The sequence below is a fragment of the Petralouisia sp. genome (assembly GCF_056822245.1).
On record NZ_JBQIOP010000003.1, the window covers coordinates 115,343 to 172,782 of the forward strand.

A 57,440-nucleotide genomic window follows, 5' to 3' on the forward strand; every position below is an offset into this window, starting at 1 on the left:
GATCAAGCGGATTATGCCCAATAATCTGGAGGCGGAGCAGTCGGTGATCGGCGCAATGATTATGGACCGTGAAGCGATTATTATGGCCTCTGAAATCTTAATCCGGCAGGATTTTTATCATCAGCAGTATGGGGTCCTGTTTGAAACTATGGTGGAACTGTACAATGAGGAGCAGCCGGTGGATATGGTTACCCTTCAGAACCGTCTCCGGGAAAAGGATGTTCCGGCAGAGGTCAGCAGCCTGGAATTTGTAGGTGAACTGGTGGCCGCCGTGCCTACCTCTGCCAATATTAAATATTACGCCAATATTGTAAAAGAAAAGGCAACTCTGCGCAGGCTGATTAAAGTAAATGAAGAAATTGCCAATCAGTGTTATCTGGGCAGAGAAAGTCTGGAAGATATTATGGCAGATACGGAGAAAAAGATTTTCGATCTGCTTCAGAATAAAAGCGGCGGGGACTATGTGCCTATCAAGCAGGTGGTCATTCAGGCGCTGGAAAAAATTGAGCAGGCTTCTAAGACAAAGGGCAACGTTACCGGAATTGCCACCGGGTTTGTGGATCTGGATTACCGCACTTCGGGGCTTCAGCCCTCTGATTTGGTTCTGGTTGCCGCAAGGCCCTCCATGGGAAAGACAGCGTTTGTGTTGAATATTGCCCAGTATGTGGCGTTTCACAGTGATCTCTGTACCGCAATTTTCAGTCTGGAAATGTCCAAGGAGCAGTTGGTAAACCGTCTGTTTTCCCTGGAATCCCGGGTGGACGCCCAGCTTCTCCGTTCCGGCAATCTGGCGGATTCTGACTGGGAGAAGCTGATTGAAGGCGCGGGAACCATTGGACGTTCCAAATTGATTATTGACGATACGCCGGGAATTTCTATTTCGGAGCTTCGCTCCAAGTGCCGGAAATACAAGTTAGAGCACGATCTTAAGCTGATTATCATTGACTATCTCCAGCTGATGTCCGGTTCCGGCAGGTCAGATTCCAGGCAGCAGGAAATCTCAGACATTTCCCGTTCTCTGAAAGGGCTTGCCAGGGAGCTGAATGTTCCGGTTATTGCCTTATCCCAGCTGAGCCGCCAGGTGGAGCAGCGGCCGGATCACAGGCCCATGCTGTCAGACTTGAGAGAATCAGGAGCGATTGAGCAGGATGCGGACGTGGTGATGTTTATTTACCGTGACGATTATTACAACAAGGATACGCCGGATAAAAATATTGCAGAAATTATTATTGCCAAGCAGAGAAACGGCCCCATCGGAACCATTAATCTGGTCTGGCTGCCCCAGTATACCAAGTTTGCCAATATGGAGAAACGATAAAAAATGTAGTTTTATGTAAAATCAGACAGATATTTTCCGTAAAAAGAAAGTATCTGTTTTTTGCTGTCATTATTTCACGATGAAAAAAGATTGTAACGGCAGAAAGAAATCGTTAAAATAGAATTAGTAAAAAGGGACAAGCTGATACTGAGCTCAGTGATACAGCAGGCAGGCCGGGCATCCGGAAGTCAAATCCCAAAAAGGAGGTTAAAATGTGGAAAATGTACGCTATATGATTTCGGACGCGGCAAACATTGTAAATGTTGAGTCCCACGTATTGCGCTATTGGGAAGAAGAGCTGGAGCTTGCCATCCCCCGCAACGAAATGGGACACCGTTATTATACAGAAGAAAATATAGCGCAGTTCCAAAAGATAAAAGAATGGAAAGAACAGGGCTATCAGCTGAAAGCCATTCGAATGATGATACATAGCGGTCAGCCGGCTGCAGGTACCGGAGAATTTTACGGGGGACAGCCGGCGGGAGAACTGCAGACAGGAGGGAATAACGTAATTCAGATGAACCGAGACTATGTGGAGACAGTTCCGAAACCCATGATGGAAAAACATAGCAACCCAATTTCCAATACGGTGAAGTTAGAGCAGTTCCAGTCCATGATGCTCACGATTGTGAAGCAGGCAATGGAAGAGAACAATCCGGCATTGGGAAAAGAGGTAGGAGTACAGGTAGGAGACCGGGTGCTGAAAGAAATGAATTATCTGATGCGGGAGCAGGATGAAGCCGAGGAAGAACGGTTCCGCAGGCTGGATGAGGCAATCCGCGCCACAAGGAAGAGCAAACGGTTCCACAGAGAGAAAAAAGAAAAGAAAGAAGCAGAAAAGCGGATGGGCAAAGAGAAAAAACTGAGCCCGAATCTGACCGTTACCGAATAAGGGAACGTATCAAAAAAGGAGCTGACATCTCAACCAGGATGTCAGCTCCTTATGTAGTTTGTCTTACGCTGCAAAGCGATAAGGATTAGCCCTGCTCAATAGCGCCTGTAGGACAGGAGCCTGCACATGTTCCGCAGTCGATGCAGGTATCTGCAGAAATTTCATATTTGCCGTCGCCAGCAGCGATTGCTCCTACTGGACATTCACCTTCACATGTTCCGCAGCTTACACAAGCGTCAGTAATTACGTATGCCATAATTAATTTCCTCCTTAATAAAATGAATGTTCGTCTCAGCTTCCTAAGTGGTAGCTTTGAACCCTATTTTAATACAAATGTCCTCTGATTACAAGTGAAAATTGCTAAAGTTTCTTTGTTTTTTATCCGAAATAGGTATTATCAAAAATCAGGCACAGGAAAAATGGGGCACAGATATGAATGTAAGAGTAGAGAACAGTAATGTGGCAGAAATTACCAGAGCCAGCCGCAGTGTGGAAATTAAGGGAACTGTGGCGGGAACTGCCCAGGAAACAAACACAGAGCAGGTGGAGAAAGATACCGGCATGGTAACCTCCCTGCAGCAGATCAGAGTAGAGACTTCGGTCTGTCCGGCAGATTCCCAGATTGAGAAGATACAGCAGGACGCGGAAAATGCCAAAACGGAGCTGATACAGCAGAAGATGGAAGTTGTGTCCAACACCATGTCGGAAAAAGACTGTGAGGAAATGGGCCGGGACGGATTCTCTGTGAACGGCACAGAGGTGGAAACCATTGTCACAGAGATTGACAAGATTAAAATGGAACTGGCGAAAGCCGGTGTGGATATCAGCGTGTTCGGAGATGAATTAAGCATGGAGCAGTTAGAAGCTCTGGCAGGGAACGCAGGAATGGCCAGCCAGTTAGCTTCAGCGCTCCGACAGGCGGATCTTCCGGCTACTGAGGAGAATATTTCCGATTGTATGGAAACCATACAGCAGGCGGCAGGCCTTGGGGATTGTTCGGATGAGATGGTGAAATATTTATTGGAGCATAACCTTCCTCCCACCGTGGAGAACTTATATAAAGCCCAGTACAGCACTAGCTACGGCGGGGGCAATGCCAGAACCGGGGCCGTTCCCATGGACGCTCAGCTGAGAACGCAAATCGGGCAGGTGATTGAGCGGGCGGGGCTTTCGGTGAATGAAGATACCTTAAACTGCAGTCAGTGGATGATAGAGAATGAGATTCCACTGACAGAAGAAAATCTGAGATATGCCATGGATTTGAAAGAACTGCAGCTTCCGCCAGAACCGGAGCAGCTGGCAGGGGCCATGCTTGAAGCCGTTGCAGAGGGAAACCGGCCCATGGACGCCATGGTATTAGAAGGCTACAGCAGCGGGGATCGGGCGCAGCAGGCAGCCCAGACCGTCAGCCAGGCCACTGACGCTCAGGTATGGGATGTGATTAAGCAGGGGCTCCCCCTTACCATAGAGAATCTTCAGGCGGCGCAGAATGCGGAGCAACAACAGGAGCAGAAGAATGGGCGGCCATTTTCAGAATCCCGGGATATTCCTGAATATGCCAGGGAGGACATGGAATTTCTGACTGCAAAGAGGCAGTTGGAGGAAACCAGGCTGATGATGACGGCTCAGGCCAATTATGCCCTGCTGAAACAGGGGATTTCCATTGAGACAAAACCGTTGGCAGAACTGGTGGAGCAATTGAAATCCATGGAGGATCAGTATTATAAAAGCCTGCTGTCACAAAACGGAATCCCGGCTACTGCTGAGAATACAGAAGTCTTTGCAGAAACTATGGGCAAAACCAGGGAGCTTGCGGAGGCTCCGGCTTCTGTACTGGGTAAGATCCGCACCAGCCAGGACGGCATTAATACCATGCATGAGACTGGAAGGTCAGAGCAGGCAAAGATGGAACGGGCAGGAGAAGCCTATGAAACCCTTCGGACGGAGCCCAGGAAGGATATGGGCGATTCCATCCAGAAGGCATTTCGGAATGTAGATGATATTTTAAAAGATATTGGAATGGAAACCACAGAGGCCAATCAGCGGGCTGTCCGGATTCTGGCTTATAATCAGATGGAGATTAATCCGGAGTCCATTGCAGGGATCAAGGCAGCCGATCAGAAAGTCCAGAATATGTTCCAGAATCTCTCCCCGGCAGTAGTTATGGAGATGATACGGGAAGGGGTTAATCCCTTAGAGCTGAATGTGGAGCAGTTAAACAGCAAAGCACAGGAAATCAAAAACCGCATGGCGGACGTAAGCGAAGAGAAGTTCAGCAAATATCTGTGGAAACTGGAACAGAATCAGCAAATCACTCCTGAGGAGCGGGACAGCTATATTGGAATTTACCGTCTGCTGAATCAGATTGACAAGACAGACGGAGCAGTGATTGGCGCATTGGTGCAGCAGGGCGCAGATCTCACCATGAAGAATCTGTTAAGCGCCGTGCGGACCAACCGGAATCCCGGCATAAATGTATCCGTGGATGACAATTTCGGGGAAGCAGATGAAGTTCACCGCCAGGAACTCAGCATTTCTGAGCAGATAGAGGCGGCATATCAGACGGATTGCGCCAAAGAAGCCTTTGGACTGGCGACGCCGGAAGGAATGCAGCAAAGTGCAGCAGGCAGAACATGGGAAGAGATGACCCCGGAAGAGCTGTTATGGCAGCTGCGGGAAACTCCTTTGGATGAAGAGACAGAGCGTTCCTATTATCAGGAGCAGCTGCGGGAGTTTGCAGGAGCCAGGGAAGCTGAGGCCCAGGTGCTTCAGATGCTAAGCGGCCATGACATGCCGATGACAGCCTATAATATTATGGCGGCCAGTCAGATGATGCACAATCGAAACGGAATCTTTAAATCCCTGTTTGATTCGAAGAATATGGACGATGAAGTTGATTTTCAGGAAGTAAAAGAAGAGATACTCAAAGAATTCGGCGAAGCGATAAAGACGCCGGAGGAGATGGCCGAGGCCCAGGAGAAGCTGGCAGAGCTGGCGGAAGATGTTATGAAAACCATGATAGAGTCAAGAAATGTACGCAGCATTGATATCCGTGATATGAGAGTGATGCAGCAGCAGATTGAACTGGGCACCCGGATGGCCAAAGAAGAGAATTACGCAATTCCCGTACTGGTGGCCGATGAACTGACGAATGTTCAGCTCAAAATCGTACGGGGCAAACGGGAACGGGGCAGAGTGGATATTATGTTTGAGACGCCCAAGCTTGGGAAAGTATCCGCCAGCTTCCAGGTACAGAAGGAATCCGTCAGGGGTTATCTGGTATCGGATTCCCCGGAAACCGTTGAAAAACTGAAAAACCGTGAAGGGGAGCTTCAGGCGCGCATCAGTCAGCCGGAAGGCCAGTCATGGGAGATGCATATGATTTGCAGCGATCAGTCGGATTTTTCCAACATTTTTTCCAGGGAAAAAGGAATGGGAGATTCCGAACAGACACAAGAGGAGCAGCAAGTGCAGACAAGGATGTTGTACGGCGTTGCCAGAGCCTTTTTAGAAGAGGTAAAGCAGACAGGAAACATACAGCCGTAAGATTTTCCGGAATATGACGGAAGCGAAAAGGATTTTGCAGTTGTCCGGGAATTTGGCAGGATTTTTAAGAACAGGAGAGATAGAAAATGAAAATTAACCACAACATGTCAGCGCTTATTGCCAACAAAAGATTATTAGCATCCGATAAAAGTTTATCCGTTTCCATTGAGCGGCTTTCCACAGGTTTTCGCATTAACCGGGCTTCCGATGATGCGGCGGGAATGGCGATTTCCACCAAGATGAAAGCGCAGATTAAAGGTCTGGCGCAGGCTTCCAGGAATGCTTCTGACGGAGTGTCCGTGCTGGATACTGCAGACGGCGCGCTGACGGAAGTTCATGCAATGCTTCAGAGAATGCGGGAATTGTCTGTGCAGGCGGCAAATGAAACAAATACGCCGGATGATTTAGAGGCCATTCAGGCAGAGATTTCTTCTTTGAGAGATGAAATTGACCGTATCTCCAGGGATACGGAATTTAACACCAAGCATCTGTTAGACGGCACATTAGATCAGCGGGTATTTACGGATAACCGGGGCATTACCAGAATGGATATTTCAGATACCGTTACTGCGAATGATTATAGTATTACAGTGGTCAGTGACGCAACCCATGCAGTGGTAGCGGGGGCTGCGAATATTGCGCCTGCAGATACAGCGCCGGCAGAGGGCGTGGTTACAATTAATGGAGTTGAAGTTAAGATTTCCCAGGGAGATACCTTTGAGGAAGTATATGAAAAGCTGCGGGAAGGAGCAGAGCGGGGCGAGGTAAAACTTCTTGTTTCTGCAACCCAGGCGCCTCCTGCGGCTACACCGCCGGCAACCATGGCAGGAAAGCCGGAGGATGCAGGATATGTGCCTACAGATGTGACAAACGGCGGATTTTTGATTTTTGTATCAGATGAATACGGCAGCGCCACAGAGCTGGATTTGAAATGTGATGATCCGGATCTTGCAAACTTTCTCGGAATTCCTCAGGATAATCCCAATGTGCCTCACGGGGAAGACGTGAAGGTTGAATTTGCCACCACCGGTAACCCACCCGAGCGTGTGGGCTTCGGCTCCCAGGCGACGATTCTTGCCGAGGGCAATTATGTGACAATTTCGGATCGGAATGGGTTTGAGATGAAGTTTGAGGTAACTCCGGGACAGATTACACCTAATTCCCAGGTGAATATGGAAGTTACTAATATCGGAACCATGACCCTTCAGATTGGGGCAAATGAGAACCAGACGGTAGACGTTCGGATTCCGGAAGTGTCATCCAGGACTCTCTACATCGACAAGGTGAATGTATGTACTGTAACGGGCGCAGATCGGGCGATTACCAGCTTTGACGGAGCCATTGCCAAGGTCAGCGAGGTGCGTTCCAGTATCGGCGCGTATCAAAACCGTCTGGATTATGCAGTCAGCAGCTTAGACGGTACAGAGCTGAATATGACCCAGGCGTTGTCCAGAATTGAAGACGTGGATATGGCGGAAGAAATGACGGAATATACCAAATACAATGTATTGACACAGGCAGCTACTTCTGTACTTGCGCAGGCAAATGATATTCCTCAGCAGGTATTGCAGTTATTGCAGTAGGAGGAGGCTATGACGCAGGAAAAAAAACAGGAATTTACCCGCCGGTTAAGCTGCTGCAACCGGGGGGAAATGATTGTGATTCTATATGATATTCTCTTTGCTTATCTTGAGGACGCAGAACATGCCGGGGAAGCAGGGGAATATGAGGAATTCAAGAGTGCAGTGGGAAAGGCGGAGCAGGTGGTGCGCAGATTGATGGAAGATCTGGATTTTACTTATGCTGTTTCCGGCGAATTATATCCGCTGTACCAGTTTGTGAATAAGCTTCTGGCAATGGCAGTATGCAAGAATACCGTACAAAATGTTCTGGATGCACAGAAACTTCTGAAGAATCTCTATGAGGGGTTTGCACAAGCGGCCAGACAGGATTCTTCAGAACCTCTGATGCAGCATACGCAGCAGGTGGTTGCCGGTATGACTTATCAAAAAGGCAGTCTGACAGAGACCCTTCAGGGTTCTGACAGTTCGAGGGGATTCTTGGCATAAGAATCCTCATCGAATTGTTTTGCCTTGGTAAGCAGGAATTTATAGCGCATTTGCAATGCTTTCACCTGATAAATGCAGCAGTCAATTAAATCAGGGTCCATGGCATTTTCAAAGCTGTTGTAGGCAAGCGCCAAATCACACTGGGCTTTTTCCAGGTCATCTAAAAGTAAAGAGTAGGCGGCCGCATGGGCGGACCGCTTTTTTGTAATCTGAAACATATGCATCCCTTTCCTTTTTGTAACGATTCTTCTGCGGTGTGATATCATGCAGATGGTACATACCGTTTTCTTTTTTAAAGTATAAGCAGAAACTTCCAGTAATATACAAAAAAGTCATAAATTTTTCCATAACGTATATATTTAATAACAGGAAAAGCCAACCGGAAAGGAGCCGTTTATGGAAAAATATTATGGTGCCGCTGTGATTGCAGTTCTTTGTGTACTGATACTTTTTATTGGAGCCATGAAGCAGAAGGCGGAAGCTCTGACAACCTTTGTACTGCGGGGATTTGTGGGTGCTGTGGGAATCTGCGCAGTAAATGAAATTCTGAAAAACCAGGGGATTGATGTGGCTGCGGGGATTAATCCTGTTACGGTTTTGACAGTCGGAACCCTTGGTATCAGCGGGTTTGCGTTGATTTATGGGATTTTGTTCTACCGTTTATTGTAAAATAGTTACAAAAATGGATAAATTGCCTGAACCTACTTTACAAAAAGAGGAACTTGGTCTATAATCCTAAGAAATCAACGAAAAAGAGGTGATGAATTGGGGAATTGAAATTCATGTTCAGTGTCCTGCTGTTGATTCTGGCAGCGGCAACGGACATACGGACAGGCAAAATCAGGAACCGGCTGATTTTGAGCGGACTGGCGGCAGGACTTTTCTTTCAGCTTGCGGAAGCGGGATGGAAAGGAGCCGGAATTTTTCTCAGAAACGTTTCTATACCGGTGATCTTATGTTATCTGTTATTTCTCATACATGCCCTGGGGGCAGGTGACATCAAATTATTTTCCGTAATCGGCGGAATCTGGAACTTAAAAATCCTTACTGTAACAATTATGATATCTTTTCTGGCGGCAGCAGCAATGTCTTTGGGCAAAATGCTGTATCATCGCAATCTGGTTTCACGTCTGTGCATATTCGGAGACTATATACGTCAGGCTTTTGCAGCGGCGCAGTTCTGTCAATATCCGAAAAGTCAGGGGAATCAACATATCATTCATTTTTCAGTCGCAATTTTTATTGGATATATTATAGCTATGGAGGTGGCTTGTTGAGACAAATTTCAATTGCTGTCTGTGATACAGACAGAACATATGGACAAAAGCTGGGAGAATGGCTTTCCCTGGAGAAGGGAGAAAGGATGCGGGGCACAAGCTTTTCCGTCCTTAAGAATTTCCTGGAATTTCAGGAAAAGGATCAGGCGGACGTGGTTCTTTTGGGCAGCGGATTCTGGGAAGAGCCTGCAATTACAGCCCAGATGAAGGAAGCGGCAGCAGAATCGGGCAGCCCCGGGACTCTCTGGATTTATCTGGCAGATCCTGGAACAAGGCAGCCCCTTCCGGAGTTGGCGCAGCATTTTCCGGTTATCAGAAAATATCAGGCGGCGTCCCAAATTATGAGAGAGATATGTTTCTATTATCAGAAGTTTGGGATTTGTGAGCAGCAGCCATCATTGCCCAACCGGGAGATTCTGGGTATTTACTCTCCGGCCCACAGTATCTGGCAGACGCCTTTTGCGCTGACTCTGGCCCAGGCGTTAAGTCCGAAGGAGAAGGTGCTTTACGTAAATTTCAGGGAATGCGCCGGATTTGAAGAATGGCTTGGAGAGAATTATACCCGGGACTTGCTGGATGTAATGTATCTGTGCCTTACCGGAGAAGGAAATATCAGCGAGTGTGTGGGGAGCGGGGTTTATGCCCTGGAGGGATTTGACTATATTCCGCCGGCTGGGGACAGCGGATGCTTAGGAGAAATATCCGGCCGGGATTACCTGCAGTTTGTCAGGCTGCTGGTGGAAAAAAGCGGCTATGAGGTGCTGGTGCTGGATCTGGGCATGATGGTTTCCGGGTTTTTCAGTTTACTGGAACTTTGCAGTAAAGTGTATGTTGTCTCAGAGCCGGGAGAACTGCAGGGGAATGCCAGAAAACATTTTAAACGGATTACGGCAAAGCAGGACAATGGGGAATTAGTGAAGAAAATCTCTTATCTTCAGCTTCCGAAGCTGAACGGGGAGCTTTGCCGGGGAGAGAAGATGCAGCAGTGGATTTGGGGAGAACTGGGGGATTATACCAGAAGAATTGCGGGGGTACAGGGTGGAGCAGATTAGAAAACAAGTTCTGGAACAGTTGGATATGACGAGAGAACATGAGGAAGAAGAGGTTCTGGCAGTCATTGACGAGGAGATTTGCAGGGCAGCCAAAGAGCGGGTGATTCCTTTGAACTGGCGCAGGGAACTGCGCATGCAGGTATTTCATTCTCTGCGGAAACTGGATGTGCTGCAGGAGCTTTTAAATGAAGATGATGTAACAGAAATTATGGTAAACGGCGCAGATCATATTTTCTACGAGAAAAAGGGACAGATTCTTCCCTGGGATAAGTGTTTTTCTTCCAGAGAAAAACTGGAGGATATTATTCAGCAGATCGTGGGAAACCACAACCGGATGGTCAATGAAGCGGAGCCCATTGCAGATACCAGACTGGAGGATGGCTCCAGAGTGAACGTAGTTCTGCCGCCGGTGGCCCTGGAAGGGCCGGTAGTGTCTATCCGGAAGTTCCCGAAACATCCTTTATTGATGGAACAGATGATTGACGGAGGTTCCATCAGCAGGGAGTGCGCAGAATTTCTGGAAAAACTGGTGAAAGCCGGTTATAACATATTCATTTCCGGAGGAACCGGATCAGGAAAAACAACATTTCTGAATGCCCTTTCTGAATTTATTCCAAAATCAGAACGTGTGATAACCATTGAAGATTCCGCAGAACTGCAGCTTCAGGGAATTGAGAATCTGGTTCGCCTGGAAACCAGAACCGGAGGCCCCGAGGGAACTCTGGCGGTTACCATAAGAGATTTAATTCGGACGGCTCTCCGTATGCGGCCGGATCGGATTATTGTAGGGGAAATCAGGGGCGCGGAATGTCTGGACATGCTTCAGGCCATGAACACCGGCCATGACGGTTCCCTCAGTACCGGTCATGCCAACAGCAGTCAGGATATGCTGAGCCGTATGGAGACCATGGTTTTAATGGGAATGGAGCTTCCTTTGTTGGCAATTCGGTCTCAGATTGCGGCCGGCGTGGATATCCTGGTGCATTTGGGGCGGCTGCGGGACAGAAGCAGGAGAATGCTGTCCATTGCGGAAGTGGCGGGAGTGGAAGAGAATGGAATCCGCCTGAACCCGCTGTATGAATTTACAGAAATGGGAGAACAGGACGGAAGAATTGCCGGAAGATGGGTCAAAACAGGAGAACTGATTCATCGGGGTAAATTGTACCGTGCGGGAATGGAGGAGATTTGTGAGGGATTATAAAGTCTATGTTTTAAGCGGAAAAGAAAGACTTCTCTGCCTTGGAATTACGGCAGGCCTTGCAGGAGCCGTCTCCTGGCTGTTTTATCATAATGGATGCGCCATGGCATTATCGCTGATTCTGTACCTTCCGGTAGAAAGAACGTTAAAACGGCATTTGATGAAGAAAAGAAAAGGAGAACTGCTGTTTCAGTTTAAGGAAATCCTTCAGATGGCTGTTACAGCGTTAAAGGCAGGATATGCCATGGAAAATGCATTTGAACATGCCAGAGAAGAATTTGTAAAACTCTACGGTCAGGAGGCGGTGATGGCCCGGGAATTTGCCTACATCAATCATCAGGTAAAGTTAAATGTAACGTTGGAATCCCTGTTGGAAGATTTGGCCGAAAGGTGCGGAATCGAAGAAATCAGCAGTTTTTCTCAGGTATTTGGATTTGCAAAACGAAGCGGCGGTGATTTCCTTGGAATATTCCAGAACTCAGCGGAGAAAATTCGGCAAAAGGCAGAGATCAAGCGGGAAATCGAAGTGGTCATTGCTGCCAAACGAATGGAAATGAATATTATGAATTTTGTTCCTTTTGGGATTCTGGCTTATGTGGGAATCACCTCGCCGGAATTTTTAGAGCCTCTTTACGGAAACTGGATGGGAATAGGGGTAATGACAGTAACTCTGGTGGTTTATGTATTTGCCTGTTGGCTGTCGGAAAAGATTGTGGATATACAGGTGTAGGAGAAACGAGTATGTATGGATATTTGATTGCGGCAGGGGGCTGTGCAGCGGCGGCCTGGAGGTTCAGGAAGCTGGGTGTTCAAAAAAGACTGTATGAGGCGGCGCTGCTTCTGGCAGCAGGATTTTTTCTGGCAGCAGTGTTTGACCGAATGGATGAGGGCGGGTATCTAAAGCAGATTTCCCGGAATGGGCCGGGACGGGGACAGGAAGAGAAACATATTCTGGTGGACGCAGAGGGCATATTAGAGCAGTATCTCATGAAAGTTCAGGTGGAAGAAAAGAAACTGACCAGAAAACAGAAACAGGAATATCTGGACAGGGCGAAAGAAGAACTGGATCAGGAGATTTTGGGCGATAATTCTTCTCTGGAGGCAGTAAGCCAGTCCCTGTATCTGCCGGAAGCACTGCAGGAGGGCGCGGTGGAAGCAGAGTACCGTTTTTCTGATTATGAGGTGTTTGATACAGAAGGGAATCTGATCGCGCCCTTGGAAGAACCAGTTCTGGTGGAAGTGACGGTGGAACTGACCTGTCAGGAGGAAGTCTGTTTGTATCAATTTTTTGTTCAGGCAGTGCCTGGAGAAAAAACAGCGCAGGAATCCTTTGCAGAGAAGCTTGAACAATTACTGGCATCGGAAAATAACAGGGAAAACGCTGATTATCTGGTGCTTCCGGAACAATTGGATGACAGAAAACTTACCTGGAAAGAACAGAAGGAAAACCGAAGCGGAATTATGGCGCTGTTGGGAATTGCCGGCGGGGCTGCTGTAGTTTTTTCCGAAAAAGAGGAGAAAAAGAAGAAAGAACTGCAGCGCCGCCGGCAGATGCTTCTGGATTATTCTGAGATTGTCAGTCAGCTGTCGCTGCTGTTGGGGGCGGGCATGAATCTGACATTGGCCTGGGAAAAAATTGCAGCAGCCTATCAGAGCAGAAGGAAGCGAAAGGAGGTGGAAAGACGTGAAGCATATGAAGAGATGGTGACAGTTCTTCATGAAATACAGGCGGGAGTGGGAGAACTGCAGGCATTTGAGAATTTCGGTACAAGATGTGATCTGAGCGTATACCGTAAGTTAGCCTCTCTGATTGTCAGGAATATCCGAAAGGGCTCAAAGGGGCTGCAGCGGCTGTTGGAGGAGGAAGAAAGAGAGGCTTTTGAACAGAGAAAGGCAGAAGCCAGGAAAGCAGGGGAAGAGGCAGGCACGAAGCTGTTGCTTCCGATGGGAATCATGCTTGTGCTTGTATTGATAATTCTGGTAGTGCCGGCAGGGCTGACGCTTAATATTTAGCCTGTTAAAAAACGGAGACTATACTGTTGTAAAACAAGAGATTTGAGACTATTTTTAGGAGGAAGAAAATGAGAGAATTTAAAAGATTTTTGACAGAAGAGGACGGAATGGGAGTAGTGGAGGTTATTTTAATTATTGTGGTTCTGATTAGCCTGGTGGCTTTGTTTAAGACGCAGATCAGCCAGCTGGTGAATGATGTGTTAAAGAAGGTTTCAGGCAATGCAAAGAAAATCTGAGCGTAAGCGAAACACCTGTGAGGGCAGCATTACGCTGTTTCTGGCATTGACGCTGACCATTATACTTTCCCTGATTTTTTCCTTATTGGAAGCCGCAAGGGTACAGGCGCTTGTGAAAATCGCCCGGCGGGATTTGCAGCTTAGACTGGAATCTGCCTTTGGCCGGTATCATGTACCCATGTGGGACAATTACCATATGCTGTTTCTGGATGGAAAGGATGCAAAGGGTCAGTTCAATCTGTCTGTACTGGAAGGAATTCTGATGGAAGAGGCGGCCCTGGAACAAATGGAGCGGGGCTTCTATCAGATTTCATTGAAAAATATTGAGATTGAAAAATATGCACTGGCAACGGATCAGAAAGGAAAGTTTTTCCGGGAGCAGGCATGCCGGGCGATGAAGGAAAAACTTGCAGCGCAGACGGCGGACAGGATAAAAGGAATATTGAAACAGGGAGAAGTGTTGGAAAAGGACAGCCATGAGGCAGAAGAGAAATGGAAGCAGGCGCAGGAGGCGGCAGAGAAGGCCAAAGAGGCAGCCGAAGCAGCTAAGAAAGAGGGAGAAGGCAAGGCGGCAGGGAAAGAGGTAGAAGCCGAAACAGCAGGGAAAGATGGAGAAGCCAAAACAGCAGAGAAAGATAGAGAAGGAGAAGCAGCAGGGAAAGATGGAGAAGCCGAAACTGCAAAAACGGCCGGGGAAGGGGAGGAAAAATTGCCGGAAAACCCTATGGATTTTGTGAGTTTGTGGAAAAAGTCACCGATTCTAACCCTTGTTGTGGAAAATTCCCTTCAGATTTCCCAAAAGAGCATTTCCCAGAAAAACAGTATTCAAAACCGGAAACTGGAAACCGGAAATCTGGAAAAAACAGGAAAGGAAACATTGGAAAAATTGTGGCTGATACAATACTTAAACACTTACTTTTCCTGTCAGAGCGGCGCCGGAGCAGGCGGGGGTGACAGCCATGCCCTGGATTATGAGCTGGAGTACTGCATCGGTGGAAAAGAGACAGACAGCCAGAATTTGGAACAGGCGGTAAACAGGCTGCTTCTGCTGCGGGAAGCCGGCAATTTTGCAACTATTATGCAGGACAGCGGCAAACAGGCCCTTGCAATGGAGATGGCTGCGGCTGCCGTGGGATTTACCGGACTTCCTCCGCTGATCCAGGCAGTGCAGGTTGGAATTCTGCTTGGATGGAGCTATATGGAAAGCATTCTGGATGTCAGACATCTTCTGGCAGGGGGAAAAGTACCTCTGATCAAAGAAGTGTCTCAGTGGCAGAGTGATGTGTCTCTGGGCCAGAAAGCATTGGAACAGGACACAAAGCAGGAAGAGCAGGGCCTGGATTACCGGGAATATCTGCAGATATTGCTGTTGTCAGTGAAAGAAGATACTCTGGTATACCGGGCTATGGATGTGATGGAACAAAATATCAGACTGCTGCCCGGGGAAGAAACCTTTGCTATGGATCATATGATACAGGGGGTGGAGGCTGAAACTGTATCAGGAGCGGATTCAATGTTTTTAGGGCTGATTACCAGCGGCAGGGAACAGGATGGAATGTATCATTTTAACAGCGAATATCAGATTTTTTATGAATGAGCAAATATCATTCTTCATAATCAGTATGGAAATTATGTATCCGCACAGGAAAGGAGGGCATAAAAAAGTGCCTTGGATAACTGGAAAGGAAAACGAAGAAAGCTCTCTCAGGCAGAACTATATAGAAAAAAGTTATGGGTGTTCCCCGCCAAAGGCACTTTTTCATGCCCTCCTTCCGGGAAGCCTGACGGTGGAGGCGGCATTGGCTCTTCCAATTTTTCTGTTTGCCATGATAATGATACTGTTTCTGTTTCGGATGATGCAGGTTCAGTATCTTGTGGGAAATTCCCTGGATCGGGCGGCGGCAGAAGCATCGCTGTTTGGTGGACTTTCCCAAAAAGAGGCGGAAAATTTAGCCAAAGCCATGTTTTATAAAGAACTGGCAGTTCAGAAATGCCCTGTGTCCGGCATAGAGCTTGGAGCAGCAGGATTTTCCTGGAACAGCGGGAAAGGAGATTCTGACTTTATTGACTTGTCGGTGTCTTACCGGATGCGGTTTCCCTTGAATTTTTTTGGCAGAAGAAGTTTGTCTTTTTCAAACAGCTGCAGAATGCACCGCTGGACAGGCAATCAGGATGGTGCAGAAAACCGGGAAGGGAAGGAATGGGTTTACCTTACTCCAACCCAAAATGTATATCACATCAGAAGGGACTGCAGCCATCTGAAGATTACAATTCAGTCTGTAACAGCCAATGGAACGATCCAAAAAAAGTATCAGCCATGCGGGCATTGTGTGCGGAAGAAAAAACCGGGAGCTATGGTATATATTACCAGTGAAGGAGACTGCTATCATATGAAAATAGATTGCAGCGGATTAAAAAGAACAGTTTATATGGTGTTAAAAGAGCAGGTCAAAACAAAAAGGGCCTGTGTAAGATGCGGGGGTAAATAGTATGCAGAAATTTATGGTATTAGGATTACTGGGATTGTGTACCTGGGAAGATGTGAAAAGAAAAGAGCTGACGCTGATTTATATTTTGCTGTTTGGAGTGTGCGGTGTGTGCCTGCATTTGTTTTATCCGGAATGTTCCATTTACAGTATACTGTGGGGAATGCTTCTGGGAGTGTCTATGATGCTGGTCAGTTGGCTCAGCCGCGGAAAAACAGGAATGGGAGACGGGATTCTTCTGGTGGTGACCGGCGTATATCTGGGAGGACTGGGGAATCTGAAGCTGCTTTTTACAGGGCTTATATTTGCAGCAGTCTGGTCTTTGATGCTTTTGTCCCTTGGAAAGAAAAATGGAAAAGAAAAGATTGCATTCGTTCCGTTTTTGCTGATTTCCTATCTTATGATGCTGACAGGACGGCTGATATGATAAAAAGAAAAGTCAGCGGAAGCTTTACCGTAGAGGCGGCGCTGGTTCTGCCTGTGGTTTTGATTTGTATGCTGCTGATTTTAAACCAGGGGTTTGAAATGTACCGGGAGCTGGCGGAAACAGCAGATAAACAGCAAATGTGGGAGGAATTTGTCCCGTCAGATTACTTTCGTAAATTGGAACTGTTGGATGAAGTTACAGGCTGACGGTAAGAGACTCTCTCCGTTGTCTGTACGGACAGGCAGCGTGTTTGCTGTGCATGATGACTGCCCGGAAAGAGGTACAATGCTGTGTGATGACTGCCCGGAAAGGAATAGAGGAAAATGGAAGTAACTTATAGAAGAAATTTACAGAAAAGTTATATGTGTGTGAAAGAACAAGAGGAGCCTGCAGCAGAATACGAGTTAAATATGTTAAAAGCAGAGCATGTGCCGTATCTTCTGGAACTGGATGTGGTGGAATCTGACGGCGAAAAGAACTATCTGTACGATATCAGCGGAAAACAGCAGATGGAGGATTACCTTTCAGGAAAGAAAATGGGATATGAAATGCTTTGGAAATTATTGAATTCTGTCAGGGAACTGTGCAGTGTTCTGCCGGATTACCTGCTGCGGGAGAATGGAATCTGCCTGAAAGAAGAATATATTTATGTAAATCTGGGAGACGGGAGTCTGTCCTTTACGTATCTTCCTTTTTGGAATGAGAGCCTGCAGGATGCCTTTGCCCGCTGCATGGAGCAGATTCTCAGAAAAATTGATCACCAGGATCAGGCAGCCGCCGAATTGGCGTATCAGATTTATCAGATGTCCGTAATGGAAAATGTCAGTATCCGAAAAATGTTGGAAAACATAAAGGTAACAAAGGGGCAGATAACAGATAATTTGGAATTTGGCGAAAGACGGCAGGAGACAGTTTATGATAACCATTCGGAGGAAATAACGGAACATGCAGCTTCAGAGGAGGAGAAAAAGCAGAATAAAATAGTCCAGGGAATCTGGAAAAAGGCAGATGAGATGCCCTGGCTTTCTACATTGCTTCGTTATGTTCCGTTTCATCCATATCAGGAGGGGACTTCAGGAGATAAATTTTTGAAGGAGGAAGCTTCAGGGGATAAATTTTTGAAAGAGGAGAACGGAAAGAGGATATCTCTGAAAGAAATTGTTTTTCAGAAGAAATTCATAAAAGAAAAGTCTTTTGTGGACCGTCAGGAAGTACTGCCACCGGAGAAAACAGCGGGGGAGAGAGAACTGTCATATCCCACAGAGATTCTGTGCACTGGCAGTCAGGAGCCCATGGGAAAGCTGATTTATCAGGGAATTCACGGATGCGGCGATATTCTGGTGGAAGGAGAAGAATTTCTGGTTGGAAAGAACAGGTATCAGGCTTCAGGTGTGATTGAGGCTGAAGGAATCAGCCGGATTCATGCCAGAATCAGCAAATTGGAAGGCGTATATTATTTAGAAGATTTAAATTCCACCAACGGGACTTATCTGAACGGAGAACCTATGGCATATCATCAGAAACGGAAACTGAGTAAAAACGATCGGATTCTGTTTGGCCCGGAGGAATACCTTTTTTCCTGAATCTGCAAACAGTTGACTTTGCCTCCAAAAATTTATATACTAAAGACATTGATAAATTTGGAGGCTTTGGTATGAAAGTTAATATTTATTATGGAGGGCGGGGATTATTGGATGATCCAACCCTGTATGTCATTGATAAAATGCAGGAAGTATTAGTTGAGCTTCGGGTAAATGTGGAGCGTTATAATATTTTTGAGCACAAAAACAGTATTTCTACTCTTCCCCAGACCATCAAGGATGCAGACGGCATTGTATTGGCTACAACAGTAGAGTGGCTTGGAATCGGCGGCTATATGCAGCAGTTTTTGGATTCCTGCTGGCTGTACGGGGATAAAGAGAAGATTGCAGCTACCTATATGCAGCCCGTTGTAATGTCTACCACTTATGGAGAGCGGGAGGGAGAAATTGCTCTTGCAAGCGCCTGGGAGATATTGGGCGGACTTCCCTGTGCCGGTCTGTGCGGTTATGTGGAAGATTTGATTGCCTTTGAGATGAACCGCGATTATACAGTGCTGATTGAAAAGAAAGCAGAGAATCTCTATCGCACCATATCACAGAAATTAAAGAGTCTTCCCAACAGTAATCAGGCAGTGAAGCAGTCTGTGCTGCGTCCGCAGCAGTTAGAATTGACGCCTCAAGAGAGCGAACAGCTGTCCAAGTATGTGTCTGATGACGTTTATGTGAAGAAACAGAAAGAAGATATTGAAGAGCTGAGCAGCATGTTCAAGGATTTACTGGGACAGAGCGAGGAAGATGCGGAGATGGCTTATCTGACAGAATTAGAAGCCCACTTTGTGGCTCAGGACGATTTCTCAGCCACTTATCTGTTTATGATCGACGGAAAGAAAAAGCCGCTGACTGTTGAGGTCCATAATGAAGAACTGCGGGTACACTACGGGCAGGGGGAAAAGATTGATGTCTACGCCAAGATGACGACAACGGTAATGGACAATATTATTCAGGGAAGAATGAGCTTTCAGAGAGCCTTTATGACCGGGGAAATGACGGCCAAAGGGAATTTTAAGACATTGAAAATGCTGGATCAGATTTTTATATTTGGGTAAATAAGCATAGGGTATGTGAAAACCCATAGAAAGATTCCAGGCTGCACAACTCGAAACTTGTCTGAAATACAAACAGGAGGTAGGAAATGAAAGAAAACTGTATATTTTGTAAAATTGCATCCGGGGAAATTCCTTCCAAAACAATTTATGAAAACCATGAATTCCGGGTGATACTGGATATCAATCCGGCATCGAAGGGACATGCCCTGATCATCCCCAAGGAACATTATAATGATATTTATGAATTGCCGGAGGAAGCGGCAGGACATGCGATGATCCTGGCCAAGAAGCTTGCCGCACATATGACGAAAGTGTTAAACTGCGATGGATTTAATATTCTGCAGAATAACGGCGAAGTGGCAGGGCAGACCGTGTTCCATTTTCATATGCATTTGCTTCCGAGATATGATAAAGACGGCAATCAGGACAAGCTCTGCTTTAATCATCTGGACTTATCCCAGGAGGAACTGGAAGAGATCTGTCAAAAACTGCAGCAGTAATTGCTCCGAAAGGTATTGTGTGCGTTTAAATACGTTTATGGCATTTTTGTTGGAGCAAACAATCCATCTTTCGATACACAAAAACCGCCGGATTGCCCTTTGGCTAAGCAACAGCTCATGGGCAATCCGGCAGCACTGCTATTTCTGATTGGCAGCCTCTTCTAAAAGCTGTGCCACTGTCTCTACAGAATTTAACTGTTCGCTTTTAGCCATAGCATTGATGTATTGATTTCTGTTCTGAAATAATTTCTGAACCGCATCCAGAAGAATCACGCTGTTTAACTGCTCCTCTTCAATTACCACACTGTATCCCTGACGCTCAAAGGAACGGGCGTTTAAGATCTGATCTCCCCGGCTTGCATTGGCAGAAAGAGGGATTAAGAGATTGGGCTTTCGAAGGGCTAAGAGCTCGCAGATGGCATTGGCTCCAGCCCGGGAAACCACCAGGTCTGCCAGGGCAAACATATCGCTTAATTCTTTATTTGCATATTCAAATTGCGCATATCCCTTCGTATGAGCCAGAGAAGGGTCCAGTTTTCCTTTTCCGCAGAGATGAAGAACCTGAAATTCTTTCAGCAGATCCGGAAGGAGGCTCCGGACGATTTCATTGATAAATTGGGAGCCGGTGCTGCCGCCGATTACCATAATTACCGGTTTTTCTGCCTGAAACCCGCAGTATGTAAGGCCCTTGAAACGATTTCCGGACAGAAGTTCCTTGCGGATAGGGGAGCCTGTCAGAACTGCCTTGTCAGCCGGGAGATATTTCAAGGTTTCCGGAAAATTGCAGCAGACTTTCCAGGCGTTTGGAATGGCAAGTTTGTTGGCAAGGCCGGGAGTGATATCAGATTCATGAATAATGGCAGGAATCTTCCGGTGTTTGGCAGCCAGAACCACCGGAACCGAGACAAAGCCCCCTTTGGAGAACACAACGTCCGGTTTTAATTTTTTTAACAGGGAACGGGCCTGCCCATAGCCTTTGATGACCTTAAAGGGATCAGAAAAATTTTTCCAGTCAAAATACCGGCGCAGTTTGCCGGAGGAAATTCCATAATAGGGAATACCGTATTGTTCAATCAGTTTTTTTTCAATTCCGTCATAAGAACCGATGTAATGGATATCGTAGCCAAGCTCCTTTAGTCTGGGGAGCAGCGCAATATTCGGGGTGACATGGCCGGCAGTGCCTCCGCCGGTTAACACAATTCTTTTCATGATGACCTCCTGAGTGTTCTTGAATTTATCTGTTCTTATCTTATACTGTTCCTGAAAAAAGATCAAGAGAAGCAAACTGTCGAAAACCGGGAGAATATGCGATGAAAAAAGCCTTTGGAATACTTCACAGATGGGATAAGAATATTTATAATGAATATATCAGGCAGCATATGCATACAGCGGACGGTACCGTCCGGGAATGCGCCTGTGTATCACCGAAAGGAGGGACATGCTTTATGGAAGAATTGATACGTTTTTGCCAGAGGTATCAGGGGCTTTTAAAAGAAGCGGCGCTTGTTCTTATGGGGTTGCTGATTCTGCTGCTTCTGGCAAGAATCTTGCGGCAGATAAAAAGGCTGAACAGAAGCTTTGGAGACATTATCGGAAATGTCCAGGCATATTTTGACGTCATATTGCGGGACGAAGAAGAGGAAGAACCCAAACAGCAGCCGGTGCAGATACATAAGATGGAAGAAACAGAAGAAAGCGTCAGGGACAAACAGGAATTGACGGCAGAACAGGAAAAGAAGAAAGCGGAGGATGAGAAACTGTTTAATGCAGTCTTACAGGAATACTTTTCCTGAAGGGCTTTTCTGTTTGACGAAGCGGGACAGATTTGTTACAATATTCCATAAGCACAGCGGAGAATACCCATGAGGGGTTCTTATACTAAACATATAAAGACAAAGGAGTGGAAATCATGGAAAAAGTATCATTTGATTATGGAAAAGCTGCTGGATTCATCAGCCAGGAAGAAGTCGGTTATATGGAGAAGCTGGTGGAGGATGCCAGAAAAGTATTGGTTTCGAAAAGCGGAGCGGGCAATGATTTTTTAGGATGGCTTGACCTGCCGGTGGAATACGATAAAGAGGAATTTGCAAGAATTAAGAAAGCGGCTGAGAAAATTCAGTCAGACTCCGAAGTGCTGGTAGTGATCGGAATCGGAGGATCTTATCTGGGAGCCAGAGCTGCCATTGAATTTCTGAGACATGGATTTTACAATAATGTGTCAAAGGAAATCCGCAAGACGCCGGAGATTTACTATGCAGGAAACAGTATCAGCAGTTCCTATCTTGCAGGTCTGATTGAAGTAATCGGTGATCGTGATTTTTCTGTGAATGTTATTTCCAAATCCGGAACAACCACAGAACCGGCAATTGCATTCCGTGTGTTTAAGGAAATGTTGGAGAAGAAATACGGCAAAGAAGGCGCAGCAAAGAGAATTTATGCAACTACAGATAAAGCCAGAGGCGCACTGAAAGGACTTGCATCAGAAGAAGGCTATGAGAGCTTTGTAGTGCCGGATGATGTGGGCGGACGTTTTTCTGTATTGACGGCTGTTGGCCTGCTGCCTATTGCAGTAAGCGGAGCAGATTTGGACAAGCTGATGGAAGGCGCGGCATCAGGACGTGAGCGTGCAATGAATCAGCCTTTTGCAGAAAATGATGCAATGCAGTATGCAGCAGTACGCAATATTTTATTGAGAAAAGGCAAAGCAGTGGAAGTGCTTGCAAATTACGAGCCGTCCCTGCACTATGTTTCTGAGTGGTGGAAACAGCTCTATGGAGAAAGCGAAGGAAAAGACCAGAAGGGTATTTTCCCGGCATCTGTGGATTTGACCACAGACCTGCATTCTATGGGACAGTTTATTCAGGATGGTGCCAGAATTATGTTTGAAACCGTAATGAATGTAGAGAAGTCCTACAGCACTATTAAGATCAATCAGGAACCGGTAGATTTAGACGGGTTAAACTATCTTGCCGGCAAAGATATGGATTTTGTAAATAAAAGCGCTATGAATGGAACCATTCTGGCTCATACAGATGGAAATGTTCCGAATCTGGTGGTTAATATTCCGGAACAGAATGAATTTTATCTGGGCGAGCTGTTCTATTTCTATGAATTTGCCTGCGGCTTAAGCGGATATCTGTTGGGTGTGAATCCATTTAATCAGCCGGGAGTTGAAAGCTACAAGCGCAATATGTTTGCACTGCTCGGCAAGCCAGGATATGAAGCGGAGCGGGAAGAACTGCTGAAGAGACTGTAAGAAACAGCGGAATACAGGATATGGAAGAATCTGATTTCAGAGGAATCCATGTCCTGTTTTTTTGCTTTTAAATAGGAATAATCCTGAATTCGATACATAACAGCGGAAAAATAAACGGGGCAGGCTGATAATTCTGAGAATAAATTTGTTACAGACGGCTTGACAATTTACAATTTCTTTGCTATAGTGTAACAAGTTCGTAACATTTGTAACAAATTTGAATAAAATAACATACAAATTTTTAAAGATTGTAAATGTTATTTTAGCAGAAATTCAGGAGGTTAATATGAAATTCGATAAGAAGGTTATGGAAAGCGGAATCGTTGCAGCTTTTACGCTGGTGATGACAGTGTCATCTGTATGCGGAAATAATGTAACAACTCAGGCTCCAGACAGCCAGGAGGTAGAATTGTCAGCAGAACCGGCAGGAGTAGGTGAGGAACTTGTTGTGGCAACAAAGGAAAGAATTGTGAAAGATGTTGTGGCAGCAGCAATCACAGAAAATGAGCCTGAACAAAAAGCAGAAGAAATACAGGAAGTTTCCAATAATGAGAAAGCTGCAAAAGCAGCGGAAGAGCCGAAAGCAGCAGAGCTGAAAGCAGAAACAGAGCCGAAAGCAGCAGAAGCAGAAGAACCGAAAGAGGCAGAAGCTGAGGAGCCGAAGGCGGAAGAGCCGAAAGAGGCAGAAGCTGAGGAGCCAAAAAAGGCAGAAGCAGAAGAGCCGAAGGCAGAAGAGCCAAAAAAGGCAGAAGAGCCGGAAGCAAAAAAACCGGAGAAAGAGGCTGGGGCAGAAGAACCGGAAGCAAAAGCGGAAGCTGCAGCTGAGGAACATACAGAGAATAAGGAAGAAACTGCAGTGACCAATACTCTGGTGGCAGTGGGCAATGAGGAGGTTTCTCCCTGGGCGTCCAAATTGCTGCCCAATGTAGAGGATTATCTGAACATCCGTACAGAGCCCTCCGATGAAGCAGAGCTTGCAGGAAAACTCCATAAGGGAGCATCTGCAGAGATTCTGGAAAAGGGAGAAGAGTGGACTAAAATCAGTTCCGGAAGCGTAGAAGGATATGTAAAAAATGAATTCTGCGTCACTGGTCTTGAGGCAGAAAGCCTTGCAAACCAGGTGGGAACTACTTACGCAACCGCAGTAACAGGAGGCGTAAGAGTCAGAGAAACCACATCTGCTTCAGAAGATACAGAGATTTTAGACGTCCTGGAAGAAGGCGGTAAAATCAAAGTGGATACCGAGGCAGAAACGGCAGAAGGCTGGGTTCCGGTGAAATTAGAAGAAGGAACCGGCTATGTCAGTGAAGAGTTTGTAGAAGTAGAGTTAAAACTTGGAAAAGCAATTTCCATTGAAGAAGAACGCGCTGCAATTGCTGCAGCAGAAGCAGAGAAAGCAAAAAAGGCACAGCAGTCTGCCGGAGGAACTTCTCAGCGGGGAGCAGTATCAGCATCCTATGACGACGTTACCCTGTTGGGAGCCCTGATTCAGTGTGAAGCAGGAAGTGAGCCTTATGAAGGAAAACTGGCAGTAGGAGCTGTAGTAATGAACCGTCTCCGGGCAGGTTATGCAGGAAGCATTTCCGGTGTTATTTACCAGAGCGGCCAGTTTACGCCGGCATCCAGCGGCGCCCTCGCAAGCGTGCTTGCAAGCGGTGTATCCGGAAGCTGTATCCAGGCGGCGCAGGAGGCAATTGCCGGAGCCAGCAATGTAGGCGGAGCCACAAGTTTTCGGAATGCGGCGTCCGGAGCATCCGGAATAGTAATTGGAAACCATGTATTTTTCTAATTGAATTCAGGAAAAATAAAAAAGAAGGGGCTGTCGGGAAATAACGATTTATGCCCCTGATAGGTAAGAAAAAACAGTCCAGTAGAAATCCAGGATTTTTCAAGGCCCTGGATTTTTACCGGACTGTTTCCTTCTTTCAGCAGCATCTATTTTAGGGCGCAAAATCCCCTTATTTGGATTTTGAGAAGCGCTCCTTTGGCTAAGCTGCTTTCTGCTCCTTTTTTCCTTCATATTTTTCAATTTCATGATGGATAAATCAGTGGTATTTCATGATGTTTCGACCGATTGCATACAGCATAAACTCTTTATATACTTTTTCCGCTGAACGGTAATTGAACCTTCGGAAGTTCTCGTTTTCTTTTATGTCCCCAAAGTGTCCTTCCGTCTGGATGGAGCGTGTCTGCCTTTTCAGGATACCTGTCTCACTCCGGATGTTCGCATTGGATTCTTCTTTCAGTTTTTCCCGTCGTTCGTTGATCTTCATGAAATCCTTGGTAAGCATAGTTCCATTATAACATGGAATGGAGAAAAGATGGTTGTTGTTAGCCATCTTTTTTCTTTTTTAATGGATAAATTTCAGTGGCAGGTGTAATCCGCATGGATCCAACCTGCCACTGTGTATGGCTATCTATTTCCCGACAGCCCCTTTTATCATTTGTGCTTTATTGTTTTTTCCCATGAGAATCAACCTACGCATTGTTCTTTGAACGCTTATCAAGCTCCTTTATGTATTCATCAAATGTGTATATCTTATCTTCTCCCGCAAAACGGAATCGTGCCCTTGTCCCTTCTATGCAGGTTGCCTTTATCATATCGGAAACGGACATTTTCTTGCTCTGGTTGCTCTGCACCTGCTTATCAACCGACTGCATAAGTTCCTCTTTCGTCCAGACCTTTCCTACAAAAGAGGGAGGCGTCTGCGATGCCATTCCCATAAACTCCCTGTCAAAACTCTGTGTGCCGTCCTGTGCCTGGCGCACCTTTGCTTTTCCTGCTGCCGGGTATCCTGCTGCTCCTATTTCATTAACATTCATTTCCTTTCATCCTCCATTATTTTTAATATTGCGGCTCCTCTGTCGGTCAGAGCCGCCCCTGCTCTCTTGATATAAGTCCGAGCAGTTTATTGCTTCATGCAAAAAACTTTATTTACGTTCCACGGTCAAATTCCATACCGACCTTCACCTCCTCTCGCTGCTTCCCGATTCACCAATCTGCCGGAACGCCGGGGATGCCTGCCCCGCCTTGTCAGACTGTGGCTTATCGGGGATATGCAGCCGTAGCTTCATTTCCTTCTATGCCTTTGCATCAAAGCTATTCTGCGGATTCTCCACACCCATCGCATCTTCACCCGCCAACGGAATGCCCCTCTTTGCATTTCCCCATGCCTCGTTATAAATCATGCACATTTCCGTCTGTCTGGATGCCTCCGCATTGGTGGTATACATCGTCCACCCATTGTTGGAATAAGTCGCCACCATCTCACCGTTCTTATCATAAAACTCTATGTAATCGCTGTTGCCTGACGGCAGTTTCTGATATTTTACTTTCCCTTCCAGAAGCGTTGCCACAAAATCTATGGGCTTAATCACAGTCTGCCTGTTTCCTGAAACAGCTTTCAGCCCGGAAGTGATAATCCCCTTTCTATCCGGAGACACTTCCGATGTGTAGCTTTTCATCAGCCTGTTAAACCCTTCGGATTTATTCTGGAACTGTCCTTTTGCAAAATCCTCATATGCCTGTTCCCTAATCTTCTTCCGATATTCTTCATCACTGACACCGCTTTTCTTTTTGGAGAAAACATATTTGTCATTGAAGTCCGGCAGATGGATACCTACTATACTTCCTGTTCCTGAAAAATATCTGTTCTGCAATGAACCATTAGACGAACTTACCTGCATTATTCCACCCTCTCCTGTAAATCTATTATTCTGTTTCAGCGGAGCCTATAAAACCTTCTTGAACTGATAGTTATACATATCGGAATACATATTGCCGGAGGACTTTGGTGTAAATCGGCCATCCAGTGCGCCCATATCCACCGCAAAACCGCTGTCCGCCACGGAGAACGCCCCATCCTTGAACTGGAACTGTGAAGTGAAATCGGGAATCCCCAAGTCTCCGCTTATCCTGATCTTCCCTATGATATCCACCAGCGCATCCTTTATCCGTTCTATCCTGGCATTGTCCTTTGTCTTGTTGATCAGATTAGCCGCCTTGTCCGGCAGCCCTCCAATCTTCCCGTCTGGCGTCAGATAAAGATTTTCTAAGGAAATGTCCTCCCCTGTAACCCCTTTCAGGTAGCGCCGGACTTCCTGTATGTCCGTGGCACTGTCAAATTGTTTCTGGTGGAGCTGCTCCAGCTCTTTTATATAATTCGGCTCCGTCTCCTTTAAGACGGCATTATACTGATCAAGATATTCCCGCCAGTTTTCATCTTTCTGACTGTATGTCCCGTGAAGGTTCCCATATGCTTCCCTGATGGCATCAGTCTTTTCATGCTCCTTGTTTTCAGTAACATGGAAGCTGATCTTATAATAATCATCCGGGGAAATTTCCTCCCCATTTCCGTTTTCTACCTTGAAGCAGTATTGATTGGTATTGATATCCCAATTAGGGACGGTCAGCTTCTTCCGCCCTTCCCCGTTCCACTCTGCCTTCCCCACCTGATTGCCGTATTCGTCATACAGGGTAACATCGTAATCACAGCCTTCCGGCATATCTATATAAACCCCAACGCCAAAGTAATTCCGCTGAAAGTTCATAAATGGGATAGAAAAGTGATAAAAATCCACATCCTTTTTATCACTGAGACTTCCTTTCAGGCTGCTGGTCTCATCCTTGATCAGAAAATTCAAATCCAGGAATGTGCTGCCTTTGTCCTTATCGGAAACCACATAAGTGGTATGTTGTCTGCGGTAAGTGTTATTGCTGCTGAGGGTACAGGTGCCCTCCCGCAGTTCCATGTTCCTGCGCATCTTCCCGTCAAAAAATGCCTCCGGCTCTTTTCCCGTCATGAAGTATACCAGCTTGTTCCTGAAAGCCGCTCCATATGCGGAACCTTGTTCATTTACAATAGTTATTCCAATTGTCCACTTTCCTTTCTGTCATTTATGCCTTGATGTCAACAGGCTTATGGTACGCATCCGATATGACGGTCGCCGGCTGCGCTGAAACCTGAATCTTTTCCAGCCGTTCTTCTTCCTGTTCCTTCTGCTCTTTTCTCTTTTCCTCGGCGCGTTCCTGCTCCTTTTTCTCCTTTAATTTTTCCTCCCGTTCCTCTGCCAGTTCCTTCCAGCCTTTTACTCCGCTGTCGGAAGTTACCGTGGTGGATGCCATCATAGTTATGTTCCCTGTGCTGTCGATGCTCCAACTTTCCGTATGGTTCACCACCCTTGCCCCGATAGCCCTTGCATTGGCCTGGGCGCTCTTAAGGCCGTTTTCATAACCTTCTTTGAAGTAAGCAAGGCTTTCTTCCAGTTCTTTCGCCTTTTCCGGGTTCTTTGCGCACTCCTTCAGGTAAGAGCCCGAAATTGCCACGCTGCCATTTTTTACACAGTCATAATTCTTCTGCAGGTAGGAATAATAATCCGATACGCTGTCTGTCCCTGTGTTCTTCGTCTGTGCAGGCGCAGCTTCCTTTGTTTCTGTTTTTTTCACTGTCTCATTTTTCTGTGCCGTGTATGTACTCCCATACACATTGCTGTAGTTGCTTCCAATTCCTGTAATTGCCATGATTTCGTCCTCCTTGATAAAATTTTTATTGTTAATGACGGCCCCTCTGTCATTCGGAGCCGCCCATGCCCCCTTATGGTAAGTCCGGGCATGATCTTCCTTACTTCAAAATGCCCGCCGCTTCATATGCTGCAATCGAAACTCAGACGTGCATATTCCTCACGCCTTTTTTTCTTTGCCGCCTGCTCCACCTCGAACTGGCGCAGTTCTTCTTCCGTAGGCCCGGATATGTTTCCACCCCCACTTGATCCTGCAGCATGGGCAATCTCCCCATTTTCATCCAGTACAACTACGCAGGAATATATTCTGCCCGGTGGCAGTGTTGCCTGGTCTTTCATAATAAAACTTTCTACTTTAGCCATTACCTGCTGTGCCAGAGCCGGGTCATTTTTTCTTCTAACGCAGGTGGCACAACGATTGCTTTCTCTCCAAGCGTAGAATCTATCCTCGACTGTACGCTTGCGTCCGCCAGTTTGGGTTCCGCCCCTGACGGTTTCCAATCTAAAACCGATTCATCAACCTTATCACTGAAAAACTTTTCATGGGGAAAATCATACCTCTGACTGCCCCGCCGCCTTTGCCGCCGCAAGCTCCGTAAAACTCACGCCTCCATTCTTATCAGCCGCCGCATTCTTCCGGTACTGCTCCGCCAGATAGTACCCTCCCAATTTACCTGTCACTCCGAAATCCATCTTCCTCTCTCCTTTCATTTTTCATCATCACGGACAGGATAAACACCCTGTCCTTTACCTTAAAATCCATTGTCCCCTGATACTTTTCAGCCATGCTTTTGATGTTGGCAAGCCCTATCCCATGATTCTCCCGGTCTGCCTTATCCGTCACAGGAAACTCATTCTGCGGTTTTCTCACCACCTTTCCGTCAAAGCTGTTCTCCATTTTCAGGAAAAACAGTTCCCTCTTTTGGAATGAACTGATGCGGATAAAGGCTTTTGCATCCGGCTCTTTCGCTTTCAGCTTCCTGCAAGCCTCCATTGCGTTATCCAGCGCATTCCCTAAAATAATGCCAATATCATAACTTTGGATGAACAGTTTTTCAGGGAACTGCAGCCCCTCCACATCCATCTGCAAATCCGGCGCTGCACGGATAATCTCATGGTATTTCATATTCAGCAGGGTATCCACGACTGTGTTCCCTGTTTTGAACCGGAATTCCAGTCTGTCCATAGTCTGGTTCAGTTCCTCCAGATAGGTTTGCAATTCTTCCCCCTGCTCTCAATATACAGGATGCCATTCAGGTTAAGCGTATACCCCTGGTTCTTCGCCCTTATGAATATCTGCTATTCCTTCTGCCCCTTCCTTTTCCCGGCTTCCTCCGCCGTCCTGCCAAGCGCTTCCATGAATTTCTGTTCCTCAATCGGCTTTAGCAGGTAGTGGAACGCCGACACGTCAAACGCCTCAAACACATATTTCCTGATTCCCGTAATGAAGATGACCACCGCATCCATGCCGGACTGCCGGAGGGTTCTCGCCGCCTCAATACCGTCCATGCCCTCCATCTGTACGTCAAGGAAGATAATGTCAAAACCGGTTCCTGCCGCAAGCAGTCCTTCCCCCGTTGCAAAACCGCTTATATGAAAATCTGGGTTCCGTTTTTTTATGAATCCGCCAATCTGCTCTCTGATGGCTTCCTCATCATCTACCACTGCTATATTCAAAATTCATCACCTCGGATTTCCGTTTCTGCCGTCACTTAATTTATCGGCAGATTTTCTGTTATTTGGGGATGTAAGGAATGAAAGGCATATAAAATGGAGTGAAAGGCATAAATGCAGTGAAGAAATTCCAAAATAAGTCTAAAGTTTTTCGCCATTCGTCTGATATAGGGGAAACGCAGGGCCCGCCGTGTAAGCATATTACTTCTTATTTCCCCGGATTCCAAGTAATTTCCGTTATCAGGCTGTCCGGCCTGCCTGCGGAAAAAGCTAACCGCCGCATATGGCGGATGAAGTCCATAGCATAGTGCGGCGGTTAGCTTTTGTGTATCTCTTATCATTTAATTTGTCACGGCATAAGCCTGTCTATACCGTTTCGTAGGAAACCAGTTCTTCCACCGTGCTGTACAGTCAAAACCACCGGCTTAGCCGGTGGCTTGCACTGCCCTTATAAGGGGCTATTACCTGCTTGCGCGCCGGAAGGCGCACTGAGGGTCTGCCAACTGCACCACATTTACAGCCGGGGCTGTCGGGAAATTGGGGACATAAAAGAAAACGAGGACTTCCGAAGGTTCAACTACCGTTCAGCGGAAAAGGTATATAAAGAGTTTATGCTGTATGCAATCGGTCGAAACATCATGAAATACCACAGATTTGTGCATCATGATGTTGCTGTGATGTGTTAAAATGATATAATAACAAAAACAGTATGAAACAATTGTTACGGAAAAAGTGGATGAGCATTTTATTTTTCTGTAATATTACTCCGGCGGTTAAAATTCGTCGATATTTAACCGCCGGAGTAATATTATGTTTGGCACGGGTTTTTTCGCATTGGGATGCAGTCTGTGGATGGGAGTCCGGGATAACATTCGCCGGATGATTATTGCAGAAGGCCCCATGCAGGGCTGCAATGCGTCTTTCCAGATAGAGAACGGCGGAATCAGTGATTTTTTAAGGAGCTATCCAAACTTCCGAAATCATCCCTTCTGGAAGTGACTTTTGATGACAAAGGGTATAAACGGTTTGCTGCCCAGATGAATCGTCTGCAGACCATAGCCATTATCATATTCCTGGTTTGACAGGGAAAAATTGAAAGGCGAATCCCATTCAGCTGTTGGGAGTCAGGGAGGAAGAATAGCTTTTAATTACAGCGAAACAAAAAAATCGTGGAAAACCTGTGCTTTTTGTGGTATGTTATACTTAGATAAACACTTTTAGAAAGTATGGGAGCCAAAATGGATAAAAAGAAAAATACAAACAGGGAAGTAAAGAAGAAGAACAGAAACGAGGTTTTTCGCTACATATGCAAAACAGGGATGGCATCTAATCCTGACATATCTTATGAACTGAAATTAAGCCTTCCAACGGTGACGCAAATCACCAAAGAATTGATTGAGCGGGGGCTTGTAGAAGAAAAGGGGGAGATGGAATCTACGGGGGGAAGGCGGGCGAAAGCCCTGGCTGTTTCTGAGAACGCCGGAAAAGCGGCAGGACTGGACATTACAAAAAATCATATCAGTATGGTTCTGACAGAACTGACGGGCAGGATTTTAAAATACCAACGGATAGTTCTGCCCTATGCCCCGGGAGATGATTATTATAAGGAGGTCTGCGGGAAACTGGAAGATTTTTTGAAGGAGGGCGGATGCGGCAGGGAGAGCATATTGGGAATTGGAATATCATTTCCGGGAATTATGGATCTGGAGCAGGAAGTGGTTGCGGATTCCCATGTACTTGGAGTGAGAACTCTGCCATTTTCCGCTGTCAGCCGCTTTTTCCCTTATCCCTGCCATTTCTTAAATGATGCAAATGCGGGGGCGTATGCGGAAGGAATTCAGTCTGAAAGCATGGAGCGTTTTTTTTATCTGTCCCTGAGCAATACGGTAGGGGGCGCTGTCTACAGCAGCGGAAAACTGGAGCAGGGGCGGAATTTCCGCTGCGGGGAAGCGGGCCATATGACAGTTGTCCCGGATGGGAAAGCCTGCTACTGCGGTAAATATGGATGCCTGGATGCCTACTGCTCCGCAAAATGCCTGACCGACGGAAGAGTGGAGGATTTTTTTGAACGCTTGAGGAATGGGGAACCGGAAGCGGCCGCCCTCTGGGAAAATTATACGTCTTATCTGGCCATAGCAGTGAATAATATTCACATGGTGTTAGATTGTGATATTGTTTTGGGAGGTTATGTAGGAAGCTGCATGGAGGAATTTGTTCGTGATATCCGGGATAAGGTATCAGAAAGGAACACATTTGCAGAGGACAGTTCTTTTATCAGAACCTGCAGCCATAAGATTGGAGCGGCGGCGCTGGGGGCTTCGCTGAAAGTGATAGAGCTGTTTATGGAGCAGGTATAAAGATTCATTAAAATGAAAGTTTGAGATTTCAGAGATGGAATCTCTTTTTTTGTTTAAAAATATGTGAATTTCTACTAAAAATGGAAGACATAATTTGGTCGATTTGACGAAAAAATAGAAGATTTTGAATTTAATATTGACAAAAATCACTTACTGGAATAAAATCATACACATAATAAAACTATTTAATAAAGTATTAAATAAACAATAAAAGAAAGAGGAGGAAATTAAAAATGGAAGGTACAATGAAAACTGCTGTTATGTTGGGAATCGGTAAGATGGGGTTTGAAGAGAGGGCGATTCCAGAGCCTAAGGACGACGAGGTTCTTGTAAAATTAGAATATGTGGGTATCTGCGGCAGCGACCTGCATTACTATGAGACAGGGGCAATCGGGGATTATGTGGTAAAGCCGCCCTTTGTACTGGGACATGAGCCCGGCGGCACGGTGGTGGAAGTGGGGAAAAATGTCAGTCATTTAAAGGTCGGTGACCGGGTTGCATTGGAGCCTGGAAAAACCTGCGGACACTGTGAGTTCTGCAAAACAGGAAATTACAACCTTTGCCCGGACGTGGTATTTTTTGCAACGCCTCCGGTGGACGGGGTTTTCCAGGAATATGTGGCCCATGAAGCGGAGCTTTGTTTTAAACTGCCGGATAACGTAAGTACATTGGAAGGAGCTTTGATCGAACCCCTGGCAGTGGGCTTTCATGCGGCTATGCAGGGCGGCGCAAGGGCAGGTCAGACAGCAGTAGTCATGGGCGCAGGCTGCATCGGCCTTGTAACGATGATGGCATTAAAAGCAATGGGAGTCTCCAGGGTATATGTGGTGGATATTATGGAAAAACGGCTGCAGAAAGCTTTGGAACTGGGAGCGGACGGAGTCATCAATGGAAGCCGGGCAGATGCAGTGGAAGAGGTAAGGAAGCTGACGGACGGCAGAGGATGTGATCTTGCTGTGGAAACAGCAGGCACCCAGGCAACCACCGTTCAGACCATCCATATGACGAAAAAGGGTGCAGTGATTGTTCTGGTCGGATACAGCAAGAGCGGGGAAATGACGCTTCCCATGAGCCTTGCGCTGGATAAGGAGCTGACCTTTAAGACTGTGTTCCGTTACCGCCATATCTATCCGATGGCCATTGATGCAGTTGCAGCAGGCAAGGTGAATCTGAAAGGCATTGTGACAGATGTGTTTGGACTGGATGAGGCGCAGAAAGCCATGGATTACAGTGTAAACAATAAGGCGGATATTGTAAAAGCTGTGATCCGCATTGCAGAGTAACCAGGCCGTAGAACCAGATATTACGCCTCTGAAAATCACAGGGAATGAAAAATTCTTTTTCGGAGGCGTATATATTTGGGAATGGAGTATTTAGAAGGAGGATGGCAATGGAACAGAAAAATACAGATATAAAAGTGCCGCTGATCAGCAAAATTGCTTACGGCATGGGCGATGTGGGGTGTAATTTCAGTTGGATGTTTGTGGGAAATTTCCTGATGATTTTTTATACGGATGTTTTTGGAATTGGAATGGGTGCAGTGGCGGGACTGATGCTGTTTTCCAGGTTTTGGGACGCCATCAACGATCCGGTCATCGGAGGGCTGAGTGACAAAACCCATACCAGATGGGGAAGATACCGTCCCTGGCTGCTGGTTGCTGCGCCCCTTACGGCCATTGTATTGATGCTGACATTCTGGGCCCATCCGGACTGGCCGTCTACGGTAAAGATTGTTTATATGGCAATTACTTACTGTATTCTGGTGCTGGGTTATACCTGCGTGAATATTCCCTATGGGACGCTGTGCGGCGCCATGACACAGAATATAGAAGAGCGGGCCAAAATCAATACGTTTCGTTCCGTCAGCGCAATGATCGCCATCGGCATTATCAACATTATCACGGTTCCTCTGATTGCGGCCCTTGGCAGCGGAAATGATAAACGGGGATATCTTTTGGTGGCGGCTATTTACGGATGCATCTTTGCGGCCTGCCATATTTTCTGCTTTGCCAAAACGAAGGAAGTCGTGGAGGTGCCTGAAAAGGAAAAAATATCTTTAAAAGTGCAGCTTTCGGCTGTGGCAAAAAACAAACCCTATATGATTGCGGTGGCAGGGCAGTTTTTGTTTGGAGTTACGCTTTACGGAAGGAATGCAGACGCCCTTTATTATTTTACTTATGTGGAAGGAAACCAGGCGTTGTTCAGTACATATTCCCTTTGCATCATTATCCCCTCGATTATTGGGGCGGCCTGTTTTCCGGTAGTATTCCGGCTGACAAACAATAAGGGACGTTCGGCCTCTATCTTTGCATTGCTTACCGGAATCAGCATGTTCTGCATGTACTTTTTTACGGTGGGTAAGACACCGGTGCAGTTTTATCTGTTTTCGTGTCTGTCGCAGTTTTTCTTTTCAGGGTTTAACACGGCTATTTATGCCATTGTACCGGATTGTGTGGAATATGGAGAATGGAAAACAGGGCTTCGCAACGATGGTTTCCAGTATGCGTTTATTTCACTGGGAAATAAGATAGGAATGGCGATCGGGACTTCCGTTCTGGCGGGAGTTTTGGGCAGCATGGGATATGCGGCGAACCAACAGCAGAACCCGGCTGTGCTGGCTGTGATGAAACATTCTTTTACTACCGTTCCGGGTCTTTTATGGATTATTACAGCGTTAGTGCTGTATTTCTACCGTCTGAACAAAAAGACTTACCATACAATCGTGCAGGAAATTCAGATAAGGAAAAAAAGCGGGAATCAGGGATAAACGGGTCGGTGCAGGAGTTCTTTTCTGTCTGTTTTGAATATCGAAAATTTTTCAAAGAAAAGCGGAAAATCTTTAGCCTTTCTTAATTGTATAATGCTATAATGGAAAAAACAGACGGAGGGAACATCAATGAGAATTTTGATTGCGGAAGACGACGCAAGATTGCTGAAATCTCTGCTGCATATTTTTGAAATAAATAAATTCACTGCCGATGGTGTATCTACGGGAACGGATGCATTGGAATATGCATTATCTGGAGAGTATGACGGATTAGTCCTGGATATTATGATGCCGGAAATGGACGGTATTATGGTATTGAAAAAACTTCGGGAGAAAAATATTACCACACCGGCTCTGTTTTTGACTGCAAGGACAGAAGTTTCCCAACGGGTAGAAGGACTGAATGCAGGCGCAGACGATTATTTACCCAAACCCTTTGCCACGTCAGAGCTGTTGGCAAGGGTGCGGGCAATGCTGCGGCGGAAGGAACATTATATGCCGGACCTTCTAACCTTTCATCACACAATACTTAACCGGTCGACATATGAAATTATTTTTCAGGAGACGGCCCGGCCGCTGAGCGCCAAGGAATTTCAAATCATGGAGATGCTGATGCAGAAGCCGGGGATGATTATCTCCCCAGAACAGTTTTTGATCCATATATGGGGATGGGAGGCTAATGTGGAAATCAGTTCCGTCTGGGTGCATATTTCAAATCTCAGAAAGAAATTAGATATAATTGGAGCGCCGATCCATATTCGCTCTGTGCGGGGGGCCGGATATATTCTGGAGGCGGAATCATGATTTATCATTTGCAGAAGAAAGTGATCCGCATTTGCGGAATTTCCGTGTTTCTTGTGTTTTCTGCGATCTTTGCACTGATTTTCAGTATCGGCAAAAATCAGCTAAATCAGGCGATGGATGCGCTGACAGACCGCATTTCAGAAAATAACGGTATTTTTCCGGAATTTGAGGGGGACGGGCCCTTTCCGAAAATGGGAAAAATGCCGGATTTTATGACGGAAGAAACACCCTTTGCCACTCGTTTTTTTACCGTTTGCTTTGATGAAAAGGGAAATATTGCAAAGGCCGACATCGAATTCGTATCTTCGGTGACAGAAACACTTGCCGGAGAGTATGGCGCAGAGGCATACAGAAGAGGGAAAGAGCGGGGATGGATGGAGAATTACCGCTATAAGATGTATGAGGGAGAGTTGGGAAAAACGGTTGTATTTGTGGACGGCAGTATGAGCCGTTTCATGTTTCAAAGGGTGCTTCTGGCAGCAGGAATTGTTCTTGTGGTCAGTATGGTGATAATATGGCTGGCTGCGGTGGTGTTTTCCAGGCGGGCGGTAAAGCCAATGGCAGAAAGCTTTGAGAAACAGAAACAGTTTATCACAGACGCCAATCATGAGCTGAAAACGCCGCTGACGCTGATTCTTACAAATCTGGATATTCTGGAAGCAGAAGTGGGCAAAAATGAATGGCTGTCGGATATCCGGAGCGAGGGAGAGAGAATGAACGCTCTTGTAAACCAGCTGGTACTGTTGGCAAGAATGGATGAAGACCGGTCAAATCTGGATTGCCGGATGTTTTCTCTGAGCGATATGGTAAAGGAAGCGGTTTCAGAATTTCAGATGATGGCGGAATACAGGGGCAAACAGCTTACGGCCCGGATTGCGCCGGGAATTCGGTACCGGGGAGATGAAACGTCCATTCACAGAGTCATTTGGATTCTTTTGGATAATGCGGTGAAATACTGCGACAAGGCCGGAAGGATTCATGTGGTTTTAGAGGAGAGAAAACATCCGGTTCTTTATGTTGAAAACACATACGCAAATGTGGAGAATATCAGATTGGAGAGATTATTTGACCGGTTTTACCGGGAGGACAAGGCAAGAACCTCCCCCGGAGGGTTCGGCATAGGGCTGGCGATTGCGAAAGCCATTGTGAAAAGCCACAGAGGAGAAATCAGCGCATATAATAAAGGGGGAAATAATATTGGATTTAAAACAGTTTTAAAATAGAAATGGTTGTCTAAGCCCCTTTTTTTAGTTTTAACTAAGTTATAGGCAATACTATATAATTGAGGTGATGTCTAATGAAGCTACTATATGCGGAAGATGAAATCAGTATGTCGGAAGCAGTAGTTGATGTACTGACATATCATAAATATAATGTTGATGCGGTGTACAATGGCGCGGATGCTTTAGCCTATGCTGAGGCCGAGCAGTACGACGGAATGATTCTTGATATAATGATGCCGGAATTGAGCGGACTTGAAGTGCTTGAACAGCTGCGAAAAAAAGGAAATAATACGCCGATTCTTTTGCTTACGGCAAAGGTGGAAATTGAGGACAGAATACAGGGGTTGGATATGGGGGCGGACGATTATCTGCCAAAGCCTTTTGCCATGGGGGAACTGCTTGCCCGTGTTCGTGCAATGCTTCGCCGTAAAGAAAACTTCACGCCTGATATTTTGAAGGTCGGTAATCTCACCTTAAATATGCAAAGCTATGAATTAAGCTGTAACGGTCAGTCTTTTGTGCTGCCTAAATTAGAATACCAACTTATGGAGCTTTTAATGCTGAATAAGGGGATTTATCTTTCCACTGAAGATTTGCTCACAAAAGTATGGGGATATGAGACCAATGCGGAACTGGGAACGGTTTGGGTATATATTTCCTATCTTCGCAAACGGCTGACAGCTCTTTCTGCTAATGTTGCGATACGGGTAAAACGAAATGTGGGATATACTTTGGAGATAGAGGGATGATGAAGGCGCTTCAGAAGAAATTTGTATTTACCGCTATGATTGCTGTTTCTATACTGCTGTTTATTTTACTTGGTATCATTAATATTGTAAACATTGCAATGGTTAGAACTGAAACGGATAAAACTTTGACTATGATTTCTGAAGCAGACGGCAATTTTGACCACATTCAGCCTCCGCCGAATTCTGCGCCGCCGTTTGATTTTCGAATAAAACCTAAAGATGAAAGAGATAAATTTTTATCTTCCAATTTTTTTATTGTCAGGTTAAATGGAAACGGACAGATTGTTTTTACCGATGTGAGCCGTACTTCTTTAGTTGATGAAGCGAGCGCAGAAGAACTTGCTTTAAGAGTTCTTGATGAAGGGACAAGTGTGGGAAAGGCGGGCAAATACCGATATCAAATCAGTAATTCCCATACGGGTAATGAAACAGTCATCGTTTTTCTTGACACTTCTGAAGAAATACTTTCCTATGTAAGAGTTCTGTTTCTTTCAGGCGGAATTGGGCTCTCTTGCTGGATTCTTATGTTGTTTATGGTGATGTTTCTTTCCAAAAAAGCTATTTTTCCGATTGTAGAGAACATGGAAAGGCAAAAACAATTTGTTACAAATGCAGGTCATGAAATTAAAACTCCCCTGGCTGTTATTCTTGCGAATACGGAAGCTATGGAGCTTTATAACGGCGAAAACAAATGGAGTAAGAATATCAGGGAACAAACGGTGAGATTAAACGGTTTAATGAAAAATCTGCTGCTTCTTGCAAAGATGGATGAAAGCGCTGCAGAAATTATTAAAACAGAAATTTCATTCAGTGAATTAGTCAGCGAAAATGTACGGGTTTTTGCAGAACCGCTTAATCTTCGCAGCATAACCTTACAGACTGAAATTCAACCAAATGTGATAATTAAAGCAAATAAGGAACAAATTTCACAATTAATCTCTATTTTGCTTGATAATGCTTCAAAATATACAAATAACAGGGGAACGGTAATTGTTAGGCTGCAAAAGAGCGATAAGCGTATCAAATTGCTGATAAAAAACAGCTGCGAAAAGTTACTTGATACGCCGCCTGATAAATTGTTTGACCGTTTCTATCGGGACGATAAGGCTCGTACGCAGAAAACAGGCGGTTACGGTATTGGATTATCAGTGGCAAGGTCTATTGTCCTGGCAAACAAAGGCAGTATTACCGCCGAGTATGAAAATCCGAATTTTGTCTCTTTTACGGTTACGCTGTAATTATCTTTTAAAAGACTTTACGATTTTTTCGTGAAGTCTTTTTTCTAAGCCAAAACTAAGGCAGTTTTTTTATAATATGCTCACAAAGTGAAGAAAGGGGGTGAAACAATGAAGTTTCGTCACGAATGGAAACACGAAATCAACCGTTCCGATATGCTTGCGCTTCGTTCAAGACTGCAGGCCGTTATGGTGATGGACGCACATGCCATAAACGGAACATACGAAATACGCAACTTGTATTTTGATAACTTAGAGGACAAGGCGCTGTCAGAAAAAATAAACGGCGTGAATATGCGTGGAAAATTTCGGGTTCGATATTACAACGGCGATCTGTCGTTTATCTTGCTTGAAAAGAAAAGCAAGATAAACGGTCTATGTCATAAAGAACAGGCACAGCTGTCCGCAGCTGAGGTGCAGGCGATTTCAGACTGCAGTATGGACATGTTCAGAGAAAGCGTAAATCCGCTGGTGCAGGAGTTGTATCTAAAAATGCAAACGCAGGGATTACAGCCCAAAACGATTGTCGAGTATACAAGAGAAGCGTTTGTGTATGCCCCCGGCAATGCGCGTGTTACTTTGGATTACAACATACGCACAGGAATTACGGGAACAGATTTTTTGAGGAATGATTGTGTTACGATTCCAGCAGGAGACGCGCCTGTTATCCTTGAAGTGAAGTGGGATGAATTTTTACCTTCGGTCATTCGGGATATTGTTCAGTTAAACGGCAGACACAGCTCGGCATTCTCCAAATACGCCGCCTGCCGAATTTACGGTTAATCTGAAAAATTATATTTCAAGGAGTGTTATACTATGACTTTTCAAGATATTTTTAAATCAAGCTTTTTGGAGAATATCTCCAGCGTAACTGTATTAGATATGGTCCTCGCATTAACGCTTGCTTTTGGCATCGGCATGTTTATCTTTTTGATATACAAAAAGACTTTTTCGGGAGTAATGTATTCGTCCTCATTCGGCGTTACTCTTGTTGCGCTTACGATGATTTCAACCCTTGTTATTTTAGCGGTAACATCGAATGTTGTGCTTTCTCTCGGTATGGTGGGTGCATTGTCTATCGTCCGTTTCCGTACTGCCATTAAAGAACCTCTTGATATTGCGTTCCTGTTCTGGTCCATTGCAGTCGGTATTGTTTTAGCGGCAGGAATGATTCCGCTAGCTGTATTCGGCAGCGTTGTAATCGGTATTGTTCTTTTAGTGTTGGCAAACAAGAAATCTCATCTTAATCCTTATATCGTTGTTATTCGCTGCGAAAATCACGACAGCGAAGTGAATGCTGTGGAATTTCTGAAGAAACAGGCAGGACGCTGCGTTTTGAAAAGCAAAACCGCACAAAAAGGTTTTGTTGAAGTGAATGCGGAAATTCGTATGAAGGAAGACAATACCGATTTTATCAATATTCTTTCTGAGATGAACGGTGTAAACAGTGCAGTTCTTGTAAGCTATAACGGCGATTATATGGGATAAGGGAGGTAATTATGTCAACGCACAAATATATTGATAAAATTTGCTGCGTCATTGTTGTTTTTTCCTTGATTTTAACTGCTCTTTTTATGAACGACAAATCTTTTGGAGTGGCGGAAGCTTCCAAAGTAAAGGGCTATGAAACCGGTCTGTTTGATACATCAAGGGTTCATACGATTGATATTGTTATGGACGATTGGGACAGTTTTATTGAGACCTGCACAAATGAGGAGTATGCCCTATGCTCCGTGGTTATTGATAATGAAGCATATAAAAACGTAGCGATTCGTGCAAAAGGAAATACCTCTTTAACACAAGTGGCCAGCTATGGGAATGACCGTTACAGCTTCAAAATCGAATTTGATCACTATGACAAGACAAAGAACTACTACGGTCTGGATAAATTGAGTTTGAATAACATCATACAGGATAACACCTATATGAAAGATTTTCTTTCTTATCAGATGATGCAGAAGCAGGGTGCAGACGCACCGCTTTGCAGCTATGTCAATATTATGGTAAACGGTGAGGACTGGGGTCTGTATTTAGCAGTTGAAAGTATTGAGGAAGCGTTCCTTGAACGAAATTACGGCAGTGACTACGGAGAATTATACAAGCCTGACAGTATGAGCATGGGCGGCGGCCGCGGTAACGGCAATAAGTTTGATATGGATGATTGGGCTGCCGAACTAAACGAAGAAACCACATCAGAAATGAAAGATACTTTGGAAAAGACGGACGATACGCAGCCTGCAGATAAAGGCAATCAGACAAACAATTTGACGCCGTCAAGAGGTCAAAACGGTATGCAGCCGCCAAGAGGTCAAAACGGTATGCAGCCGCCAGATGGCAAAGTGCCTGCTGAGGGAGAAATGCCGCAGCCGCCAAATGGTGAGCGCCCGGCGGACAGTGATTTTCAAGGCGGAAAAATGCCTGTTCAAGGCCCAGCAGGCGTCGGAATGGGCAGCGATGATGTAAAACTTATCTACTCTGACGATGAGTATGACAGTTATGCAAATATTTTTGATAATGCTAAGACGGATGTTACCGATGCAGATAAAGATCGTCTGATTGCGTCATTAAAACAGCTTAACAGCAACGAAAATATTGACGAGACTGTAAATATTGATGAAGTCATTCGGTATTTTGTAGTCCATAATTTCGTCTGTAATTTTGACAGCTACACGGGGCCGATGATTCATAATTACTACCTTTATGAAAAAGACGGGCAGCTTTCTATGATACCTTGGGATTATAACCTTGCTTTCGGCGGATTTCAAGATGTGAAAGACGCAACCTCTCTTGTCAACTATCCGATAGATTCTCCTGTTTTAAACGGAACAGCGGATTCCAGACCGATGCTTGCCTGGATTTTCAGTAATGAAAAATACACCGAGCTGTATCACAGATACTTTGCTGAATTTATCGAAACTTACTTTGACAGCGGATATTTTTCAGAAATGATTGATTCTACCAGAGAAATGATTGCACCTTTCGTAGAAAGCGATGCAACAAAATTCTGTACTTATGAGGAATTCCAGACAGGCGTTGATGTTCTGAAAGAATTTTGCTTACTCCGTGCAGAAAGTGTGAGCGGGCAGCTGGACGGTACGATTGCTTCTGACTCTGACGGACAGGCACAGAACAGCAGTTCATTGATTGACGCTTCCGCTCTCAACATTTCGGATATGGGTTCTATGGAACATGGCAAAGGCAGTGGAATGGATAAACCGAATCGTTAAAATGACGCGCCTCGGATGAACCGATGGATGTTGAAGGAAACGGAACCCAGCAAGAATAAAATGATAGTGACTTTTTTGTTCACAGATTTATCACCGCGATCTTTAGTCTGCCTTTAGCTTTATTTTTTAAAATGAAAAGCGTAATGAAAAGAAGCAAGGAGGGTTATTATGATCAGGGTGGAACATTTGACAAAATATTATGGCGATGTTATGGCGCTGAATGATTTGTCTTTTGAAATTGACGAGGGTCATGTATACGGATTCTTAGGGGCAAACGGTGCGGGAAAGTCGACCACAATGAATATTATGACGGGATGTTTGTCTGCTACGGATGGGAAAGTCAGCATTGATGGGTACGATATTTTTGAAAAACCGGAGAAAGCGAAGAAACTGATGGGCTATCTTCCGGAGCTGCCGCCGCTGTATATGAATGAAACCCCTGCGGAATACCTGAGGTTTGTAGGAGAGGCAAAGGGACTGAAAGGGGCAGAACTTAAGCGGCAGGTGGAGGAAGTAATGGAACAGACCAATATAGGAGGTATAAAGAATCGTCTGATTTCGGCGCTTTCCAAGGGCTACCGGCAAAGGGTGGGAATTGCTCAGGCATTGCTTGGAAATCCCAAAGTGATTATTTTAGATGAGCCCACCGTAGGTCTTGATCCCATTCAGATTATAGAAATCCGTGATTTAATCGGACAGCTTGGAGAGAACCATACGGTTATTTTAAGTTCCCATATTTTATCAGAAGTGCAGGCTATTTGTGAAAAAGTGCTGATTATTGCTCAGGGAAAACTGGTTGCTTTTGATACGCCGAGGAATCTTGAAAAGCTCATGCTGTCCTCCAATCAGGTATCATTTACGGCGGAAGCCTCTGTGGATGAGGCGTCAGAAATTATGGAGCGTATGGAGTTTGCTGAGGAATATCAGGTTGAAAAGAGAGAAGATGATGCGGTAAATATTTTTGTAAAAACAGATTCAGCCAATGTCAGGGATATCTGCAGGCAGATTTTTTTCGCTTTTGCAGATCAGGGCAATGCCATTATTGAGATGGAGGCAAAGAAAGCCAATCTGGAGGATGTGTTTATCGAACTCACAGAAGGAAGCGGGGTGGAAGAATGATTGCCGTGTGGAAACATGAACTGTCCAATTATTTTCATTCCCTGACAGCATATATTTTCTCAGCATTTTTGCTGGCGTTGGTAGGACTGGGCGCCATGCTTTACAATATTCAGTCGGCAGTGGCAAATTTTGAGTATGTTCTGAGCTTTGTCAGCCTTGGATTTGTGGTTATGATTCCGATTGTAACAATGCGTGTGGTGGCGGAGGAAAGGAAGCAGAAAACAGATCAGCTTTTGTATTCCCTTCCGCTGAAAACAACACATATTATTTTAGGAAAATATCTGGCGCTGTTGGTTGTATATCTGGCGCCCCTTCTGATTATTTCGTTTTATCCGCTGATTTTTGCTCAGTTTGGGGAAGTGTATCTTCCAACCTCTTTTGGTTCCCTGTTTGCTTTTTTTATGATGGGGGCGGCGTTGCTTGCTGTTGGCATATTTATTTCTTCTCTGACAGAAAATACAGGATTTGCCGCAGGTATTGCCATATCGGTTATTTTGCTGAATTATTACAGTGTTACTTTGGCAGAATATGTATCTTCTACCTCATTGGGTTCTGCAATTGCCTTTGCAGGAATAGCGGCAGTTCTTGGGTTTGTGGTCAGGTATGTCACAAAACATAATAGGCTGGCTTATGGAGTTGCAGTTGCCCTGTGTCTGGCGGTACTGGGAGTATATGCTTTGGACAGATCCAAATTTGAAGGGCTTTTGCCGGATATAATGACGAAATTATCACTGTTTGAACGTTTTTATAAATTTGTCAACGGTGTGTTTGACCTGACGGCAATTATTTATTACATCACAGTGATTGTATTTTTTCTGTTTTTGTCGGTGCAGTCCCTTGAGAAACGGAGGTACAATTGATGAAAAAAATAAAACTGCCAAATAAATCAGACCAGAGAACCCGGGGACGGATTGCATTTCTGGGAGGATCTTATTCTCTGGCGCTTACAGGAATTGTACTGGCAATTCTGGTTGCAGTTAATGTTCTTGCCGAGGCGCTTCCGGCTGCGCTTACTCAGTTTGATATCAGTTCCACGAAACTTTACTCTATTACCAGTAATACGAAAGCAGTGGTAAATGCGCTTAAAAAGGATGTGACCATCTATTGGGTGGTTCAGTCTGAGAAAGAGGACGATGTAATTTCTAACCTGTTGGAAAAGTATGAAAGCCTGTCAGAACGTATTGAGGTTGTGAAGAAAAATCCGGATGTATACCCCACATTTACCCAGCAGTATACGTCGGAAAGCGTGCCCAACAACAGTTTGATTGTGGAATGCGGGGAAAGCAGCCGCTACATCAGTTATAATGAAATTTATGTGACGGAAACAAGCATCTCGTCTTATTCCTATGAAACGTCTTTTGATGGTGAGGGAGCGATTACATCCGCAATTGATTACGTGATCAGTGAGGATCATCCGCAGCTTTATGTAACGGAGGGACATGGAGAGGCTGAAATGTCAGAGGTATTTTCCGAGCAGATCAGAAAACAGAATATAGAAGTGACCAGCTTTACTTTACTGAAGGAGGATACGGTTCCAAAAGAAGCTGATGTGGTTTTGATTTATGCGCCGACCAGTGATATTTCCAGGGAAGAAAAGGAAATGCTGTCGGAATATACAAAAAATGGAGGAAAACTGATGGTGTTGGCAGGCCCGACAGAAGAGGGAACCCTGGCCAATCTGTACAGTATTTTGAAGGAATATGATATTGAGGCAGAAGAGGGAGTTGTAGTGGAGGGAGACAGAGAGCGCTATGCGTTCCAACAGCCTTATATATTATTGCCCCATATGGCCGATCATGAGATTACCAATCCGCTGACTGAGGGAAATTATTACGCCATCATGCCGCTTGTTCAGGGAATGAAGGTCAATGACGCTTCGGGGGCAGTTACGGCGCTTTTGAGTACGTCAGACAAGGCGTTCAGCAAATCAGCAGGATATGATATTTCCACATATGAAAAAGAAGAAGGAGATGCGGATGGGCCCTTTGCGGCGGCAGTATCAGTGGATTGTGGGAATGACGGTCAGATTATATGGTTTGCCTCCTCGTATTTCCTCGATGAGCTGTATAATTCTTATTCTTCCGGCGCAAATCTGGATTTGGGAATGAACGCTCTGTCCGCAATGATTGGGGAGCGGGAGGCCTTGGCTATCCGAAGCAAATCCTTAAGCTATCAGTACCTTACCATAAATGAATCTACAGCTTCATATTTGAAGGTAATTATGATCGGCGTATTTCCGCTGATGTTTCTGGTGTATGGCATCTATGTGATTATAAGCAGAAGGAGGAAACAGAATGAACCGGTCTAAAAAAATATGTGTTTTACTGGCCCTTCTGATTGCAGTGTCTCTTGCGGCTTTTGGCGTCAGCCGTTACGAACAGCATAAGGAAGAAATCAAAAACAGTGATGAAGTGATACTGGAATTGAAAAATGAGGATGTAAAATCACTTTCCTGGGAATATGAGGAAACAAAACTGGCGTTCCATAAGGATGAAACATGGATGTATGACGACGATGAAACTTTTCCGGTAAGTAAAGATAAAGTGGAGCAGCTGCTTGGGGTGTTTGAGTCTTTCGGCGTTTCTTTTATTATCAAAAATGTGGAAGACTATGCCCAGTACGGACTGGATGATCCGGCCTGCAGCATCCGGATAGAAACAGACGACAAGACGTATGAAATTCTTCTGGGGGATTACAGCGTCATGGATGAAGAACGTTATGTATCCATCGGGGACGGCAATGTATATCTTGCATCCAGTGATCCAATGGAATTCTTTCAGCTTGAATTGAAAGATATGATTGAAAACGATAAGATTCCTTCTATAGATAAGGCGGAAGAAATTGTATTTGCGGGCAGTGAATCTTATAAAATTGTTTATCAGGAGGAAAGCGCTCATACTTATAATGAAGAAGATGTATATTTTGTCAAAGAGGATCAGTCGTATCTTCCGCTGGATACGTCTGCAGTGGAGCGTTATCTGTCATCTGTCAGCAGTCTGAGCGTCAGCAATTATGTGTCTTACCATGCAGAGGAAGAAGAACTTGCCCGTTACGGTCTGGATACGCCGGAACTTCAGATAACTGTGCAATATCCGGTTCTGAAGGAAGAGGGTGACGAAGAGGAAATCAAGTCTTTTGTGCTGAATCTGTCACGTTCTGCGGAAGAAAAGGCGAAAGAGAAAGACGGTGAAGAAGGGCAGGATTCAGCGCCCGCCTATTTCCGGGTGGGAGAATCCCGGATTATTTATGAAATCACCGGAGCAGAGTATGAAAGCCTGCTGGCTGCATCTTATAATGATCTGCGTCATCAACAAGTGATTTGGGCGGATTTTGCGGATGTGTATCAGGTGGATATTTCACTGGACGGACAGGATTATACCTTAAGTACAAAAGAAGAAAAGGATGAAACCATTTGGTATTATCAGGACAAGGAAATAGATATTGCAGATTTTCAAAGTGCGCTTTCCATGCTTACGGCATCTGAATTTACTGATAAAATGAACACGGAGAAAGAAGAAATCAGCCTGACGGTGTATCTTGGCGGTGAAAAGGATACTGAAGTTCAGATAAGCCTGTACCGGCAGGATGGAAGCAATTGTGCTGCAGCTGTGGATGGAACTCCGGTGTCCCTGGTAAACAGAAGCTATGCGGTGGATCTGGTAGAAGCAGTTCATGCCATTGTTTTGAATTAAGGCCGCAAATCCTGGTAAAATTCCTAAAAACCTATTCCATCCAGACAGCCGTTGGAGTATAATAAAGAAAAGATTCATGGATGAGAATAAGGAGGAAAAGATGGGCTGTTTGGGTAATTTGATCTGGTTTTTATGCGGCGGATTATGGCAGGGAATCTGCTGGATGGTTGCAGGGCTTTTGTGGTGCATTACGATTGTGGGGATTCCCATAGGGACCCAGTGTTTTAAGTTTGCGTCTCTGGCATTCTTTCCCTTTGGAAAAGAAGTAGAATATGGCGGAGGAACCTGGTCTGTGCTTGCAAATATTTTATGGCTGCTGATAAGCGGAATTCCGTTGGCTGTGTCTGCGGCCATAAACGGCATTTTACTGTGCTGTACCATTATAGGGATTCCTTTTGGAATCCAGTGTTTTAAAATCGCCAAGCTGGCTTTGATGCCCTTTGGGGCAATTGTGCGCTGCTGCTGATATGTGTTTCAAATATGCTCTGAAGCAGGCGGGAAGCCTGCATTGGCAGAACAAGTATAAAATTCTTTTTTCTGCACATTCTATTCCGGTAAATATTATGAGATTGGAAAAGAAAGGCAGGAAATTATTATGGCAGCAGACTTTAAACAGAGCGAAACCATGAAGAATCTGATGCGCGCATTTGCCGGAGAGAGCCAGGCCAGAAACCGTTATACTTTTGCAGCAGGCCAGGCCCATCAGCAGGGACTTTATGTGTTGGAGCAGATTTTCAAATTTACCGCAGACCAGGAAAAAGAGCATGCGGAAATCTTTTATAACCAGCTGAAGGAACTGGCCGGGGAAACCATTGCCATTGACGGAGCCTATCCGGTGGATTTAAGCCCGAATATGTCAGAGCTGCTGAAGATGGCGCAGCACAATGAGTACGAAGAACACGACGATGTGTATAAGAATTTCGGGGATAAGGCCCAGGAGGAAGGATTTGGCAAGGCAGCCATGAAGTTCCATAAGATTGCAGAAATTGAAAAAATGCACGGCGATCGTTTCGGGGCGTTTGCCAGACTTCTGGAAGATAATCAGTTATTTATCTCCAAAGTGGAAACAAAATGGATGTGTTTAAACTGCGGATATGTTTATGAGGGAACGGCGGCGCCCATGACCTGCCCTGTATGCGATCACGAACAGGGATGGTATGTGCGTCTGGAGCTTGCTCCTTACTGCGGCAAAACAGAGGGAGAAATGATACAATAGTACGTGGGAAGAACCCTCATATGAAGTCAGAAAAGCTGTTGGAAAAGGTTTCCGGCAGCTTTTTTTTAAAATATGATAATTTTCATGATTTTTTCACCGGCTTATGTTAAAATACGTTATTGAACCATAGAAAAAAGTTATTGGAGGTAATTTAACAATGAGAAGAAGGAAATATTTGGCCGTTGCGCTGATATTGTCAGGAGCTATGGCGTTTTCTGCCGGATGCGGAAATACGAAGAAGGGGACAGAGAATACAGCAAAACAGGACTCTGCCGGAGAGGACTCCGATGAAAGTACAAAGGAGCAGGGAGACGCAGAGAATGCTTATGATGACGTATTGAATTTTAAAGCAGAGGATTATGTGAAACTGGGAGATTATAAGAATCTGAAAGTACAGTATCCGGTGCCGGAGGTATTGGAAGAGGACGTTGAGTATGCAATTCAGGAATTGCAGGAAGAGAATAAGGAATACCGTGAAATTACTGACCGCCCTTCCAAAGAAGGAGACAGCGTCAATATTGATTATACCGGAGTGATGGACGGGGAGGAATTCGAAGGCGGAAGCGATACGGATTATGAACTTGTACTGGGGTCCGGAGATTTTCTGGAGGACTTTGAAAACAGTCTGATTGGTAAAAACAAAGGGGAAACCGTTACATTTCCATTAACTTTTCCGGAGGAATATTTTGACTCTGAGGCGGAAGGAAAACAGGCGGAATTTACCGTTACCATCAACAAAATCAGCGAGGTGATTGTGCCGGAATATACCGATGAATTTGTGGCGGAAGTGACAGATTACAAGACCATTGAGGAATATGAAGAATACATAAGGGGAGATTTGATTGCCACTGCCCAGGAGGAATCTGCTTCTGCATCCGGAGAGGACGCTTTGGCGATGGCGGTGGAAAATGCGGAGGTAGACGGTTATCCTCAGGAATTGTATGATTTCTACTATGATGAAACTGTGTCGGGGTACCAGTTCTATGCTTCTATGATGGGAATGGAATATGAGGAATTTTTAGAGCAGATGGGAGAAGGAGCAGTTGAGGACGCAGCGATTGCCCAGGTAAACGAATATCTGGTGGCTCAGGCCATTGCAGACAAGGAAGGACTGGCAGTTACCGAGGAAGGATACCAGGAGGAAGCCCAGGCATTGTTGGAAGAATACGAGTATGATACGGTGGAAGAACTGGAAGCAGATTATGGAAAAACTTCGATTATCACCCAGATTGTCCGCAGCAGAGTGGTTAATTTCCTCTATGAAAATGCGGATGTGGAAGAAGTTTCCCAGGATGAGTATTACGGAGAAGATGAAGAATTAGAAGAAGAATCTGACGATGGAGAATCAGAGGACGCAGAAGAATCTGGCGACGGAGAATCAGAGGACGCAGAAGAATCTGGCGACGGAGAATCAGAGGATGCAGAAGAATCTGGCGATGGTGAACTGGAATTGGAGTTAGACGGGGAAGAGTAAGAAATGAAAAAGAGTGTAAAATTGGCGCTGTTTGAATATGGGATGATTACCTTTGCGGCAGTTCTTTTGGTAATCGGAGTGTATTTTTTTAAATTTCCAAATCATTTTTCTTTTGGAGGTGTTACGGGCATGGCGGTTGTATTCAGCGCCGTGACCCCGTTCAGCGCCGGAACAATTAACTTTGTGATCAATATGGCTCTGCTGGTTGTGGGATTTGCCTGCTTCGGCAGGGAATTTGGGGCGAAAACGGTATATGTAAGCGTGCTGATGTCCTTAGGTTTAAGCGGACTGGAAAAATACTATCCTATGGCGCGTCCCATGACAAATGAGCCGGTGCTGGAGCTTGTGTTTGCCATTGTGCTTCCGGCTTTAAGCTCCGCTATCCTGTTTAATATCGGGGCCAGCGGCGGAGGCACTGACATTATTGCAATGGTTTTGAAAAAGCACAGTACGGTAAATATCGGAACGGCTTTGTTTCTGGTGGATTTGATGATTACCGTGGCAGCCTGCTTTATCTTTGACGCAGCCACAGGTTTATTTTCTTTCTGCGGCCTGATGGCAAAATCCCTGGTGATAGATACCGCCATTGAAAGCATTAATCTGTGTAAATATTTTACAATTGTCTGTGACGATCCGGAGCCCATCTGCGATTTTATTCATGAGAAGCTGACCCGCAGCGCTACGATTTTTGAAGGAGAAGGTACGTATACCCATCATAAGAAATATATCATATTAACTGTGATGAAACGGGGACAGGCAGTACAGCTCAGGAATTATATCAGATGGAATCAGCCCGGAGCGTTTATGATGATTACAAACAGCAGCGAGATTATCGGAAAAGGATTTAGGGGACTGGATTAACCGGTAGCTTGAACCGGTGAAAATACAGTCTGCGGATTCAAAAAGGGGGCAGGAGAAGATGAATCTATTGAATTACCTGGCAACTGCATTGAGCATTTCTGCAGTTATGACGATTATTCCTTTTATTCTGGGTTACCGGAATAAAGGGAATGAGGCGAAGCGGAAATATTACTGGAAAATGAGCTGCCTGTTCGGCGGAATTACTGTGGCGCTTGGCATAGCGGCTTTGGTATTGATGCTTCCGTTTTTTTAGCGGAAGGGGGAAGGTCTGTGGGGATTATCAAAACAGACGGAAAGGAGAAATGGGATGGGCTTATATTTAAATCCGGATAACACCGCATTTCGGCAGGCGGTTCTGGATGAAATTTATATTGATAAGACGGAATTGATCTCACTTATGAATAAAAAACTGAATAAATCAAGGGTGAAAAATGTCTGTGTGAGCCGTCCCCGCCGTTTTGGAAAGTCCATGGCTGCAGATATGCTCACAGCATATTATAGCAAAGGCTGTGATTCCAGAAAGCTATTTGCCGGAAAAAAAGTAGAGCAGACGGAGTTATTTGAGCTTCATTTAAACAGCCATGACGTGATACGGTTGGATATTCAGAGATTTTTATTTGAGAAGTCACATCTTGATATTTTTATAGATAAGATCCAGGAAGCTGTAATTCGGGAACTGGAACCTGAGTATGGAGATTATTTCTGTGTAGATCAATATGGACTGCCTGGTGTATTGGGACAAATTTATGCACATTCAGGAAAAGGTTTTGTTTTTATTATTGATGAATGGGATTGTGTGTTCCGTTTTGCAAAGGAGCGGAAGGAAATACAGAAAGCTTATCTGGATTTTTTGCGGGGACTTTTTAAAGGAGCAGAATATGTAGAATTAGCTTATATGACAGGAATTCTTCCCATTAAAAAATATGGGGATCATTCAGCAATCAATATTTTTGATGAATATTCTATGATAGATCCGAAAAATTTGGGAGAATATTTTGGATTTACAAAAGAAGAAGTGCAAAGCCAGTGTGAACGGCACGGAATTGATTTCACGGAAGTGGAAAAATGGTATGACGGTTATCAGGCAGGAGAAATTCATGTTTACAACCCCAAATCGGTTGTGGATGTGCTGACCTGGAAGAAATTCAGAAGCTATTGGACAGGAACAGAAACCTACGAAGCATTAAAGGGATATATTGAACAGAATTTCGATGGATTGAGAGAAGCTGTCATTGCGATGCTTGGCAACGGACGGTGCAGGATCAATCCGCGGAAATTTCAAAATGATATGACGTCGTTTTCATCTAAGGATGATATATTAACGCTTTTGGTGCATCTGGGATATTTAACATTTGATGAATCAACAGAAGAGGTTTATATCCCAAATCAGGAGGTGTCTCAGGAGTTTTTGAATGCAATAGAAGGAGAAGAGTGGGAGGGAATTGCAGAGGCAGTTGAGAGATCCTTTTCTCTATTAAAAAGCACATGGGAGATGGAGGGAAAAAAGGTAGCTGAGTGTATGGAAGCGATTCATAATGAAACATCTTCCATTCTGAAATACAATGATGAGAATTCCCTTAAATGTGCCATACTTATTGCCTATTTTAGCGCAAGAGCATATTATCTTCCGCCTAATCTGGAATTACCATCAGGAAAAGGGTTTGCGGATGTTGTGTACCTTCCCCGAAGGAATGTAAAATGTCCGGCTCTGTTAATTGAGTTAAAGTGGAACAGATCAGCCGAAGGGGCAATTGCACAGATTAAGGAGAAACGATATACTGATTGGCTTAGAGCATATACAGGAGATATTTTGTTGGTTGGCATCAATTATGATGCAGATAGAAAAGTGCATGAATGCATCATCGAAAAAATGTAGTGTTCTACCGCATTTATTCCCAGGAATCCATCGCCGCTGTTTCCCTGAGAATAAATGCACACATTCCTGCTACAGTAAGCGTCTGTTTTTACAAATCTGCAAGAATCTCCCAGATATCATCCATTGTATCCGCAATCCGTTTTGCGCCGTTCTGAAGCAGAAACTCCCGGTCCCTGAATCCCCAGCTAACGCTGATACAGGGAATTCCCGCATTCTCTGCTGTAGCCAAATCCACATCGGAATCTCCCACATAGACGCAGGATGCTGCTTTAGAGCCCAGTTCTTTCATGGCGGCAAACACCGTATCCGGCGCAGGTTTTTTGGCAACTTCCGGTGATTCCCCGATGGCGGCGGTAATATAAGGAGTAAAGAAATCTTCGCAGAGTCCTTTCACCGCCAGGTCGAATTTGTTGGATACCACCGCCAGTTTATAGCCTCTGTCAGCGGCATTTTTCAGAAATTCCATCACACCTTTAAACGGCCGGGTGCAGTCTTTTTTATGAATCGCATAATGTTCCTGGAAATCTTCCAGGCAGTCCTCGTACTGCGGAAAATTCCGTCCCTGGGGAATGGCCCGTTCTATCAGCAGGGCAACGCCGTTTCCTACCATCTGGCGCACACTGTCCTCCGAATGGGAGGATAACCCATAGCGGGCCATGGCGTAATTGACGCTGTTTGTCAAATCTGTCAATGTATCCAGTAAAGTTCCGTCTAAGTCAAAAATAATCGTATCAATTTTCTGCGGCATATGATCGCTCCTTTGTCTGTTTTCCTGTATAGTTCCCTGATTTTTATCACATTTCAACAGTTACCATTTTATACCTGCCAAAAGAAATCTGCAAGAAAAACCTTTGTGCGTTTACAGAGGTTTTCCGGTGTGATAGAATATACCCAGATGCTTTTATTGCTCCGGCGGTTAAATATCACAGCATCTCACTTGTCTAAACCTCCATCTGCTGCGATATTCAACCGCCGGGGTAATATATGATTGGGAAGGAGAGCGGTAACATGTGGGGAAAATTTGAAATTAAGATAAAACTGCCTGTGGCGGAGACTATACTCCAAAGCAGCAGCCGGGAGAAAACTGGCAGGGCGGTATCAGGGTTATGAGAATCTGCAGGCAGAACGGAGTACCCAGAGAGATGATCAGAAAGGCGAGGTGTTTGAAATGATCTTACTGAAAGCAAACAGTGAGTTAAACAATATATTCAGCCGGATGCTGAAAACTATGGATGTTAATGTGGTATGGACAGGAAATATTGTGGTATTGAACAATTTTCTGATTTTATCGGGAAAAGTCCGATCCCTGATTTTTAATTTTGACAACCGGAAAATTATGACCAATGTCATTGAACTGCCGGACAAGGAAGAAGATATGGAGCCGGTGGGAGAGAACCAGACGCTGACCAATGTATTGAATATGACGCTGTACGCATTTGGAAAATGGGGCTCCATCCGGGGGCTGAAGGTGGACAAAGACTACAGTCAGTTGAATGCGTTGTTTTATGCGATTTTGAAGGATATGAAAATTATTCCGGGGTATCGGGACGATAATTTCCGGTTTTACAAAGATAATATTCAGATGACCTTTGAAGAGGTGGTTAAGGCTGCCATGGAGGAAGGAAAGCGTAAGCCCCAGGAGGTCAAAGAAGAAAAACAGGAAGAGGAGCCGGAGGAAAAAGGACTGGGGCTGTGGCATAAGGTACGCTGGAGCCTGACCAAAGCCACCTTCCATAAAAGCGAAATTTCAGCATATGAGCGCAAGGCTTCCCGGGTTGGAAATAATTTCTACATAAACGGCTATCAGTGCCCGGAATGCGCAAGGAAGCTGTATATGGCAATTTATCCCCAGGGAAAGGAATTCCCCATTGAGACGGAAGAGGGGGGCGTGTACCTGGCCCGAAGCTATACCTGCGACAACTGCAACCTTTTCTACACGCCAAGACCCGGGAAGCTGCTTCGGGAAGGGGATAATTATACCATGAAATTCGGCGGCGACCGGGACGCCTATGAGGATTACCGGGAGCTGTTAGGCCGGGATGCAGAGCGGACCTCCAACTGCAATTTTAATGAATTTGCGTCTCAGCGGGGCAGACATGCCATGCCGCCCATTGAAGAGGCATGTGCGGATATGGAGCATATGTCTGAGGAAGAACTGCATAGTATAGAAGAAAAGATTGATGAAAATTTCTTCCCTCTGATGCAGGCAGAGCCGTTCCGTGAGAAAATCCAGGAACTGCTGAAAGCCAGAAAGGAAGCCCAGGAAGAGAAAAAGAAGAAAAAGAAACCAGAACAGGAAGCAGAATCATCAAAAGCGGAGGGAGCTGCGGAAACAGCTGAGAAGGATTCCGAAGTAAAATCCCAGGGACAGGCAATGCAGCATTCCGAAACGCCCATGGATCATTCCGGCTTGGAATCCTCCGAGCAGCCCCAGAGTCCCAATAAAGACTGGTACAGGCCCAAGGATGCCGGCCGGAAATCCTTCGGACAGACGGAGGGAGCTGCCGGGGCCCAGGCTTCAGGCGATGATACAGATGCTTTAGGGAAGCCGGAAAAGAAAAAGGGATTTTTCGGAAAACGGAATACAAAAGAAAAACCGGAACGGGATGTTCCCGAAAAAGACATGGATGCTTCTTTAAAAGGCGCCGGAAAACAGGATGATCCCAGAGATCCCAATGGAATTGAGGCGGAACTGGAAGCGGAATTTGCAGAGAGCAACGGCAGCCTGTCTGTGAAAGAGAAATACGACGCCCGTATGCGGAAACTGGATCGCATGTCCATGTGGCAGCTGCGGAGACTGCGGGAGCAGGTGAAGGATGACGAGCGTCTGGACTGGGTGGACAAGGAGAAATATGAGAAGCTGCTGCGGCAGGCCGCTTACCAGAAAGGGGCCGAAGAGGTACGCAAGAAAGCGGAATATGCCATGACCCAGTCATACGCAGTCATCAAACGGGTCATGGATGAAATTGACCAGTCAGAATGCCCGGAGCTGATTAAAAAAGAGATGTTGGAGGCCCTGGGAGAAGTAAAGAAAAAGCGGGGACAGGAGGAAGCGGCGGATCTGATTGCCCGCGTACCGGAAAATATGACAAGAAGCCAGTACCGGACGTTCCGCGATAAATTAAACCAGTATGACGGAGAAGATATATCGGTCTATAATGAAGTACTGGAAGGCGCCAGAAGGCTGACAGAGAAGCGGGAAATTGCCGGGATGCTGAAACGTGCGGCAGGCGCCGACCGCCGGGGGCTGATGCAGATGCTTACGAAGCTTCGCGAAGATGGTTTTCTTCCGGAACAGGCGGAGCCTGCCATCAGGGAGATAGAGGGCAGAGTGATGGCCATGGATCAGAAGGTGATTGATAAAATGTGCCCCAACATCCCCCTGATGTCCTTTGACGAAGCAGCCAGCGCTTATGAGAAAATTGAGGGCGGAGTGTTCCTGCCGGAAATCAAGACCAACACACTGGAAATGATAGACAAGCGCCTGACAAAGCTGAAAATGGATGAATGCGGGCTTCTGGTGGAAAAGCTCAAGGATGCATTAAGCGGAAGAATCAGCGATACAGAACGGCTTCATTTCTACGAGGTGCGCAAAATTATGCGGGGCGACTGGGCGCCCAGAGAAGCGGAGCTGGCGGCAAGAGCCTTGAATACTTACGCCCAGGAACGGGACCGTTATGAGTTTCCAATCCTGATCTGTGATGCTTCTGCCAAGAAAAACGGACGAGACGGCTTCATTCTGACGCCGGAGCATATTTTCTATAACAGCATGTTCAGCAGCGAGATGATCCCCATCCGGTCAGTAACAGGAATCGAAGGAAATACAGGGCTTTTGTCCAAAGGAATCTATGTGAAGCGGGGAAATGGAAAGAAAACCAAGATTCCGGGAGGAATCTCCTCCAAGGAACTGAAAGAATTCGGGGAGGTTCTGGGAGAATTTGTATCCTATCTGCAGGAAAAGCCGGAGTCTCGAAGCATTGCTTATCTTTCCAAGGAAAAGCATGACGTGAAATGCTGCTATCGCTGCGGGTACACCTATCGGGGAGGAAATACCTGTCCCAAGTGCGGGAATCAGGCGAATCAGTAAACACAGGATGAGTCTGAGAATTTATCTGGCCATTTAATAAGTTGGAATTGTAACCCATAACAGTATCTGTTATTTGAATCAGAAAGACGGGAACTGTTGTGGGTTATTTTTTGTCTTGGTCACTTTCCGGTACTGGCGGTTCAGCCCTTTTATGATTTTTGTAGTATACATGATCCTGCGGATATTATCAGGGAACTGGAAAAAGGAACTGACGTATTTGAATGAATTACGCAGCATGTGAATGGCGTATCATTCAATAAACCAACGAGTAATCACCCTTGAATACAGGATGGCTTTTTTGTATAATGAAACCAAGATAGCACTTGATTATTTTCCCGCTGTGAAAGCGGGGATGAAAGGAAGAAGGAATGGAAAAAACAGAGATTGCGAAACATACGATTAAAGACAGCATTTTCACAAATTTATTTCAGGATAAAAAATACTTGATTCAGTTATACCGGGCACTCCACCCAGAAGATACAGAAACTACGGAAGATGAATTGAAAGACATTACGATTAAAAACATATTGGTGGATGCTTGCTATAATGATTATTCCGATTTTCTGATTATTCCGATTTTAACATAGGCAGACTGGGAAAAGCAATATATTCCGCATTCCCAGCCTGAAATTTTTCCAAAAG

Annotated in this window: 57 protein-coding genes and 3 pseudogenes (1 of these 60 cut by a window edge); 46 read left to right on the forward strand and 14 right to left on the reverse strand. The window is 45.3% G+C overall.

What is annotated here, in order from left to right; translation table 11 throughout:
• Both dnaB and ACTO17_RS02235 read left to right on the forward strand, forming a co-directional pair.
• Positions 1-1,318 carry the 3' portion of a replicative DNA helicase gene (gene dnaB / locus ACTO17_RS02230; RefSeq protein ID WP_172535282.1) on the forward strand. Its footprint begins 14 nt before the window's first position, so the window shows 1,318 of its 1,332 coding nt (coding positions 15-1,332); its start codon lies beyond the left edge, outside the window; the stop codon is at positions 1,316-1,318.
• Between the two features lie 214 nt (positions 1,319-1,532).
• Positions 1,533-2,210: a MerR family transcriptional regulator gene (locus tag ACTO17_RS02235; protein WP_482556738.1), complete on the forward strand. Its 678-nt coding sequence runs from the start codon at positions 1,533-1,535 to the stop codon at positions 2,208-2,210.
• A gap of 85 nt (positions 2,211-2,295) precedes the next feature.
• Here ACTO17_RS02235 and fdxA read toward each other — a convergent pair whose 3' ends face one another.
• On the reverse strand, positions 2,296-2,466 hold the full coding sequence (gene fdxA / locus ACTO17_RS02240) for a 4Fe-4S ferredoxin (protein WP_172535284.1): 171 nt from the start codon (positions 2,464-2,466) through the stop codon (positions 2,296-2,298).
• A 176-nt stretch (positions 2,467-2,642) separates the two neighbouring features.
• On the opposite strand from fdxA, the gene ACTO17_RS02245 reads away from it, so the two are divergent.
• The 3 genes from ACTO17_RS02245 (at position 2,643) to ACTO17_RS02255 (ending at position 7,825) form a co-directional block, all read left to right on the forward strand.
• Positions 2,643-5,756, forward strand: a complete 3,114-nt coding sequence (locus ACTO17_RS02245; protein WP_482556739.1) for a DUF6240 domain-containing protein — start codon at positions 2,643-2,645, stop codon at positions 5,754-5,756.
• Between the two features lie 86 nt (positions 5,757-5,842).
• Positions 5,843-7,339, forward strand: coding sequence for a flagellin N-terminal helical domain-containing protein (locus ACTO17_RS02250; protein WP_172535286.1), 1,497 nt, complete (start codon positions 5,843-5,845; stop codon positions 7,337-7,339).
• Between the two features lie 9 nt (positions 7,340-7,348).
• The gene (locus ACTO17_RS02255; protein ID WP_172535287.1) at positions 7,349-7,825 is read left to right on the forward strand and encodes a flagellar export chaperone FliS; all 477 of its coding nucleotides are present in this window, start codon (positions 7,349-7,351) and stop codon (positions 7,823-7,825) included.
• On the opposite strand, the gene ACTO17_RS02260 is transcribed toward ACTO17_RS02255, so the two are convergent.
• A complete protein-coding gene (locus ACTO17_RS02260; RefSeq protein ID WP_482556740.1) occupies positions 7,789-8,043 on the reverse strand; it encodes a DUF2508 family protein in 255 nt (84 codons plus the stop codon). The two genes, ACTO17_RS02255 and ACTO17_RS02260, sit on opposite strands and share 37 nt — an antisense overlap.
• Positions 8,044-8,221: 178 nt before the next feature.
• On the opposite strand from ACTO17_RS02260, the gene ACTO17_RS02265 reads away from it, so the two are divergent.
• The 14 genes from ACTO17_RS02265 to ACTO17_RS02330 all read left to right on the forward strand — a co-directional run bounded on the left by ACTO17_RS02265 (position 8,222) and on the right by ACTO17_RS02330 (position 19,661).
• Entirely contained in the window at positions 8,222-8,494 is a 273-nt protein-coding gene (locus tag ACTO17_RS02265) for a pro-sigmaK processing inhibitor BofA family protein (protein WP_172535289.1), read from the forward strand.
• A gap of 113 nt (positions 8,495-8,607) precedes the next feature.
• On the forward strand, positions 8,608-9,102 hold the full coding sequence (locus ACTO17_RS02270; protein WP_172535290.1) for an A24 family peptidase: 495 nt from the start codon (positions 8,608-8,610) through the stop codon (positions 9,100-9,102).
• Positions 9,099-10,154 carry a P-loop NTPase family protein gene (locus tag ACTO17_RS02275; RefSeq protein WP_482556741.1) on the forward strand — a complete coding sequence of 352 codons (1,056 nt, stop codon included), beginning with the start codon at positions 9,099-9,101 and terminating at the stop codon, positions 10,152-10,154. The genes ACTO17_RS02270 and ACTO17_RS02275 overlap by 4 nt, the downstream gene beginning before the upstream one ends.
• A 25-nt stretch (positions 10,155-10,179) precedes the next feature.
• Positions 10,180-11,355, forward strand: a complete 1,176-nt coding sequence (locus tag ACTO17_RS02280; RefSeq protein WP_482556778.1) for a TadA family conjugal transfer-associated ATPase — start codon at positions 10,180-10,182, stop codon at positions 11,353-11,355.
• Complete coding sequence (locus tag ACTO17_RS02285; RefSeq protein ID WP_482556742.1) at positions 11,342-12,082, forward strand: type II secretion system F family protein; 741 nt, start codon at positions 11,342-11,344, stop codon at positions 12,080-12,082. The genes ACTO17_RS02280 and ACTO17_RS02285 overlap by 14 nt, the downstream gene beginning before the upstream one ends.
• Before the next feature lie 11 nt (positions 12,083-12,093).
• Positions 12,094-13,365: a type II secretion system F family protein gene (locus ACTO17_RS02290; RefSeq protein WP_482556743.1), complete on the forward strand. Its 1,272-nt coding sequence runs from the start codon at positions 12,094-12,096 to the stop codon at positions 13,363-13,365.
• Positions 13,366-13,433: 68 nt separating this feature from the next.
• On the forward strand, positions 13,434-13,601 hold the full coding sequence (locus tag ACTO17_RS02295) for a Flp1 family type IVb pilin (protein WP_172535294.1): 168 nt from the start codon (positions 13,434-13,436) through the stop codon (positions 13,599-13,601).
• Complete coding sequence (locus ACTO17_RS02300; RefSeq protein WP_482556744.1) at positions 13,585-15,198, forward strand: DUF5702 domain-containing protein; 1,614 nt, start codon at positions 13,585-13,587, stop codon at positions 15,196-15,198. The genes ACTO17_RS02295 and ACTO17_RS02300 overlap by 17 nt, the downstream gene beginning before the upstream one ends.
• A gap of 67 nt (positions 15,199-15,265) precedes the next feature.
• Positions 15,266-16,090, forward strand: coding sequence for a TadE/TadG family type IV pilus assembly protein (locus ACTO17_RS02305; protein ID WP_482556745.1), 825 nt, complete (start codon positions 15,266-15,268; stop codon positions 16,088-16,090).
• Position 16,091: 1 nt separating this feature from the next.
• On the forward strand, positions 16,092-16,514 hold the full coding sequence (locus ACTO17_RS02310; protein ID WP_482556746.1) for an A24 family peptidase: 423 nt from the start codon (positions 16,092-16,094) through the stop codon (positions 16,512-16,514).
• Complete coding sequence (locus tag ACTO17_RS02315) at positions 16,511-16,720, forward strand: TadE/TadG family type IV pilus assembly protein (RefSeq protein WP_172535298.1); 210 nt, start codon at positions 16,511-16,513, stop codon at positions 16,718-16,720. The genes ACTO17_RS02310 and ACTO17_RS02315 overlap by 4 nt, the downstream gene beginning before the upstream one ends.
• A gap of 117 nt (positions 16,721-16,837) precedes the next feature.
• Entirely contained in the window at positions 16,838-18,097 is a 1,260-nt protein-coding gene (locus ACTO17_RS02320; RefSeq protein WP_482556747.1) for a DUF6382 domain-containing protein, read from the forward strand.
• Positions 18,098-18,168: 71 nt separating this feature from the next.
• Positions 18,169-19,161 carry an SCP2 sterol-binding domain-containing protein gene (locus ACTO17_RS02325; protein ID WP_172535300.1) on the forward strand — a complete coding sequence of 331 codons (993 nt, stop codon included), beginning with the start codon at positions 18,169-18,171 and terminating at the stop codon, positions 19,159-19,161.
• A gap of 86 nt (positions 19,162-19,247) precedes the next feature.
• On the forward strand, positions 19,248-19,661 hold the full coding sequence (locus ACTO17_RS02330) for an HIT family protein (protein WP_482556748.1): 414 nt from the start codon (positions 19,248-19,250) through the stop codon (positions 19,659-19,661).
• Between the two features lie 138 nt (positions 19,662-19,799).
• Here ACTO17_RS02330 and murG read toward each other — a convergent pair whose 3' ends face one another.
• A complete protein-coding gene (murG, locus tag ACTO17_RS02335) occupies positions 19,800-20,870 on the reverse strand; it encodes an undecaprenyldiphospho-muramoylpentapeptide beta-N-acetylglucosaminyltransferase (RefSeq protein ID WP_482556749.1) in 1,071 nt (356 codons plus the stop codon).
• Between the two features lie 101 nt (positions 20,871-20,971).
• Between murG and ACTO17_RS02340 the strand changes: the two genes are divergently transcribed.
• The 3 genes from ACTO17_RS02340 (at position 20,972) to ACTO17_RS02350 (ending at position 24,706) form a co-directional block, all read left to right on the forward strand.
• Positions 20,972-21,454, forward strand: coding sequence for a hypothetical protein (locus tag ACTO17_RS02340; protein ID WP_482556750.1), 483 nt, complete (start codon positions 20,972-20,974; stop codon positions 21,452-21,454).
• A gap of 113 nt (positions 21,455-21,567) precedes the next feature.
• Entirely contained in the window at positions 21,568-22,917 is a 1,350-nt protein-coding gene (locus ACTO17_RS02345) for a glucose-6-phosphate isomerase (RefSeq protein WP_482556779.1), read from the forward strand.
• Positions 22,918-23,203: 286 nt separating this feature from the next.
• Positions 23,204-24,706 carry a cell wall hydrolase gene (locus ACTO17_RS02350; RefSeq protein WP_172535305.1) on the forward strand — a complete coding sequence of 501 codons (1,503 nt, stop codon included), beginning with the start codon at positions 23,204-23,206 and terminating at the stop codon, positions 24,704-24,706.
• Positions 24,707-24,962: 256 nt separating this feature from the next.
• Here the strand turns inward: ACTO17_RS02350 and ACTO17_RS02355 are convergent.
• The 9 genes and pseudogenes from ACTO17_RS02355 to ACTO17_RS02395 all read right to left on the reverse strand — a co-directional run.
• A pseudogene (locus ACTO17_RS02355) lies at positions 24,963-25,190 on the reverse strand (transposase); the annotation flags it as partial.
• Positions 25,191-25,395: 205 nt separating this feature from the next.
• Positions 25,396-25,740 (reverse strand): hypothetical protein, encoded by a 345-nt coding sequence (locus tag ACTO17_RS02360; RefSeq protein WP_172535827.1) that lies wholly within the window; start codon positions 25,738-25,740, stop codon positions 25,396-25,398.
• Positions 25,741-25,998: 258 nt separating this feature from the next.
• Positions 25,999-26,604: a hypothetical protein gene (locus tag ACTO17_RS02365; protein WP_172537754.1), complete on the reverse strand. Its 606-nt coding sequence runs from the start codon at positions 26,602-26,604 to the stop codon at positions 25,999-26,001.
• A 45-nt stretch (positions 26,605-26,649) separates the two neighbouring features.
• On the reverse strand, positions 26,650-27,720 hold the full coding sequence (locus tag ACTO17_RS02370; RefSeq protein ID WP_482556751.1) for a hypothetical protein: 1,071 nt from the start codon (positions 27,718-27,720) through the stop codon (positions 26,650-26,652).
• Between the two features lie 94 nt (positions 27,721-27,814).
• Positions 27,815-28,438 (reverse strand): DUF6033 family protein, encoded by a 624-nt coding sequence (locus tag ACTO17_RS02375; protein ID WP_482556752.1) that lies wholly within the window; start codon positions 28,436-28,438, stop codon positions 27,815-27,817.
• Between the two features lie 122 nt (positions 28,439-28,560).
• On the reverse strand, positions 28,561-28,800 hold the full coding sequence (locus ACTO17_RS02380) for a hypothetical protein (RefSeq protein WP_482556753.1): 240 nt from the start codon (positions 28,798-28,800) through the stop codon (positions 28,561-28,563).
• Between the two features lie 189 nt (positions 28,801-28,989).
• Positions 28,990-29,130, reverse strand: a complete 141-nt coding sequence (locus ACTO17_RS02385; protein ID WP_482556754.1) for a hypothetical protein — start codon at positions 29,128-29,130, stop codon at positions 28,990-28,992.
• Complete coding sequence (locus ACTO17_RS02390) at positions 29,108-29,656, reverse strand: ATP-binding protein (protein ID WP_482556755.1); 549 nt, start codon at positions 29,654-29,656, stop codon at positions 29,108-29,110. Before ACTO17_RS02390 ends, ACTO17_RS02385 begins: the two co-directional genes overlap by 23 nt.
• Before the next feature lie 80 nt (positions 29,657-29,736).
• Positions 29,737-30,114 carry a LytR/AlgR family response regulator transcription factor gene (locus tag ACTO17_RS02395; RefSeq protein ID WP_482556756.1) on the reverse strand — a complete coding sequence of 126 codons (378 nt, stop codon included), beginning with the start codon at positions 30,112-30,114 and terminating at the stop codon, positions 29,737-29,739.
• Positions 30,115-30,644: 530 nt separating this feature from the next.
• Here ACTO17_RS02395 and ACTO17_RS02400 point away from each other — a divergent pair.
• The 22 genes and pseudogenes from ACTO17_RS02400 to ACTO17_RS02505 form a co-directional block, all read left to right on the forward strand.
• Positions 30,645-30,797 (forward strand): annotated as a pseudogene (locus tag ACTO17_RS02400) (transposase); the annotation flags it as partial.
• 124 nt (positions 30,798-30,921) lie between these two features.
• Entirely contained in the window at positions 30,922-31,110 is a 189-nt protein-coding gene (locus ACTO17_RS02405) for a hypothetical protein (protein WP_482556757.1), read from the forward strand.
• 239 nt (positions 31,111-31,349) lie between these two features.
• Positions 31,350-32,468: an ROK family transcriptional regulator gene (locus ACTO17_RS02410; protein ID WP_482556758.1), complete on the forward strand. Its 1,119-nt coding sequence runs from the start codon at positions 31,350-31,352 to the stop codon at positions 32,466-32,468.
• A 233-nt stretch (positions 32,469-32,701) separates the two neighbouring features.
• Positions 32,702-33,751, forward strand: a complete 1,050-nt coding sequence (locus ACTO17_RS02415; RefSeq protein ID WP_482556759.1) for an NAD(P)-dependent alcohol dehydrogenase — start codon at positions 32,702-32,704, stop codon at positions 33,749-33,751.
• A 107-nt stretch (positions 33,752-33,858) separates the two neighbouring features.
• Complete coding sequence (locus ACTO17_RS02420; protein WP_172535831.1) at positions 33,859-35,235, forward strand: MFS transporter; 1,377 nt, start codon at positions 33,859-33,861, stop codon at positions 35,233-35,235.
• Between the two features lie 129 nt (positions 35,236-35,364).
• Complete coding sequence (locus ACTO17_RS02425) at positions 35,365-36,039, forward strand: response regulator transcription factor (protein ID WP_172535832.1); 675 nt, start codon at positions 35,365-35,367, stop codon at positions 36,037-36,039.
• Positions 36,036-37,262: a sensor histidine kinase gene (locus ACTO17_RS02430; protein ID WP_172535833.1), complete on the forward strand. Its 1,227-nt coding sequence runs from the start codon at positions 36,036-36,038 to the stop codon at positions 37,260-37,262. Before ACTO17_RS02425 ends, ACTO17_RS02430 begins: the two co-directional genes overlap by 4 nt.
• A gap of 74 nt (positions 37,263-37,336) precedes the next feature.
• Positions 37,337-38,011 carry a response regulator transcription factor gene (locus ACTO17_RS02435; RefSeq protein WP_482556760.1) on the forward strand — a complete coding sequence of 225 codons (675 nt, stop codon included), beginning with the start codon at positions 37,337-37,339 and terminating at the stop codon, positions 38,009-38,011.
• Entirely contained in the window at positions 38,008-39,249 is a 1,242-nt protein-coding gene (locus tag ACTO17_RS02440) for a sensor histidine kinase (protein ID WP_482556761.1), read from the forward strand. The genes ACTO17_RS02435 and ACTO17_RS02440 overlap by 4 nt, the downstream gene beginning before the upstream one ends.
• Before the next feature lie 153 nt (positions 39,250-39,402).
• Positions 39,403-40,029 (forward strand): polyphosphate polymerase domain-containing protein, encoded by a 627-nt coding sequence (locus ACTO17_RS02445; RefSeq protein WP_482556780.1) that lies wholly within the window; start codon positions 39,403-39,405, stop codon positions 40,027-40,029.
• Positions 40,030-40,062: 33 nt separating this feature from the next.
• Positions 40,063-40,734 carry a DUF4956 domain-containing protein gene (locus ACTO17_RS02450; RefSeq protein WP_482556762.1) on the forward strand — a complete coding sequence of 224 codons (672 nt, stop codon included), beginning with the start codon at positions 40,063-40,065 and terminating at the stop codon, positions 40,732-40,734.
• An 11-nt stretch (positions 40,735-40,745) separates the two neighbouring features.
• Positions 40,746-42,473 carry a CotH kinase family protein gene (locus tag ACTO17_RS02455; protein ID WP_482556763.1) on the forward strand — a complete coding sequence of 576 codons (1,728 nt, stop codon included), beginning with the start codon at positions 40,746-40,748 and terminating at the stop codon, positions 42,471-42,473.
• Between the two features lie 168 nt (positions 42,474-42,641).
• Positions 42,642-43,592, forward strand: coding sequence for an ABC transporter ATP-binding protein (locus ACTO17_RS02460; RefSeq protein ID WP_482556764.1), 951 nt, complete (start codon positions 42,642-42,644; stop codon positions 43,590-43,592).
• On the forward strand, positions 43,589-44,452 hold the full coding sequence (locus ACTO17_RS02465) for an ABC transporter permease (protein ID WP_172536115.1): 864 nt from the start codon (positions 43,589-43,591) through the stop codon (positions 44,450-44,452). The genes ACTO17_RS02460 and ACTO17_RS02465 overlap by 4 nt, the downstream gene beginning before the upstream one ends.
• Positions 44,452-45,900 carry a Gldg family protein gene (locus ACTO17_RS02470; protein WP_482556765.1) on the forward strand — a complete coding sequence of 483 codons (1,449 nt, stop codon included), beginning with the start codon at positions 44,452-44,454 and terminating at the stop codon, positions 45,898-45,900. The genes ACTO17_RS02465 and ACTO17_RS02470 overlap by 1 nt, the downstream gene beginning before the upstream one ends.
• Entirely contained in the window at positions 45,887-47,284 is a 1,398-nt protein-coding gene (locus ACTO17_RS02475; protein WP_482556766.1) for a DUF4340 domain-containing protein, read from the forward strand. Before ACTO17_RS02470 ends, ACTO17_RS02475 begins: the two co-directional genes overlap by 14 nt.
• A 100-nt stretch (positions 47,285-47,384) precedes the next feature.
• A complete protein-coding gene (locus ACTO17_RS02480) occupies positions 47,385-47,750 on the forward strand; it encodes a YccF domain-containing protein (RefSeq protein WP_482556767.1) in 366 nt (121 codons plus the stop codon).
• 129 nt (positions 47,751-47,879) lie between these two features.
• Positions 47,880-48,500, forward strand: coding sequence for a rubrerythrin (gene rbr, locus ACTO17_RS02485; RefSeq protein ID WP_482556768.1), 621 nt, complete (start codon positions 47,880-47,882; stop codon positions 48,498-48,500).
• A 157-nt stretch (positions 48,501-48,657) separates the two neighbouring features.
• Positions 48,658-49,974, forward strand: a complete 1,317-nt coding sequence (tig, locus tag ACTO17_RS02490; RefSeq protein ID WP_172536119.1) for a trigger factor — start codon at positions 48,658-48,660, stop codon at positions 49,972-49,974.
• A gap of 3 nt (positions 49,975-49,977) precedes the next feature.
• Complete coding sequence (locus ACTO17_RS02495) at positions 49,978-50,835, forward strand: YitT family protein (RefSeq protein WP_172536120.1); 858 nt, start codon at positions 49,978-49,980, stop codon at positions 50,833-50,835.
• 58 nt (positions 50,836-50,893) lie between these two features.
• Positions 50,894-51,088, forward strand: a complete 195-nt coding sequence (locus tag ACTO17_RS02500; protein WP_172536121.1) for a hypothetical protein — start codon at positions 50,894-50,896, stop codon at positions 51,086-51,088.
• Positions 51,089-51,142: 54 nt separating this feature from the next.
• Positions 51,143-52,711 carry an AAA family ATPase gene (locus ACTO17_RS02505; protein ID WP_482556769.1) on the forward strand — a complete coding sequence of 523 codons (1,569 nt, stop codon included), beginning with the start codon at positions 51,143-51,145 and terminating at the stop codon, positions 52,709-52,711.
• An 88-nt stretch (positions 52,712-52,799) separates the two neighbouring features.
• On the opposite strand, the gene ACTO17_RS02510 is transcribed toward ACTO17_RS02505, so the two are convergent.
• Positions 52,800-53,459, reverse strand: coding sequence for an HAD family hydrolase (locus ACTO17_RS02510; RefSeq protein ID WP_482556770.1), 660 nt, complete (start codon positions 53,457-53,459; stop codon positions 52,800-52,802).
• A 420-nt stretch (positions 53,460-53,879) separates the two neighbouring features.
• Between ACTO17_RS02510 and ACTO17_RS02515 the strand changes: the two genes are divergently transcribed.
• The gene (locus tag ACTO17_RS02515) at positions 53,880-56,798 is read left to right on the forward strand and encodes a hypothetical protein (RefSeq protein WP_482556771.1); all 2,919 of its coding nucleotides are present in this window, start codon (positions 53,880-53,882) and stop codon (positions 56,796-56,798) included.
• 105 nt (positions 56,799-56,903) lie between these two features.
• Here ACTO17_RS02515 and ACTO17_RS02520 read toward each other — a convergent pair.
• Positions 56,904-57,041: pseudogene (locus ACTO17_RS02520) on the reverse strand (transposase); the annotation flags it as partial.
• 125 nt (positions 57,042-57,166) lie between these two features.
• Between ACTO17_RS02520 and ACTO17_RS02525 the strand changes: the two are divergent.
• Positions 57,167-57,385 (forward strand): hypothetical protein, encoded by a 219-nt coding sequence (locus ACTO17_RS02525; RefSeq protein WP_482556772.1) that lies wholly within the window; start codon positions 57,167-57,169, stop codon positions 57,383-57,385.
• Positions 57,386-57,440 lie beyond the last annotated feature (55 nt).

Bases quoted from the DNA above. Each gene is read 5' to 3' on its own strand.
- fdxA (WP_172535284.1), bottom strand. From the start codon at position 2,466: ATGGCATACGTAATTACTGACGCTTGTGTAAGCTGCGGAACATGTGAA.
- ACTO17_RS02245 (WP_482556739.1), top strand. From the start codon at position 2,643: ATGAATGTAAGAGTAGAGAACAGTAATGTGGCAGAAATTACCAGAGCC.
- ACTO17_RS02250 (WP_172535286.1), top strand. From the start codon at position 5,843: ATGAAAATTAACCACAACATGTCAGCGCTTATTGCCAACAAAAGATTA.
- ACTO17_RS02255 (WP_172535287.1), top strand. From the start codon at position 7,349: ATGACGCAGGAAAAAAAACAGGAATTTACCCGCCGGTTAAGCTGCTGC.
- ACTO17_RS02260 (WP_482556740.1), bottom strand. From the start codon at position 8,043: ATGTTTCAGATTACAAAAAAGCGGTCCGCCCATGCGGCCGCCTACTCT.
- ACTO17_RS02265 (WP_172535289.1), top strand. From the start codon at position 8,222: ATGGAAAAATATTATGGTGCCGCTGTGATTGCAGTTCTTTGTGTACTG.
- ACTO17_RS02270 (WP_172535290.1), top strand. From the start codon at position 8,608: ATGTTCAGTGTCCTGCTGTTGATTCTGGCAGCGGCAACGGACATACGG.
- ACTO17_RS02280 (WP_482556778.1), top strand. From the start codon at position 10,180: ATGACGAGAGAACATGAGGAAGAAGAGGTTCTGGCAGTCATTGACGAG.
- ACTO17_RS02290 (WP_482556743.1), top strand. From the start codon at position 12,094: ATGTATGGATATTTGATTGCGGCAGGGGGCTGTGCAGCGGCGGCCTGG.
- ACTO17_RS02295 (WP_172535294.1), top strand. From the start codon at position 13,434: ATGAGAGAATTTAAAAGATTTTTGACAGAAGAGGACGGAATGGGAGTA.
- ACTO17_RS02300 (WP_482556744.1), top strand. From the start codon at position 13,585: ATGCAAAGAAAATCTGAGCGTAAGCGAAACACCTGTGAGGGCAGCATT.
- ACTO17_RS02310 (WP_482556746.1), top strand. From the start codon at position 16,092: ATGCAGAAATTTATGGTATTAGGATTACTGGGATTGTGTACCTGGGAA.
- ACTO17_RS02315 (WP_172535298.1), top strand. From the start codon at position 16,511: ATGATAAAAAGAAAAGTCAGCGGAAGCTTTACCGTAGAGGCGGCGCTG.
- ACTO17_RS02320 (WP_482556747.1), top strand. From the start codon at position 16,838: ATGGAAGTAACTTATAGAAGAAATTTACAGAAAAGTTATATGTGTGTG.
- ACTO17_RS02325 (WP_172535300.1), top strand. From the start codon at position 18,169: ATGAAAGTTAATATTTATTATGGAGGGCGGGGATTATTGGATGATCCA.
- ACTO17_RS02330 (WP_482556748.1), top strand. From the start codon at position 19,248: ATGAAAGAAAACTGTATATTTTGTAAAATTGCATCCGGGGAAATTCCT.
- murG (WP_482556749.1), bottom strand. From the start codon at position 20,870: ATGAAAAGAATTGTGTTAACCGGCGGAGGCACTGCCGGCCATGTCACC.
- ACTO17_RS02340 (WP_482556750.1), top strand. From the start codon at position 20,972: ATGAAAAAAGCCTTTGGAATACTTCACAGATGGGATAAGAATATTTAT.
- ACTO17_RS02350 (WP_172535305.1), top strand. From the start codon at position 23,204: ATGAAATTCGATAAGAAGGTTATGGAAAGCGGAATCGTTGCAGCTTTT.
- ACTO17_RS02360 (WP_172535827.1), bottom strand. From the start codon at position 25,740: ATGAATGTTAATGAAATAGGAGCAGCAGGATACCCGGCAGCAGGAAAA.
- ACTO17_RS02365 (WP_172537754.1), bottom strand. From the start codon at position 26,604: ATGCAGGTAAGTTCGTCTAATGGTTCATTGCAGAACAGATATTTTTCA.
- ACTO17_RS02370 (WP_482556751.1), bottom strand. From the start codon at position 27,720: ATGACGGGAAAAGAGCCGGAGGCATTTTTTGACGGGAAGATGCGCAGG.
- ACTO17_RS02375 (WP_482556752.1), bottom strand. From the start codon at position 28,438: ATGGCAATTACAGGAATTGGAAGCAACTACAGCAATGTGTATGGGAGT.
- ACTO17_RS02380 (WP_482556753.1), bottom strand. From the start codon at position 28,800: ATGGCTAAAGTAGAAAGTTTTATTATGAAAGACCAGGCAACACTGCCA.
- ACTO17_RS02385 (WP_482556754.1), bottom strand. From the start codon at position 29,130: ATGGATTTCGGAGTGACAGGTAAATTGGGAGGGTACTATCTGGCGGAG.
- ACTO17_RS02405 (WP_482556757.1), top strand. From the start codon at position 30,922: ATGTTTGGCACGGGTTTTTTCGCATTGGGATGCAGTCTGTGGATGGGA.
- ACTO17_RS02410 (WP_482556758.1), top strand. From the start codon at position 31,350: ATGGATAAAAAGAAAAATACAAACAGGGAAGTAAAGAAGAAGAACAGA.
- ACTO17_RS02415 (WP_482556759.1), top strand. From the start codon at position 32,702: ATGGAAGGTACAATGAAAACTGCTGTTATGTTGGGAATCGGTAAGATG.
- ACTO17_RS02420 (WP_172535831.1), top strand. From the start codon at position 33,859: ATGGAACAGAAAAATACAGATATAAAAGTGCCGCTGATCAGCAAAATT.
- ACTO17_RS02425 (WP_172535832.1), top strand. From the start codon at position 35,365: ATGAGAATTTTGATTGCGGAAGACGACGCAAGATTGCTGAAATCTCTG.
- ACTO17_RS02430 (WP_172535833.1), top strand. From the start codon at position 36,036: ATGATTTATCATTTGCAGAAGAAAGTGATCCGCATTTGCGGAATTTCC.
- ACTO17_RS02435 (WP_482556760.1), top strand. From the start codon at position 37,337: ATGAAGCTACTATATGCGGAAGATGAAATCAGTATGTCGGAAGCAGTA.
- ACTO17_RS02440 (WP_482556761.1), top strand. From the start codon at position 38,008: ATGATGAAGGCGCTTCAGAAGAAATTTGTATTTACCGCTATGATTGCT.
- ACTO17_RS02445 (WP_482556780.1), top strand. From the start codon at position 39,403: ATGCTTGCGCTTCGTTCAAGACTGCAGGCCGTTATGGTGATGGACGCA.
- ACTO17_RS02450 (WP_482556762.1), top strand. From the start codon at position 40,063: ATGACTTTTCAAGATATTTTTAAATCAAGCTTTTTGGAGAATATCTCC.
- ACTO17_RS02455 (WP_482556763.1), top strand. From the start codon at position 40,746: ATGTCAACGCACAAATATATTGATAAAATTTGCTGCGTCATTGTTGTT.
- ACTO17_RS02460 (WP_482556764.1), top strand. From the start codon at position 42,642: ATGATCAGGGTGGAACATTTGACAAAATATTATGGCGATGTTATGGCG.
- ACTO17_RS02465 (WP_172536115.1), top strand. From the start codon at position 43,589: ATGATTGCCGTGTGGAAACATGAACTGTCCAATTATTTTCATTCCCTG.
- ACTO17_RS02470 (WP_482556765.1), top strand. From the start codon at position 44,452: ATGAAAAAAATAAAACTGCCAAATAAATCAGACCAGAGAACCCGGGGA.
- ACTO17_RS02475 (WP_482556766.1), top strand. From the start codon at position 45,887: ATGAACCGGTCTAAAAAAATATGTGTTTTACTGGCCCTTCTGATTGCA.
- ACTO17_RS02480 (WP_482556767.1), top strand. From the start codon at position 47,385: ATGGGCTGTTTGGGTAATTTGATCTGGTTTTTATGCGGCGGATTATGG.
- rbr (WP_482556768.1), top strand. From the start codon at position 47,880: ATGGCAGCAGACTTTAAACAGAGCGAAACCATGAAGAATCTGATGCGC.
- tig (WP_172536119.1), top strand. From the start codon at position 48,658: ATGAGAAGAAGGAAATATTTGGCCGTTGCGCTGATATTGTCAGGAGCT.
- ACTO17_RS02495 (WP_172536120.1), top strand. From the start codon at position 49,978: ATGAAAAAGAGTGTAAAATTGGCGCTGTTTGAATATGGGATGATTACC.
- ACTO17_RS02500 (WP_172536121.1), top strand. From the start codon at position 50,894: ATGAATCTATTGAATTACCTGGCAACTGCATTGAGCATTTCTGCAGTT.
- ACTO17_RS02505 (WP_482556769.1), top strand. From the start codon at position 51,143: ATGGGCTTATATTTAAATCCGGATAACACCGCATTTCGGCAGGCGGTT.
- ACTO17_RS02510 (WP_482556770.1), bottom strand. From the start codon at position 53,459: ATGCCGCAGAAAATTGATACGATTATTTTTGACTTAGACGGAACTTTA.
- ACTO17_RS02515 (WP_482556771.1), top strand. From the start codon at position 53,880: ATGATCTTACTGAAAGCAAACAGTGAGTTAAACAATATATTCAGCCGG.
- ACTO17_RS02525 (WP_482556772.1), top strand. From the start codon at position 57,167: ATGGAAAAAACAGAGATTGCGAAACATACGATTAAAGACAGCATTTTC.